57 protein-coding genes and 1 rRNA gene (1 of these 58 running past the window's edge) are annotated in these 57671 nt (G+C 40.6%); 23 read left to right on the plus strand and 35 right to left on the minus strand.

The window, feature by feature from the left end; all coding sequences use genetic code 11:
- A 16S ribosomal RNA gene (locus tag Q0688_RS24310) occupies positions 1 to 340 on the minus strand; the annotation flags it as partial.
- Positions 341 to 862: 522 nt separating this feature from the next.
- Here Q0688_RS24310 and Q0688_RS24315 point away from each other — a divergent pair.
- Entirely contained in the window at positions 863 to 1303 is a 441-nt protein-coding gene (locus Q0688_RS24315) for an RNA-binding protein (RefSeq protein ID WP_299083413.1), read from the plus strand.
- Between the two features lie 86 nt (positions 1304 to 1389).
- Here Q0688_RS24315 and Q0688_RS24320 read toward each other — a convergent pair whose 3' ends face one another.
- On the minus strand, positions 1390 to 2790 hold the full coding sequence (locus Q0688_RS24320; RefSeq protein WP_299083416.1) for a DUF5610 domain-containing protein: 1401 nt from the start codon (positions 2788 to 2790) through the stop codon (positions 1390 to 1392).
- A gap of 163 nt (positions 2791 to 2953) precedes the next feature.
- Between Q0688_RS24320 and trmA the strand changes: the two genes are divergently transcribed.
- Positions 2954 to 4054, plus strand: coding sequence for a tRNA (uridine(54)-C5)-methyltransferase TrmA (gene trmA / locus Q0688_RS24325; protein WP_299083419.1), 1101 nt, complete (start codon positions 2954 to 2956; stop codon positions 4052 to 4054).
- On the opposite strand, the gene fabR is transcribed toward trmA, so the two are convergent.
- On the minus strand, positions 4051 to 4662 hold the full coding sequence (gene fabR / locus Q0688_RS24330) for an HTH-type transcriptional repressor FabR (protein WP_299083422.1): 612 nt from the start codon (positions 4660 to 4662) through the stop codon (positions 4051 to 4053). The genes trmA and fabR overlap by 4 nt on opposite strands.
- 165 nt (positions 4663 to 4827) lie before the next feature.
- Here fabR and Q0688_RS24335 point away from each other — a divergent pair, with 165 nt between their 5' ends.
- Entirely contained in the window at positions 4828 to 5964 is a 1137-nt protein-coding gene (locus Q0688_RS24335; RefSeq protein ID WP_299083425.1) for a fatty acid desaturase, read from the plus strand.
- Positions 5965 to 6050: 86 nt separating this feature from the next.
- The gene (locus Q0688_RS24340; RefSeq protein WP_299083428.1) at positions 6051 to 6638 is read left to right on the plus strand and encodes a uracil-DNA glycosylase family protein; all 588 of its coding nucleotides are present in this window, start codon (positions 6051 to 6053) and stop codon (positions 6636 to 6638) included.
- Here the strand turns inward: Q0688_RS24340 and Q0688_RS24345 are convergent.
- Positions 6635 to 8866, minus strand: coding sequence for an EAL domain-containing protein (locus Q0688_RS24345; RefSeq protein ID WP_299083431.1), 2232 nt, complete (start codon positions 8864 to 8866; stop codon positions 6635 to 6637). The genes Q0688_RS24340 and Q0688_RS24345 overlap by 4 nt on opposite strands.
- A gap of 213 nt (positions 8867 to 9079) precedes the next feature.
- On the opposite strand from Q0688_RS24345, the gene Q0688_RS24350 reads away from it, so the two are divergent.
- Positions 9080 to 9979 carry a TIGR03899 family protein gene (locus Q0688_RS24350; RefSeq protein WP_299083434.1) on the plus strand — a complete coding sequence of 300 codons (900 nt, stop codon included), beginning with the start codon at positions 9080 to 9082 and terminating at the stop codon, positions 9977 to 9979.
- Between the two features lie 30 nt (positions 9980 to 10009).
- On the opposite strand, the gene Q0688_RS24355 is transcribed toward Q0688_RS24350, so the two are convergent.
- The 15 genes from Q0688_RS24355 to Q0688_RS24425 all read right to left on the minus strand — a co-directional run bounded on the left by Q0688_RS24355 (position 10010) and on the right by Q0688_RS24425 (position 27374).
- Positions 10010 to 10717 (minus strand): phosphoadenylyl-sulfate reductase, encoded by a 708-nt coding sequence (locus tag Q0688_RS24355; RefSeq protein WP_299083649.1) that lies wholly within the window; start codon positions 10715 to 10717, stop codon positions 10010 to 10012.
- 19 nt (positions 10718 to 10736) lie between these two features.
- Positions 10737 to 12467, minus strand: coding sequence for an assimilatory sulfite reductase (NADPH) hemoprotein subunit (gene cysI / locus Q0688_RS24360; protein WP_299083437.1), 1731 nt, complete (start codon positions 12465 to 12467; stop codon positions 10737 to 10739).
- Positions 12467 to 14275, minus strand: a complete 1809-nt coding sequence (locus tag Q0688_RS24365; protein ID WP_299083440.1) for an assimilatory sulfite reductase (NADPH) flavoprotein subunit — start codon at positions 14273 to 14275, stop codon at positions 12467 to 12469. Before Q0688_RS24365 ends, cysI begins: the two co-directional genes overlap by 1 nt.
- Before the next feature lie 98 nt (positions 14276 to 14373).
- Positions 14374 to 15150, minus strand: a complete 777-nt coding sequence (locus Q0688_RS24370) for a TIGR04219 family outer membrane beta-barrel protein (RefSeq protein ID WP_299083443.1) — start codon at positions 15148 to 15150, stop codon at positions 14374 to 14376.
- A 3-nt stretch (positions 15151 to 15153) separates the two neighbouring features.
- Positions 15154 to 16146 carry a DUF2333 family protein gene (locus tag Q0688_RS24375; RefSeq protein ID WP_299083446.1) on the minus strand — a complete coding sequence of 331 codons (993 nt, stop codon included), beginning with the start codon at positions 16144 to 16146 and terminating at the stop codon, positions 15154 to 15156.
- 8 nt (positions 16147 to 16154) lie between these two features.
- Positions 16155 to 16544, minus strand: a complete 390-nt coding sequence (locus Q0688_RS24380; protein ID WP_299083449.1) for a copper chaperone PCu(A)C — start codon at positions 16542 to 16544, stop codon at positions 16155 to 16157.
- A 203-nt stretch (positions 16545 to 16747) separates the two neighbouring features.
- Positions 16748 to 17092 (minus strand): hypothetical protein, encoded by a 345-nt coding sequence (locus tag Q0688_RS24385; RefSeq protein WP_299083452.1) that lies wholly within the window; start codon positions 17090 to 17092, stop codon positions 16748 to 16750.
- A gap of 26 nt (positions 17093 to 17118) precedes the next feature.
- Positions 17119 to 17319, minus strand: a complete 201-nt coding sequence (locus Q0688_RS24390; RefSeq protein ID WP_299083455.1) for a PspC domain-containing protein — start codon at positions 17317 to 17319, stop codon at positions 17119 to 17121.
- Between the two features lie 36 nt (positions 17320 to 17355).
- Positions 17356 to 18015, minus strand: a complete 660-nt coding sequence (gene pspA, locus Q0688_RS24395; RefSeq protein WP_299083458.1) for a phage shock protein PspA — start codon at positions 18013 to 18015, stop codon at positions 17356 to 17358.
- A 334-nt stretch (positions 18016 to 18349) separates the two neighbouring features.
- The gene (locus tag Q0688_RS24400; protein WP_299083461.1) at positions 18350 to 20257 is read right to left on the minus strand and encodes a S9 family peptidase; all 1908 of its coding nucleotides are present in this window, start codon (positions 20255 to 20257) and stop codon (positions 18350 to 18352) included.
- A gap of 177 nt (positions 20258 to 20434) precedes the next feature.
- Positions 20435 to 20587 (minus strand): hypothetical protein, encoded by a 153-nt coding sequence (locus tag Q0688_RS24405; RefSeq protein WP_299083464.1) that lies wholly within the window; start codon positions 20585 to 20587, stop codon positions 20435 to 20437.
- Between the two features lie 10 nt (positions 20588 to 20597).
- Positions 20598 to 20879: a hypothetical protein gene (locus Q0688_RS24410; RefSeq protein WP_299083467.1), complete on the minus strand. Its 282-nt coding sequence runs from the start codon at positions 20877 to 20879 to the stop codon at positions 20598 to 20600.
- Positions 20880 to 21096: 217 nt separating this feature from the next.
- Positions 21097 to 22110, minus strand: coding sequence for a tRNA dihydrouridine(20/20a) synthase DusA (dusA, locus tag Q0688_RS24415; RefSeq protein ID WP_299083470.1), 1014 nt, complete (start codon positions 22108 to 22110; stop codon positions 21097 to 21099).
- A gap of 69 nt (positions 22111 to 22179) precedes the next feature.
- Positions 22180 to 24366 carry a DNA helicase RecQ gene (gene recQ, locus Q0688_RS24420; RefSeq protein WP_299083473.1) on the minus strand — a complete coding sequence of 729 codons (2187 nt, stop codon included), beginning with the start codon at positions 24364 to 24366 and terminating at the stop codon, positions 22180 to 22182.
- A gap of 113 nt (positions 24367 to 24479) precedes the next feature.
- Positions 24480 to 27374 (minus strand): pitrilysin family protein, encoded by a 2895-nt coding sequence (locus Q0688_RS24425; RefSeq protein ID WP_299083478.1) that lies wholly within the window; start codon positions 27372 to 27374, stop codon positions 24480 to 24482.
- Positions 27375 to 27568: 194 nt separating this feature from the next.
- Here Q0688_RS24425 and Q0688_RS24430 point away from each other — a divergent pair, with 194 nt between their 5' ends.
- Both Q0688_RS24430 and Q0688_RS24435 read left to right on the plus strand, forming a co-directional pair.
- Entirely contained in the window at positions 27569 to 28486 is a 918-nt protein-coding gene (locus tag Q0688_RS24430) for an acyltransferase (RefSeq protein WP_299083481.1), read from the plus strand.
- Positions 28487 to 28566: 80 nt separating this feature from the next.
- Positions 28567 to 29808 carry a mechanosensitive ion channel family protein gene (locus Q0688_RS24435; RefSeq protein WP_299083484.1) on the plus strand — a complete coding sequence of 414 codons (1242 nt, stop codon included), beginning with the start codon at positions 28567 to 28569 and terminating at the stop codon, positions 29806 to 29808.
- A gap of 12 nt (positions 29809 to 29820) precedes the next feature.
- On the opposite strand, the gene Q0688_RS24440 is transcribed toward Q0688_RS24435, so the two are convergent.
- Positions 29821 to 30018 carry a hypothetical protein gene (locus tag Q0688_RS24440; protein ID WP_299083487.1) on the minus strand — a complete coding sequence of 66 codons (198 nt, stop codon included), beginning with the start codon at positions 30016 to 30018 and terminating at the stop codon, positions 29821 to 29823.
- A 290-nt stretch (positions 30019 to 30308) separates the two neighbouring features.
- Here Q0688_RS24440 and Q0688_RS24445 point away from each other — a divergent pair, with 290 nt between their 5' ends.
- Together Q0688_RS24445 and Q0688_RS24450 are read left to right on the plus strand one after the other, a co-directional pair.
- Positions 30309 to 31091 (plus strand): YggN family protein, encoded by a 783-nt coding sequence (locus tag Q0688_RS24445; RefSeq protein ID WP_299083490.1) that lies wholly within the window; start codon positions 30309 to 30311, stop codon positions 31089 to 31091.
- Between the two features lie 37 nt (positions 31092 to 31128).
- Positions 31129 to 31941, plus strand: coding sequence for an NAD-dependent epimerase/dehydratase family protein (locus Q0688_RS24450; RefSeq protein ID WP_299083493.1), 813 nt, complete (start codon positions 31129 to 31131; stop codon positions 31939 to 31941).
- Here the strand turns inward: Q0688_RS24450 and Q0688_RS24455 are convergent.
- The 5 genes from Q0688_RS24455 to Q0688_RS24475 form a co-directional block, all read right to left on the minus strand.
- On the minus strand, positions 31938 to 32411 hold the full coding sequence (locus Q0688_RS24455) for a hypothetical protein (protein WP_299083496.1): 474 nt from the start codon (positions 32409 to 32411) through the stop codon (positions 31938 to 31940). The two genes, Q0688_RS24450 and Q0688_RS24455, sit on opposite strands and share 4 nt — an antisense overlap.
- A 21-nt stretch (positions 32412 to 32432) precedes the next feature.
- Positions 32433 to 33854: a sodium-dependent transporter gene (locus Q0688_RS24460; protein WP_299083499.1), complete on the minus strand. Its 1422-nt coding sequence runs from the start codon at positions 33852 to 33854 to the stop codon at positions 32433 to 32435.
- Positions 33855 to 33965: 111 nt separating this feature from the next.
- On the minus strand, positions 33966 to 35204 hold the full coding sequence (locus Q0688_RS24465; RefSeq protein WP_299083502.1) for a sigma-70 family RNA polymerase sigma factor: 1239 nt from the start codon (positions 35202 to 35204) through the stop codon (positions 33966 to 33968).
- Entirely contained in the window at positions 35201 to 35542 is a 342-nt protein-coding gene (locus Q0688_RS24470) for a YciI family protein (RefSeq protein ID WP_299083505.1), read from the minus strand. The genes Q0688_RS24465 and Q0688_RS24470 overlap by 4 nt, the downstream gene beginning before the upstream one ends.
- A 133-nt stretch (positions 35543 to 35675) precedes the next feature.
- Complete coding sequence (locus Q0688_RS24475) at positions 35676 to 36797, minus strand: hypothetical protein (protein WP_299083508.1); 1122 nt, start codon at positions 36795 to 36797, stop codon at positions 35676 to 35678.
- Between the two features lie 290 nt (positions 36798 to 37087).
- On the opposite strand from Q0688_RS24475, the gene fldB reads away from it, so the two are divergent.
- The 3 genes from fldB (at position 37088) to Q0688_RS24490 (ending at position 38944) form a co-directional block, all read left to right on the plus strand.
- Positions 37088 to 37630 carry a flavodoxin FldB gene (fldB, locus tag Q0688_RS24480; protein WP_299083511.1) on the plus strand — a complete coding sequence of 181 codons (543 nt, stop codon included), beginning with the start codon at positions 37088 to 37090 and terminating at the stop codon, positions 37628 to 37630.
- A 7-nt stretch (positions 37631 to 37637) separates the two neighbouring features.
- The gene (locus tag Q0688_RS24485; RefSeq protein WP_299083513.1) at positions 37638 to 38423 is read left to right on the plus strand and encodes a CLCA_X family protein; all 786 of its coding nucleotides are present in this window, start codon (positions 37638 to 37640) and stop codon (positions 38421 to 38423) included.
- Positions 38424 to 38536: 113 nt separating this feature from the next.
- Positions 38537 to 38944, plus strand: a complete 408-nt coding sequence (locus Q0688_RS24490) for a biopolymer transporter ExbD (protein WP_299083516.1) — start codon at positions 38537 to 38539, stop codon at positions 38942 to 38944.
- A gap of 62 nt (positions 38945 to 39006) precedes the next feature.
- Here the strand turns inward: Q0688_RS24490 and Q0688_RS24495 are convergent, their stop codons facing one another.
- Positions 39007 to 39723, minus strand: coding sequence for a divalent cation transporter (locus Q0688_RS24495; RefSeq protein ID WP_299083519.1), 717 nt, complete (start codon positions 39721 to 39723; stop codon positions 39007 to 39009).
- 97 nt (positions 39724 to 39820) lie between these two features.
- On the opposite strand from Q0688_RS24495, the gene Q0688_RS24500 reads away from it, so the two are divergent.
- Positions 39821 to 40543, plus strand: a complete 723-nt coding sequence (locus Q0688_RS24500) for a transposase (RefSeq protein WP_299083522.1) — start codon at positions 39821 to 39823, stop codon at positions 40541 to 40543.
- Between the two features lie 13 nt (positions 40544 to 40556).
- Here Q0688_RS24500 and Q0688_RS24505 read toward each other — a convergent pair whose 3' ends face one another.
- The 4 genes from Q0688_RS24505 to Q0688_RS24520 form a co-directional block, all read right to left on the minus strand.
- On the minus strand, positions 40557 to 41318 hold the full coding sequence (locus Q0688_RS24505; RefSeq protein ID WP_299083525.1) for a hypothetical protein: 762 nt from the start codon (positions 41316 to 41318) through the stop codon (positions 40557 to 40559).
- Positions 41318 to 42085, minus strand: a complete 768-nt coding sequence (locus Q0688_RS24510) for a DUF6090 family protein (protein ID WP_299083527.1) — start codon at positions 42083 to 42085, stop codon at positions 41318 to 41320. The genes Q0688_RS24505 and Q0688_RS24510 overlap by 1 nt, the downstream gene beginning before the upstream one ends.
- Positions 42082 to 42879 carry a hypothetical protein gene (locus Q0688_RS24515; protein ID WP_299083529.1) on the minus strand — a complete coding sequence of 266 codons (798 nt, stop codon included), beginning with the start codon at positions 42877 to 42879 and terminating at the stop codon, positions 42082 to 42084. The genes Q0688_RS24510 and Q0688_RS24515 overlap by 4 nt, the downstream gene beginning before the upstream one ends.
- Positions 42880 to 42985: 106 nt before the next feature.
- On the minus strand, positions 42986 to 43732 hold the full coding sequence (locus Q0688_RS24520) for a hypothetical protein (RefSeq protein WP_299083532.1): 747 nt from the start codon (positions 43730 to 43732) through the stop codon (positions 42986 to 42988).
- Between the two features lie 324 nt (positions 43733 to 44056).
- Between Q0688_RS24520 and Q0688_RS24525 the strand changes: the two genes are divergently transcribed.
- Entirely contained in the window at positions 44057 to 44911 is an 855-nt protein-coding gene (locus Q0688_RS24525) for an alpha/beta hydrolase-fold protein (RefSeq protein ID WP_299083535.1), read from the plus strand.
- Positions 44912 to 44915: 4 nt separating this feature from the next.
- On the opposite strand, the gene Q0688_RS24530 is transcribed toward Q0688_RS24525, so the two are convergent.
- From Q0688_RS24530 to rraA, 4 genes are all read right to left on the minus strand, one after another.
- Positions 44916 to 45269 carry a hypothetical protein gene (locus Q0688_RS24530; RefSeq protein ID WP_299083538.1) on the minus strand — a complete coding sequence of 118 codons (354 nt, stop codon included), beginning with the start codon at positions 45267 to 45269 and terminating at the stop codon, positions 44916 to 44918.
- A gap of 45 nt (positions 45270 to 45314) precedes the next feature.
- A complete protein-coding gene (locus Q0688_RS24535) occupies positions 45315 to 45701 on the minus strand; it encodes an SRPBCC domain-containing protein (RefSeq protein ID WP_299083541.1) in 387 nt (128 codons plus the stop codon).
- Between the two features lie 216 nt (positions 45702 to 45917).
- Positions 45918 to 46655 carry a transporter substrate-binding domain-containing protein gene (locus Q0688_RS24540; protein WP_299083544.1) on the minus strand — a complete coding sequence of 246 codons (738 nt, stop codon included), beginning with the start codon at positions 46653 to 46655 and terminating at the stop codon, positions 45918 to 45920.
- 80 nt (positions 46656 to 46735) lie between these two features.
- Positions 46736 to 47221 (minus strand): ribonuclease E activity regulator RraA, encoded by a 486-nt coding sequence (gene rraA / locus Q0688_RS24545; RefSeq protein ID WP_299083547.1) that lies wholly within the window; start codon positions 47219 to 47221, stop codon positions 46736 to 46738.
- Between the two features lie 336 nt (positions 47222 to 47557).
- Here rraA and Q0688_RS27710 point away from each other — a divergent pair, with 336 nt between their 5' ends.
- From Q0688_RS27710 to Q0688_RS24580, 8 genes are all read left to right on the plus strand, one after another.
- Positions 47558 to 47704, plus strand: coding sequence for a lipoprotein (locus Q0688_RS27710; protein ID WP_367179835.1), 147 nt, complete (start codon positions 47558 to 47560; stop codon positions 47702 to 47704).
- A 1-nt stretch (position 47705) separates the two neighbouring features.
- A complete protein-coding gene (lysA, locus tag Q0688_RS24550; protein WP_299083550.1) occupies positions 47706 to 48956 on the plus strand; it encodes a diaminopimelate decarboxylase in 1251 nt (416 codons plus the stop codon).
- Positions 48957 to 49125: 169 nt separating this feature from the next.
- Positions 49126 to 49956, plus strand: a complete 831-nt coding sequence (gene dapF / locus Q0688_RS24555; protein ID WP_299083593.1) for a diaminopimelate epimerase — start codon at positions 49126 to 49128, stop codon at positions 49954 to 49956.
- A gap of 21 nt (positions 49957 to 49977) precedes the next feature.
- Positions 49978 to 50643: a DUF484 family protein gene (locus Q0688_RS24560; protein ID WP_299083596.1), complete on the plus strand. Its 666-nt coding sequence runs from the start codon at positions 49978 to 49980 to the stop codon at positions 50641 to 50643.
- Positions 50644 to 50651: 8 nt separating this feature from the next.
- Positions 50652 to 51545, plus strand: coding sequence for a tyrosine recombinase XerC (gene xerC / locus Q0688_RS24565; protein WP_299083599.1), 894 nt, complete (start codon positions 50652 to 50654; stop codon positions 51543 to 51545).
- Between the two features lie 32 nt (positions 51546 to 51577).
- The gene (locus Q0688_RS24570) at positions 51578 to 52294 is read left to right on the plus strand and encodes an HAD-IA family hydrolase (protein ID WP_299083602.1); all 717 of its coding nucleotides are present in this window, start codon (positions 51578 to 51580) and stop codon (positions 52292 to 52294) included.
- Between the two features lie 81 nt (positions 52295 to 52375).
- Positions 52376 to 54544 carry a DNA helicase II gene (gene uvrD, locus Q0688_RS24575; protein WP_299083604.1) on the plus strand — a complete coding sequence of 723 codons (2169 nt, stop codon included), beginning with the start codon at positions 52376 to 52378 and terminating at the stop codon, positions 54542 to 54544.
- Positions 54545 to 54611: 67 nt separating this feature from the next.
- Complete coding sequence (locus Q0688_RS24580; protein ID WP_299083607.1) at positions 54612 to 55850, plus strand: diguanylate cyclase; 1239 nt, start codon at positions 54612 to 54614, stop codon at positions 55848 to 55850.
- A gap of 17 nt (positions 55851 to 55867) precedes the next feature.
- Here Q0688_RS24580 and rarD read toward each other — a convergent pair whose 3' ends face one another.
- Positions 55868 to 56767 (minus strand): EamA family transporter RarD, encoded by a 900-nt coding sequence (rarD, locus tag Q0688_RS24585; protein WP_299083610.1) that lies wholly within the window; start codon positions 56765 to 56767, stop codon positions 55868 to 55870.
- Between the two features lie 63 nt (positions 56768 to 56830).
- Between rarD and chrA the strand changes: the two genes are divergently transcribed.
- Positions 56831 to 57671: the 5' portion of a chromate efflux transporter gene (chrA, locus tag Q0688_RS24590; protein ID WP_299083613.1), read on the plus strand. The gene runs 350 nt beyond the window's last position; the window shows 841 of its 1191 coding nt (coding positions 1-841); it begins with the start codon at positions 56831 to 56833; its stop codon lies off the right edge, out of view.

Here is a 57671-nt window from a genome sequence, read left to right on the forward strand (position 1 = left end):
CGTAGGAGTCTGGGCCGTGTCTCAGTCCCAGTGTGGCTGATCTTCCTCTCAGAACAGCTAGAGATCGTCGCCTTGGTGAGCCTTTACCTCACCAACAAGCTAATCTCGCTTAGGCCACTCTTTAGGCGAGAGCGCAAGCGCCCCCTTTGGTCCGTAGACATTATGCGGTATTAGCTATCGTTTCCAATAGTTATCCCCCACCAAAAGGCATGTTCCTAAGTATTACTCACCCGTCCGCCACTCGACATCATCTAGCAAGCTAGACATGTTTCCGTTCGACTTGCATGTGTTAGGCCTGCCGCCAGCGTTCAATCTGAGCCATGATCAAACTCTTCAATTAAATATTAATACATGAATTTTTTTGGTGAACACTCATAACGTGAGTATCCACACAGATTGTCTTGTTCTAATTGTTAAAGAGCATGCTAACTGCGTTAGCGGCTTAAGATGCTGTCCGTGGACCCTCTCAAGCGGGAGGCGTATATTACGTCATTCCCTTTTGATGTCAACAATTTATTTTAAAATAAATTCAAATTAAATCTTGCTGCATCCCGCACCAATCATAGCCTAAGCTAATTTACAAAAGGTTAACAATGTTAGCCATTTTGCGAGAGTCCTAAGTGGTCTCCCTTGAAGCGAGGGCGCATTATAGAGAGAACAGATTCCTATGCAAGCACTTATTTGAAATAAATGTTTAAGTGGTTATTAATCCACCAAAACCACCTAAAAGCTTCTATTTTTTGAGCATGTTTTATAAAACTATTACTGATACATACTCATACAGTTTGCGTAAACCATATAAATGGGTACCATAAGTGCGCTTTTATTCTTATAACCATAATAATTTTTTAGGTACCGCCACATGAATCCATCTTTTGTTTTGAATATTTTTACCACTGTTATTTTAGCTATTGTTCTTTATGTCATTATTCCCATAGTAGCTTCTGATATGCCCGCTCAATGGACAGCAGTAATAGGCGTATTAGTGGGAGGCCTAGTAGTCCCATCGATAGCTAAGTTTATTTCCTCATCCAAAGCGTCAAGCGAAGTATCCACACTTTATGTAGGCAACCTACCTTATCGCGCCAATGAAGAGGCTGTTCAAGAGCATTTTGAGCAGCAAGGAACCGTTATATCAGTCAGGCTTATGAAAGATCGCAGAACCGGGAAACGAAAAGGGTATGGATTTGTTGAAATGAGTACTAAGGGTGCGGATAAAGCCATAAAGAATTTGAACGATTCAACTTTTCAAGAACGAACATTGAAAGTAAGGCTTGCAAAAGACAAAGTTGAAGAAGCGTAAATTTAATTCTCAATCCAAAAAGGCCAGCAATATGCTGGCCTTTTTATTTGGTGAGATAAACCACCACTGATTCAAAGTTCGAGTTCTTAAGATTGCTGTTCTGGTTGATAACCAATAGGTAAGTTGTTTATTAACTTTTGGTTAAACTCGTTAAACCGATGAATAGCAGATATCAAATCTGGTGTAGCCACCTCATCACCTAGCTTATTAATCAATTCATTGATTACATTTTCATATGATTGGGTATCAGCGAGTCGACGCTTTGAACCTTCAAGAACATTTAGAAGTTTATCGAGATATTCAGCGACGGGTTTAACCGCCTTAGCAGGATCGTTGTCTACTCCATCTTCATCGAAATGAGAAACCGTTTCGTAGGCTTTAATCACTTCAGTATTTTCTGCTTTTGTTAGCTGCAATGCGAAACTAGATAATTCCTGCTCATCAAACCCTAACTCTAAAGCTTGGTTGAACGCTGTCTCAATATCCCCGTTAAAGAACTCTTCAGCCAAAGCATTAGAATCGGATACTAATTGACCAATCGCTTTAAGTTCATCGTCATCGAGTTCACCATTTACTGAAAATGATAATGAGCTCTCTTGGTAGAAAACCGCATTCCTCTGAACGGCTAAAGGTATCGGCTCTAAGGGTTCTTCAATCGAGTCAACCTCATCACCCGGTTCGAGTTCTGTTTCTATCTCAGAAAGCGGGGATTCAGACTCTGTGGTGGAAGCTATGGTTTGCTCAACTGGCTTTTTAGTTGCTACCTCTTTATCCTCTGGCTGTTGAACAGCTTCATATATCTGATGCTGATTCAGCTCAAATTCACGCAGGTCTTCAAATCTTATATTCACACTATCACCATCTCTAGTACGAATATTCAATTCACCAGTCTGTTGTTTTGCGTAAGACACACTAGTACTGTTAACCACGGAGGAAGCAGTATTTTCTATACCAACAGTTTCAGAATTTAAAATGTCGTGCTTCAGATTAGCAATACCTTCTTCAATCAGATGTTTACTTTTACTAATGCCTTCTGCGATTTCATCGTTTAAGAATCCACCCAAGTCCTTTTCAGCCAGTTTTATACCTTTAAGTACACCTGATGAAGCTTGCTCAAATAAGTCGTTCAACTCACCGACGTCAGCGCCGCGACTATGCGCATTCTTTATTGCACCACCAACAAAAGTGAGTACATTTTTCGCAATTTCTTCGAAATCAAATAAAGACGCTTCAGACTCATTAGACTCTGGAGCTGAAAAGTCAGGCCTTTTCCTGTCGACCTCTAAGGTGTTATTTAAAGCGTTCGAATATATATGCATACCCAAAGATGCGCTGGAACTGAATTGATCAACTCGCTGTAAAGCATGGCTATTCAAGCCAGTAATAGCCTGCTTTAAACCCGCGTCACGCAGTTGATTCTTAATACTATCATCCCCAATATGTTGGGGTTTATTACCTAAAAAAGCTTTTAATTGACTAATGTTCATGGCAGATACCTCACTATCCTCATCTTACTCTATCGACCGCCTCCCTATAATACTTTAGCGCGATTTGATTAAAATTTGTCCTATGTCTGAATATATAGATATTGCAGACTGCCTAAAAACACTTTAAGTTGCGCGCATTGAATACCAAAGATAGAGGAACAACATGCGGCCAACTGAGATCCAGGCAAGCAGCTATTCTGAACAACTGCAAAATAAAACAACGTTTATAAAAGACAATTTTGCCCAACATCCAATGCCTGAGTTGGAAATATTTGCATCAGAGCCGCTACATTATAGATTGCGCGCCGAATTTAGACTTTGGCATGATGGTGATGAACTGCATCACATAATGTTTGATCAAGCAACTAAACAAAAGTACCAAGTACACCACTTTCCACCAGCCTGCATACTTATTAATGAGGTTATGGTTGATTTAATTTTGTTGCTTAAAAATAATGAGCCAGCAAGACGAAAGTTATTTCAGGTTGACTACTTAGCCACAATTAGTGGAGAAATCATTGTGTCTTTGCTGTATCACAAAGCATTAGATGAGCAGTGGGTAGACGTCATGCAAGAAATCCGTTCTACACTAAGAAAAAAATACAAAATTGATATTATTGGCCGCGCTAAAAAACAAAAGATTGTACTGAATAAGGACTATGTTACCGAAGAGTTAACCATCAATCAGCGGAACTTCACCTTCAAACAAATCGAGAATAGTTTTACTCAGCCTAATGCTCATGTAAATACTAAAATGATTGAATGGGCATTGGATATTACTCAAAACACCAGTGGCGACTTACTTGAGCTATATTGTGGTGCAGGAAACTTCTCTATACCTCTCGCTCAAAATTTTGAAAAAGTACTAGCAACAGAAATATCTAAAACATCTGTAGCTGCTGCGCAAGACAACATCTTGCAAAATAATATCAAGAACCTAAAGATTGTGCGGATGTCGAGTGAAGAATTTGTTGAAGCACAACAAGGTGTACGAGAATTCCGTCGTTTAGCAGGTATTAACTTAACCGATTATCAGTGCAAAACCGTATTGGTTGATCCCCCTCGAGCGGGTTTAGATGACAGTACAGTGGATATGGTAAGCCAATATGAAAACATTGTTTATATTTCGTGTAACCCAGACACACTTAAACACAACCTCGACACACTTTTAAAAACTCATGTTGTGACTCGATTTGCCTTATTCGATCAATTTCCTTATACACACCATGCAGAATGTGGCGTCTACTTACAGAAGAAAAGCTAATCTGGGTTTGGTATAACATTAGCTTGCATGGCACCATTTACCACAAACCTCAATTGCTGTTTTACTCGCTGAGCAACATTAACTTGTTGCTCAGCAGTGGCATCAAGGGCCTCAGCTCCTGCACTAAAAACCAGTTTGACCATAGCTTCTGCTTGAAGGTTAGCGATATCGTAAGGCAATCCAGTTGTGGATATAGTGTAATCAGTCAACTCAACAGTAAAATGTTTTATTTCTCGCAATACTGCTGCTCTAAATGCCATTGATGTACCTGTATGCTCTCGCAATAACAGTCTGAAAACATTGTTGTTTGCGGTTATAAACTCCATAAATGTATTGACTGATGTATTGATCACTCCACCACCAGAAGCAATTCTAACCCTAGCTTGACGCATTAGTTGTCGCAATGCCAAACCAGCTTCATCCACTAAGGTTAAGCCTAATTCGTCAATATCTTTAAAGTGTCGATAAAAAGATGTAGGTGCAATACCTGCAGCCCTTGCCACTTCCCTAAGGCTGATGCTAGATAAACTACGTTGTTCATCTAACAGCGAAAATGCAGCCTCTATAATAGAGCGCCGAGTGCGCAACTTTTGTTGTTGTCGAGTCAATAGCAAGGCCTATCACGTATGGCTGTTCAATATGTTGTAAATTCTAACGTGAATAAGCTCAACATTTACAGAAGAAATATCCACAAAATACATATAGCGCTTGCGAAACCTGCAAGGCAACGTAAAATAGCGTACACATGTAAGCTGAAATTATAAATTAGAGAAATGAAAAAACCACGTTTGATACTTACCAATATTTTGGTTTTTGTAATTACCGGCCTTATAGCGGCGGTTTTAGTGCCATTTGAGGCATTTACTAATGGCTTTGACACCTTTGAAGTGGTGGCTTGTTTAGTTTTAATTTATTTTTCAGGGATGTCTATCACAGCCGGATACCACCGCTTGTGGTCACACAAAGCGTTTCAGGCCAACGTTTTTGTTAGGGTCGTTTTGGCAGTTGGTGGTGCCATGTCGTTACAAAATAGCATATTACATTGGTGTTCGGATCACCGTATTCACCACAAACATGTTGACGACAACGAGCAAGATCCATATTCAGCCAAAAAAGGCTTTTGGTATTCACATATAGGTTGGATGTTAAGAGAGTATCAAGTTCACCGTTATGCTGATTATAGTAACTGTCGTGATCTGCAAAAAGACTCAGTGGTCATGTGGCAACATAATAACTATTTAAAAATCATGCTTTGCGCCAACTTTGGCATACCATTATTACTAGGATGGATAAATGGCGATATCTGGGGAATGCTGCTGTTAGCTGGGGTGTTCCGTTTGGTTGTAGTGCATCATGTTACTTTTTTCATCAACTCCCTGGCTCATATTTGGGGCAAACAACCTTACACCGATAAAAATACTGCCCGGGATAACGATATTCTAGCCTTTTTTACTTTTGGTGAGGGCTATCATAATTTTCATCACATCTTCGAGTATGACTACAGAAATGGTGTCAAATGGTGGCAGTTTGATCCCACAAAATGGCTCATTAGAGGTTTATCTTTTATTGGTTTAACCAGCAATCTTAGACGTTGCTCAGAAGAAAGAATTGAAAAAGCAAAAGCTGCCATGCAACTAAAATTGGCTCAGGAAAAAATTGCAAAACTTGCCGATGCTGACGAAATTTTGGTCAAAGTACAACGGGAGTACGAACTCTTAGCTCAACGTATGACCGATTATTATGCCGCTAAGAAACAACTTATGACCATCAAGAAACAAAGCTTAAAACGCAGCTATGAAAACTTAGAAGTACACTACAAATATAAAGAATTAAAACAGAGCTTAGCGTTACAAAAGCAAAAATGGCTACAACTTAGTCAATTCGACTTTTTACCCGCAGTTGCTGAATAACCAGATAATACCAGTAAGGTCACACCTTGAGTAATGTTAGTCAGCATGACTAGCATTACTCAAGCAAGATAGATTTGGAGTTTGCAATGGCGGATAAAGTTGACATTATCTCCCAAGTCAAAAAATGCTCTGAATGTTACAAATCACTGCCTTTTCCACCTAAACCCATATTGCAATATTCAACGAATGCAAAGATCATTCTTATTGGTCAAGCACCGGGTATTAAAGCTCATCAAACAAATAAACCTTGGAATGATGCTTCTGGAGATAGGTTACGTTTGTGGTTAAACATGACAGAGCAAGCTTTTTATGACAGTAACATTTTGTCTATTGTACCTATGGGATTTTGTTATCCCGGGAAAGGACATTCTGGCGACTTACCTCCAAGACCAGAATGTGCACCTAAGTGGCAAAGGTTTTTGGTACCACAAAATACTTCAAAAGTGACTCTGCTAGTGGGCAAGTACGCCCAAGATTATTACTTAAAAGACCAAAAAACACTCACCGAACGGGTTAGAAACTGGCAAGAGTACCAACCTAAATTTTTGCCATTGCCACACCCGTCACCAAGAAATAATATTTGGCTCAAAAAGAATAACTGGTTTGAAACCCAGGTATTGCCACAGATGCAAAAAATACTGCAAACCAAAATCCCAAATAACACCAAGAATTAACTCTCTTGCGAGGCTAAAAATTCAAGCAACTGTTCAAATGGCATAGGTTTAGCAAATAAAAATCCTTGAGCTTCATCACAGCCTAATTTCAACATATAACTAGCTTGTTCTCGTTTTTCGACACCTTCTGCAATTGTAGATAACCCTAGTCGATTGCCTAAGGTCACTATAGTTTCAGCAATAAACGCAGCTTTACCAGGCGTAATTTCGTTAATGAAAGAACGATCGACTTTTAAACGATCGAGTGGCAACTTTTGTAAATAACTCATAGACGAGAAACCCGTACCAAAATCATCAACCGCCACTTTAACACCAAACTGCTTTAACTCGCTTAGGGCCTCAATTACGATTTGAGGTTCATCCATTACCACACTTTCAGTAATTTCTAATTCAATCCTATCGGGCGCTACAGCGTGTTCTGTTATGATATTTTTCACTGTATCAATAAAGTTTGGATCTCTAAACTGAGGCATGGAAATATTCACTGCCATACGCAAACTTGTATATCCGAGTTTACTGAGGGCACTTAACTGTCGGCATGACTCTTCAAGAACCCAGATACCGATATCAATAATTTGTCCAGAGTATTCGGCTAAAGGTACAAATACGGCAGGAGATACAAAACCACCATCAGATGTTGGCCATCTCAGTAATGCTTCCATTCCTACAATTTTTTCAGTCACCAAATCAACTTGAGGTTGATACCAAAGCTGTAACTTTTTAGCGTCAAAGTCTCTGGTCAACTGCCTGATCATATCCAAACGCCAAGTCGTTTCTTGCTCCATTTCTGGAGCGTAATACTCAAAATTTGCCTTCAGGTTTTTCTTAGCAATGTTTAGGGCAATATTAGTCTGTTTTAAAATATTAATGCCGGTTTGTGGTACTCCCTGCAACCGACAAAAACCAAAACAGGCCGACAGAGGCAAAGTGTGTTCCCCTGCTTTAAAGGGGGCAGCAAACATTTGATTTAATATTTGTGGATTAACATCAGCTTCTTCACCAATTAGACCAAACACGTCAGAGCCAATACGCCCTATTTCAACCTTGTCTGAAAACGTTTCTTCTAAACGTTTAGTGACAGCAAGCAAAGTATTATTACCCGCCTCTTGCCCTAACCCATCATTGATATCGGCAAAATGATTGATATCTATTAATGCCACTAGTGCTTTTTCACTGCTGCTTTTAGTGGCACCGCATTCGTCAAGGAGATTAATAAACTCACTACGATTAGGCAGCTTAGTTAACCAATCTTTAAAAGCCGCAGTACGAAGTTGATGGAACAGATTAACATTTTCATATCCTATAGAAATACTCGACAAAAATACTTCAAGTAGTTGTTGGTCAACAACACTTATCCCTCTACCTACCTGCAAAAATACCGCGGCCTCGTATCCTGAACTACTCAGGTAAAGAACTGAAAACTCGTTTTCAAATATGTGCTTTTTGAGCTGTAAACAACTAGTCACATATTTGACTATGCGTTCGTTATGTAAACTCTCTAGCTTTTTATTGATGTAAGGAGCAAATTCACCTGCCGCTCCAAGCACATACACACCATCATCATCTTTATCTAACACTGATCCCGCTTTTGCACACACCACACCACCGGTTTCTAAGCCTATTAGTGAGCTTATTTGCGTCACTACGCCTTCGCAAAAATTCCTAACCGAGTGTTCTTCCATTAAATTTGCAGCTGAAGTGATAATTTGTTGTAGGCCCTTGCGGCTTTGATTAATGGATAATATTTGTTGATAAGAGCGCAAGGAGGCGATAATGGTTGTTACCAACTTACTGCGAGTCAGCTCAGTTTTGGTTTTATAATCATTAATATCGTAGTCTTTAATCACTTGTTCTTCGGGAGCATAACCGGGCTGCCCTGTACGTAAAATGATGCGAGGCTCCAAAATTTTCATTTCTTCGCGCATTTTTTTTGCCACAGTTAACCCAGCGTCGTCGGCTTCCATAACGACGTCCAGCAATATAATAGCGATAGAAGAACCCATTTCAGCGATTATTTTTAACGCTTCATCGCCAGAATAGGCATGAATAAAATGTAAGACCTTATCGTTGACAACCAAATCCGATAGCGCTAATCGAGTAACGGCATGTATTTCTTCGTCATCGTCGACAACCAGTACGTTCCACCTTCCAGATACATTAGCGGTGCTCGAGTGAGTGTCTTCTGACAAAAATATTAGTTCGTCATTATCATATTTATTAGAGCTCATTTACATTCCATATAGGTCGAAATCCTACTGCCAGTATCAAGCGAGACTTACCTTTAAAGTCACATCCCCTCAATACAACACGAAGAAAATTTATGACAACACAAAATAATTTGCCAGTATTAATCAAATTTAACATTTTTATTTGCTCATGTAATAAGAATTAACGCAATATAGTTGGTAATACACTAAATTGGGAACACGGTTTAAAGCGTTATGAAAATTGAGTCTAACTCTCCATCTATTACAAATAATGTGACATCTACGCCACCCCAAAAAGACATGGCCGGTGTAAACACATCTAAAACCCAATCTAAAAATAAATTAAGCAGACATTCCACTCAAAAACGCATTACCTTTTGGTTCTCCCAAGCAGGAATACAACAAAGTAACCGCACCCAAGAAACCACCAGCTTAGATGACAAAGTTAGACGTAAGAAAGCGCTATTAGCCGAACGCAAAATAAGCAACCTTCAAAATATTCTTGGTAGGGCTTTAGATTTTTGCCTAGATGACGGCAATACAGAAGAATTAGATCCCGATTGGTTTTTTAGTTTTGTAAAAATGGCCGAGGAAATATATTCTCCCGCCATGCAAGAGCTTTGGGGCAAAATTTTTGCAGTTGAAACAGCGAGGCCTGGCAGCTTTTCCTTAAAGACTCTAGGTTTATTAAAACAACTAACCCAAAAGGATGCGCAAATTTTTCGTAATGCGGTTAATTTAACGAGCAGACGTAAGGGAGAGTCATCGCCTAAAATTTTACTAGGATATTATCAAAAAACCAGTATCTGGTCTTTTTTCAGCTCCCATAAAGAGCACAGACTTAACCTTGCAGAGTTTGGTTTAGGATACCCAGATATATTGTCGTTGATGGATTTAGGCTTAATTCACCAAAGCGAGATTGAGTCTGGCGAACTGCCTGTCAATATTTCCACTGAATGGCGCTGTGCAGGACAGTCACTAGGTTTATCAGCAAAACGTAATGGCACCACAATGGTTTATTATAAGTTCACCACTACAGGAGCTGAATTGTGTAAATTGGTGACACAAAAGCGACAAGACACTTATGTAAAGTCGCTTAGGGCCATATTAGACAATACTTTTGATATTCTCTAAATAGTCTTATAAACGCTGCTGCCAACGTCGCTAGATACCATCTCCAAATTCATGCAGACCACACTCTCTTTTCAACCCAAAGAACCGAGTATCTTGTTCATTCATGCCTTCTTCTAATGAACGAGTACTATGCCAGTCTCCAATTGAGACATAACCTTGCTCCCATAGCGGGTGATAAGGCAAATCATGTTGTTTCAAATACATATGTACGTCTTTGTTCGACCAATCAATAATGGGGTAAATTTTGTATTGATTCTGTAACTTCTGCACCACAGGCAAGCTTTCTCGCATATCCGACTGACTACGACGTAACCCTGCAAACCAGCTTTTTACTTGTAATTCCTGCAACGCTTGTTGCATCGGAGCAACTTTGTTAAGGGCGTTGTACTTTTCAATACCTTCAACACCCTGCTGCCACATTTTTCCCAATCGCGCTTCTTGCCAAGCAGCAGATAGTTCGGAGCGATACACTTTAAGGTTTAGGTTTAGGCGCTGCGTTAAGGAATCTACAAACTGATAGGTTTCAGGAAACAAGTAGCCAGTATCTGTCAAAACCACTGGGATATCAGGGTACTGCTGAGTCACCATATGCAACATCACAGCGGCTTGCGCACCAAAGCTCGATGACAGCATAAAATTTTGCGGCAAATGTTGTAACGCCCACTCAACACGTTGCATAGCCGACTGGTCCTCAAGCCACAGATTAGTTTGTTGTAATTCATCGCCAGAAATTTTCATATCAACAAAATCGACAACATTAGATTGAATAGCTTGGGTCATCGTAAAAATCCTTAGCTGAGTCAATAACGGGTTTAACTACTGCAACTCTGATAAGAAAGTCACCAAAAGCTTCTTCTGAATCACGCTCTTTAGACCAGCGGCCTATTAAGCCATCCAACTCCTTCATAATTTCTTTCTCATCGATATTTTCACGGTACATTCTAGGAATACGTGTACCCTGACGGTCGCCTCCTAAATGCAAATTATATTTGCCTGGGCCTTTACCAACTAAACCCACTTCCGCCAGCATAGAGCGGCCACACCCATTGGGGCAACCTGTCACCCGATAAATAATACTTTCATCTGGTATACCGTGTTTAGTCAGAATGGCTTCGATTTGTGACACCGCATCGGGTAAATAGCGCTCGGCTTCAGCCATAGCTAATGGACAAGTAGGCAAGGCCACACATGCCATAGAATCTTTACGTTGCAGGCTAACATCATCGGCCATTAAACCGTGCTGGCGTGCCAGCTGTTCAATTTGTGCTTTTTGTTCTTTAGGTACACCCGCAATTATCATATTTTGATTGGCGGTAAGGCGAAAATCACCAGTATGAATTTTGGCAATTTCAGCGCACCCGGTTTTAAGAGTTTTGCCTGGGTAATCTAAAATTCGGCCATTTTCGATAAATAGGGTTAAATGATGTTTACCATCCACACCTTCAACCCAACCGATACGATCCCCTCTTGAGGTAAATTCATAAGGACGACTTGTCTCAAAAGTAGCGCCTGAGCGTTTTTCTACTTCGGCTTTGAAATTTTCAACACCTACACGCTCTAACGTGTACTTAGTCTTAGCGTTTTTACGATTGACTCTATTTCCCCAATCTCTTTGGGTAGACACAACAGCTCCTGCCACAGCTAAGGTATGTTCAAGGGCAATAAAACCAAAGTCGTCCGCTTTACGAGGAAAAGTTGCGGTATCACCATGAGTCATGGCTAAACCACCGCCCACTAGCACGTTAAAACCAATTAACTTACCGTTTTCGGAAATTGCTACAAAGTTTAAATCGTTGGCATGTACATCTACATCGTTTTGCGGCGGAATAACCACAGTAGTTTTAAACTTACGAGGTAGGTAGGTGTTCCCTAAAATGGGTTCATGATCTGTGGTTTCGGTTTTTTCGCCATCAAGCCAAATTTCAGCGTAGGCACGGGTTTTTGGCAGCAAGTGCTCACTGATTTTTTTGGCCCATTGGTATGCTTCTTGATGCACCTCTGATTCAACTGGATTTGAGGTACAGAGTACATTACGGTTTACATCACCCGCAGTGGCAATAGAATCAATGCCCACTTGATTGAGCATTTGATGCATAGGCTTAACATTAGGTTTTAGCACCCCATGAAATTGAAAGGTTTGCCTAGTGGTTAAACGAATACTGCCATAAATACTTTTTTGCTGAGCAAACTTGTCGATGGCAAGCCATTGCTTTGGCGTGATAATACCTCCAGGTAAACGCGCTCTAAGCATCACGTTTTGTAGCGGTTCAAGCTTTTGCTTGGCACGTTCGGCGCGGATATCCCTGTCATCTTGCTGATACATGCCATGAAAACGGATTAGCTGGAAGTTGTCGCCAACAAATGCCCCGGTTAGATCATCCGTTAAGTTTTCGGCAATGCTGCCCCGTAAAAAATTGCTTTGCTCTTTTAAACGCTCGTTATCGGCTAACTTACCTGTAACTACGAATTTCTTGTTGTCTTCACTCATTAGTAAACGTCCTTTTGATAACGTTTTGCTCGGCGTAAATCAGAAATATACTGTTCTGCCTGCTCTGTGGTTTTAGCACCATGTTCAATCACAATTTGCACTAAAGCATCTTGCACATCTTTGGCCATGTGATTGGCGTCGCCACACACGTAAATGTGCGCGCCCTGCTCAAGCCATTGATATAATTCTTGGCCTTGTTCGAGCATACGATCTTGCACATAGATTTTTTGCTCTTGATCTCGTGAGAATGCCAAGCTAATTTTGTTAACGACTCCATCTTTAACAAAACGCTGCCACTCGGTTTGATACAAGAAGTCTTGAGTATAATTAGGATTGCCAAAAAATAGCCAATTCTCGCCACTAGCTTCTTCTGCTTCTCGTTGCTGCATAAACGCCCTAAAAGGCGCAATACCTGTGCCTGGGCCAATCATGATAACAGGTGCATTGTCATCATCGGGCAAACGGAAATTGTCGTTAGACTCCACAAATACATTGACTTCTCCTCCTTCCTCTAAACGAGAAGATAAGAAGCTTGATGCACCACCTTGGTGGCCATAACCATGCGCATTGTATTCAACTAAGGCCACGGTTAAATGCACTTCGTCTTCCACCTCTGCTTGACTAGAAGCTATTGAATATAGCCTCGGTGTCATACTTCTTAAGCTAGACACGAGTTGCTGAGCGGTGATTTTCGCAGGGAACTGGCGCACAATATCGATGATTTGACGCTGAGCCAAAAACTCCCGTAATACTGATTTATCATCCAGCAGTGCATTAAGTTCAACGCTATCGGCGCTCTGAGCGTACTGGCTCACAAAAGTAGGGTAACTTTGAGTGAGCTCCAATTTGTTCACTAAGATCTCACTTAACGCATAATCCTCGCCTAACCAGGTTACTATTGCATCACTGTCTAAACCAAGCTCGCTAATAAGCGCATCAACTAGTGCGACATCATTTTTAAACCAAACACCTAAAGCATCTCCGGGACGGTATTGAATACCGGAGTCTTCTAAGGATATTTCTATATGACGAATATCTTTTACCGAATCTCGACCAGTGATTTTTTGGCTTTCAAGTAAAGTGGCGCAGTAAGGAGATTTTTTAGTGTATTGACTGCCCGTTTCTGGTTCAGCACTGATACCTAAAGAAGGCGCCACTGATTGCGAACTTTTTGTCCCGAGCTCGTCTTTTACCTGATGAGTGACGGTTTCAAACCAAGTGGATACGTCGGCATCGTAATCTACATCACAATCAACACGATCAGTAATAGGTGTTGCCCCTAAATCTTGCAGGCGTTTGTCAAAGTCTTTTGCTGTTTGGCAAAAATATTCGTAACTTGAATCACCCAAACCCAATACCGAAAACTTCAGGTCGTTGAGTTTAGGTGCTTTTTTACTGACCAAAAAGCTATGTAAAGCCACCGCATCGTCTGGTGCTTCACCTTCACCATGAGTACTAACAATAACCACAATATGGCTTTCTGTTTTCAACTGCTTTTGTTTGTAGTCGGCCATACTGGCTATTTTAGCCGGCACATTGAGGGCATCTAACTTAGCTTTGTATTCTAGGGCAACAGATTTGGCGTTTCCGGTTTGCGAACCATACAAAATAGTCAATGACTTAGCAGCGTGATGGCTTAATTGTGGCGCTGCCGCAGGTTGCCCTGTTTGCGCTAATCCTGCTAAATAGCCACTTAGCCAAGTGAGTTGTTGTGGGTTAAGTGCGGCCGTGGCCTGATTAATTTGAGACCACTGGTTTTCATTTAAACCTGCGGCAAGCCCTGTGGCTTGATTTTTTACTGATGACATAGAATCGCTAACCGTTATTAATACAACTATAGGTTAGCGACATAACTTCATAACTGGAAAGAATAAAAACTAATTTTTTATAACTAAATTAGTTCACACTAAAAATGAACTTCTATTCCTGCGAAAGGCCCTTTAAATTCAAGATCAGAATAAATATTATTGAGTTCTTTTATATCACCAATATCTTCAAGTTCTACTGCCACAACGCGATAACCCACCTGAAACGTGACATCTAATGCCAAATTTTCCATCAGACTGTAAGTGATCACAGCCTGATAATCTGACACTGTATTGTCATCAATACTTAAATAACTGCCTTCTACATAAGCGCCAAACCCCGTAAAAGGCACACCTAACGCAACACGGGAATATAACATAGGCACTGCACCCGAAAATTCTTCTCGCCCTACTCTGCTGGGGTCGTCTTCACTTGTGACTAAAAACTCACCCTCAATGTATTTTGCATTAATACCAAAATCGAAGCTTACTAAATCATTGTCAAATAATTCGTAATACAAAATAATGTCGGTGGCAGTGAGTTGTACGTCAGTTGAAACAGTAGTGCTAAGAGAAAACAACTCATCCCCAAAAGTAAAATTAGTATCTAAGGTCACATCACCTAAGGTATCCATCTCTGTGCGTTGCAGTTTAATATTTGGAATAACAGGCACCGGATGCTCAAAAGCGATATAAATATTAGATTTAGCCTCATCTTCAAAGTTAAAGTTTCCATTATTACCATCTTCCGAAAATCCACCGCTAGTTTGCATATTCCAGCCTTGTGCGCCGGCGTATAAACCAAGCAAAGTATCAGCTTGGCTACTTACACTAGTAAGTAAGGCGAGCAAGCTAAAAGACAACACAGTTTTCTTCATAATTTATCCTTGATTTAGCAATTCACTCAGCTCAATGAGAGCTGCGTTTGCACGAGAAATATAGTTAGCCATGACCAATGAATGATTGGCTAAGGTGCCAAAACCGCTGCCATTTAAGATCATCGGACTCCAAAGTGACTCTTGGGTGGCTTCGAGTTCACGAATAATTTGTTGCAAACTGACTCGCGCATTTTTCTTTTCGAGTACATCGGCAAAATCCACTTCGACCGCTTTTAAGAAATGTAGTAAGGCCCAACTGGCGCCTCGAGCTTCATAAAAGTTGTCGTCTAACTGCCACCAGCTAGCTTTCTCAAGCAGGCGGCTTGCGGTTGGCGTTGATTGAATAGCTTGCGCGTCACCTGCCAAGCTGGTGTCGATACGCTCTTGGCCAACACTAGCACTGAGGCGTTGAGACAAACTGCCTAAACGTTTCTCTATTTGTTTCAGCCAATCCCGCAAATTATCTGCTCTTGCATAGAATTGCCCTTGTTGTTGGCTACTGTCAGACAAACTGCTTCTATAGGCATACAAATTATCTATACCTTCTTGATACTTGGACTCGGCAGAAGGCAGCAACCAGCTTAAACTATCGATGTTAAATTGCGGTTGAGCCTTAGTTAAAAAGGGGTTTTCTAATGATTGGCTTTGAGAGCGGCTAAAGTCTTGACGCATTGCCAACGCTAAATCCCGAGTCATTTCTAACGCACCAAACTCCCAACTAGGCATATTATCCATCATCACACTTGGAGGTAACACATCATTTGACAGATAACCGCCAGACTTATTTAGCAACGATTCAGCCACTGTTATCAAACTCGTGGTGATAGTGTAACCCGCTACAACAGTTTCGTTTCTGTGACTCGCTTGCTGCTGCGCCAGCAGTTCGGGTTCGAATAAATCGGGCTCACTACTCCAAAATATCGACAAAACCCATAACAAAAAAATAAGCAACGCAGTTGCACTTAGAAGCCATTTTGGAGCGAAATAACGTTTCATGTTGTTTCCTAATGATGTGAGTGGGCAGCTGGCCTAGCGACGTTAGCGATAACATCAATAACTTTACCTTCTTTAGTCTGGAGACTAATGGTTAGTGACTGCCCTGCTTGTAATGGATGGGTTAAGCCGAATAGCATAATGTGCAGACCGCCTGGTGCAAACTGTACCTTTTTACCCGATTCAATGACGACTTCGGACTGTTGTTGCATAGACATCATATTATTCACCATTACATGATTATGTATCTCTGCCTTAGTGGCAAAACCCGCCGTAGCACCAATCAAAGTCAGCTTTTTATCCGAACTGTTTTGCAATGAAAAATATGCCGCTGTATTTGGCACACCAGGTGGCAATAACCTAATTGTTGCGTCAGTAATCGCTACTTCAGCATTAAGCATAAAAGTAACCAAACTTGATAACAAAACAATCAATCGCAGCATAAATGACCTATCAAATAAAAAATATACTGGCGATTATTCAGCAATTCCAATTAACTTGCCAACCATAAAAGTTAAAAGTTTGTCCTAGATCTCTAATTTTACCATTAATTCAGCTATAGATAAGTTCGCTCATAAACATTTTTCAATATGCACCTGGTTGCTTATCTGGATACCCTATACCTAGGTGTTTGTTTATCTCGAACCAATAAAAAAATGACTAAGGTGAATAGGATCACTGGCCAAAATACACTTAGCCCAGCAACAAACAAACCAATGCCACCAGCAATAAGGGCAAATACTATGGCGGCAACTATGCTAAAGGCGATAACAAAACCCACCACAACCAATACTGCCACTATAACGGTTAGCGCAATGATTGAGGTTATGGGCTCGAAGTGATGGTCAGCAAAGTTTAACTGCAAATCCAACCACTGAGAAGATAGATGACCAAGGCTGTATGTCAAAACAATCGCGATGAGCACAGCCAAAATAATATTTTTTAACATAACCTATCCTTAATATCCCACTACTACTATCGGCTAGGTAGTAGTAGTGTGGCGGTAATATATGCAATCGCCGTAACCGTTGGCAGTGTAATCAAACACACCACAGCTGCTATGCGAACAGCCAGCCTAGGCACGCTCCAGTGCCTAGCTAGGCCAGCGCACACACCTGTTACTTTGCGATGAGCTGAGTCTTTATATAACCTGTTTACTTCGATATAACGTCTCATGTTTATCTCCTACAACTTGATGATTAAAACTAACAACTAAGCCACTTTTTTACGTAAAGCCGCTAACTCTTGTTCAATTTGGCTTTCCGCTTCTAGTGCATCAAATTGTGCGTTTAGTCCATGGGATTCTTCTACCAAGTCATAAGCATCAACTTGTGATTCTAGATCGTCGATGCGACGTTCATATTGCTCAAAACGAATGATCGCATCATCAATTTTGACTGAATGAACCTTATTTTTTGCGGTCATTCTTACCGCCACTGAACGCTCTCTAACCACTAAAGATTTTTGTTTGGCTCTTGCTTCAACAAGTTTGTCCTGCAATTTACCCATATCACTCTGAATCTTTGTGAGTGACTCATCAATAACACTTTGCTCTTCAACTAAGGCTGAGAGACTTTGCTGACTATGATGTTTTTCTACTAATGCCGCTCTAGCTAAGTCTTCACGATTCTTTTCAACTGCTAAGGTCGCTTTTGATTGCCATGCAGCGATTTGTTGTTGCAGTTTGCTTACTTGACGTTGCAGCTGCTTTTTTTCAGCAAGGTTAGTAGCAGCAACCGAGCGAAGCTCAACTAAGGTTTCTTCCATTTCCTGAATCAGTAACTTGATAACTTTCGCCGGGTCTTCAGCCTTATCTAAGATGGCGTTGATGTTGGCTTGTACTATGTCTGACATTCTTGAAAACATACCCATTTTGATTTCTCCAATAATTGTAATAAATGTTTCGCTGAACTATTCCAGCACTACTAGACTTATTACAAGTGTTATGCCAACTTAAACAAACACCTAACACATTGTTTTATATAGATATTATTTTATAGCCAAAGTTAACAGCTGCTGTGAACTTGGTTTAAACATAATAATTTAGTCAAATAGACTAAGTGATTAGTGAAAATCACAACCAACAAATTGGCGAAGTGATATTGATGAGAGATGAATAATAAGAACGGATAGGTAAAGTAAATAAAGGAGCAGTTGTTTTTAAATACTGCTCCTCCGTCACTTTGACTACTTGTGTGTTGTAAATTTATGGTTTTAGGTTAGCTTCTAAAAATAAGGTCATTTCACGATAAAGAGTCTGCTGACTTTCATTGTCATCAAAAAAATGCGTACCATTTTTTATTTCTACATACTTTACATCTATTTTGCGTTTCGCACTGTCATAGAAATCCTCAGACTGCTCGTCGTTCACTCGGGTGTCTTTAGTACCATGAATAAGCAGTATTGGCGCGGCTATTTTATCGATGTAATTAATGGCAGAAACCTGATCCAATTGTGCCACCGCTTTTTCATCGTCAATATCTACAATATGCCCAGTATAAAAGCCAAAAGTATCTTCATCCTGTACCATAGTTTTTATATCAGACAATCCAGCAATGCTAATAACGCAGTCAAACCTTTGGGGTTGCTGAAAGCTAGCGGTTAGCGCAACGTACCCACCATAACTGGCCCCGACTATACATGCTTTATCTGTTGATACTCGCTTAGTGTTAATCAGCCAGTCCATCGCATCATATACATCTTGTTGCATACGTTTGCCCCATTGAAAATATCCGGCAGATTCAAACGCTGAACCAAACCCTTCTGAGCCTCTAAAATTGACTTGTAATACCGCATACCCCAAAGAGACCAAATACTGAAGTTGTGGATTGAAATACTTGTAGTCACGACTATGGGGGCCACCATGAGGATACACAATCAAAGGTGGTTGTTTGACATTCTCTGGGAAGGTAACGTATCCAGACAAAACCTGTCCATCGGATGCGGTAAAGGTGTAATTTTCAATATGTGGAAACTTAGCCTTACTCAAATGAGGATACTCGGATACCCAAGCACCACCTTTTTTACTGGCCAAATCAAAATGCACAAAAAGCGCTGGCTGGTTATCGCTTTCTTTGACGGCCAAAATTTTCGTCTTATCAGCACTTTTACTAACAATAGTGACATGTTCAGACTTAAGCAATTTTGCAAAGCTTTGCTCTAATTTTGCATCTTCTGGATTAAAGTAGTGTTTTCTGGAGTAATCATCACTGTAATACACACCAATTAATTCACCTTCACTATTTCGTAAGCCTCCGGCAACATCATAGGTAGGATGACCAAATACCATTGATTCATACTCACCAGAGACAATATCGTAAAGCCAAACGGCCTCACGCTGTGTTTCTCTATCAGATAATATATAAGCCTTGGAGCCTCCCTTGGTCAGTCCAATTACGTTAAATGTCTCACCTTGTCCAATGATTTTAGTATGCAGCTTAACCAGCTCACTTTCGGCTTTGTTTCTGTACCATATAGTACGGGTAACCTGTCCGTCTTCTTTATCATAGGCGTCACCCAACCTGATAACACCATTAATATCGGCACTCCATCTACGAATATCGTGTTTGTTATTTTGTACCTTTTTATACTTTCCAGTGCTCAATTCCACTTTAAACACAGCATAACCTTCATCGTACTTATCGTAAGTTGACACTAGAATGTGTTCCTGGTCGTGCTTTAACAAAGACACTAATCTAACAGTTGCGTATTCGTACCAGCTCTCAGACGTAAAGCGACGTTCTGTCAACGCCGTACTTGTTTTGTTAACAACATCAAAGGCATAAAAACGACTGACTCGAAAATGCTCTCCGTTGTACCACTGAGGCGAGCTAGCTGAAACGATAATGTATTTATTACCAGACCAACTAATAGTATCTACCCTATCACGGCCGAGTTTTAATGAAGCGAGGATGTCAAAATCGACACTACCAAAAGTAGTGACACTTACGGTTGGGCCTTCTGGGGTGTTATAGATAAGCGCAATTTTACTGCCGTCAGGTGATACTCTGGGTTGCTCAACTATAGGCAACTGCGCAAATGAAGACCATTTATCAGCGGCGAATGCCTGATTCAACCCAATTAGCAATGTAACTACAACAAATGTTTTAAACATCAAATTTCCCTATATAAAAAAATTAACTAATTTAACAGCTCAATCATTGCAGCTGATATTTTGCAAATTGTACACGCAAATTATGTCACTAAAACAAATAACTTTAGAAAACGAAACTAGGAATAAGGTCAAACAAAGGTGGGGGAGATCAGGAAGAAAAAACGGTCAATACTACAATTAGTGACCGTTTCTATCTGTGACTATGCTTGGATACTTCACCCAGATCATATTTTTACGCAAACATTCAACAAAACTATAAAGTAATGCACCTGCCACATAAGCAATTACGGGCGTTAACAGCATGATAAATAAAGATACTTGATTAAACATCGGCAACTCCTTATTCAGCTTGCGTGTTAGTTGCCTCTTCACTGTCCATTTTAATATCGGTAATAGATACTTTAGCTGCGTAACTTTTTTCTTCATTGAAGCTAACGTTATTGGCAACTGTCAATACTGCTGAACGTAGGTTGTTGTTGATTTCTTGTTGGGCAACATCCATAGCTTGATTCACCATACCGGTTACGTAGGTTTCTAAAGATACTTCTTTAGCTTGTACACTTGATGCAAAAATGAAACTAGAAGCCAGAGCAATAACAGCGATTTTGGTATTAGATAACATGATATTTTCCTTTGGTTAATTTGGTTATAACTGTTTTCGATTTGGTTAACAGTTATTGTTTAAGTCGCAGTATCCATTGCGATAGTTGTGCCAATCATGAAATTATTTTTATCTTGCTGTTTTATAAGGTTTTTTATTTTTAATTGCAATGCTAATGAGACCCAAAAACATTATTCGACCTCATATTTTAGTAATTTATACTACTTTATTGGTCAATTTAACCAATCAATTCAGATTGAAATTGTTTAGCTTTAGACTGCGCATCTAATAATACCTCTAAAGCATCTGTGAACAGTTCAATACCCGTATTGGCTTTCGTGCCATTTTGACTTAGATACCTACGCCAGATACGCCCACCTGGTTGACCTTGAAACAAGCCCAGCATATGCCTAGCTATATGCCATGGTCTTGCACCTAATGCCATCTGTTGCTCCACATAAGGTAACATCGCCTGCACTACTTCAGGGCGAGTCTTACTAACCGAGTCACCTTGATAAAAACGTTGGTCGACTTCGGCTAAAATATAAGGATTACTATAGACTTCACGGCCAATCATCACGCCGTCTAAGTGATTAAGGTGTAATTGCACCTCATCTAAGGTTTTCACGCCACCATTTAAACTAATATGTAATTCGGGAAACTGTTGTTTTAATTGATAGACCCTGTCATACATCAAAGGCGGCACATCACGATTTTGTTTAGGGCTTAAGCCTTTTAACCACGCTTTACGGGCATGTACAGTAAAGGTATCGCAGCCAGATGCGGCCACTACTTCAATAAAACGCGTTAAATCTGCGTATTCATCCATATCATCAATGCCGATGCGAGATTTAACGGTAACCGGAATGTCCACCTCAGCCTGCATGCTTTTAATACAAGCTGCCACTGTTTCAGGTTCGGCCATTAAACACGCCCCAAACCTGCCATTTTGTACCCGATCAGACGGGCAACCCACATTGATATTCACCTCATCATAACCGTATTTTTGCGCTTCACTGGCACAACGGGCCATATCCGTAGGATCAGATCCACCCAACTGCAAAGCCACAGGATGCTCTTCATCGTTAAACGCTAAATAGTCGCCTTTGCCAAAAATAATCGCTCCGGTTGTTACCATCTCGGTATACAACAGCGCATGTTGTGAAATTTGCCTAAGGAAATATCGACAATGTTTGTCAGTCCAATCTAACATTGGCGCGACAGAAATCGTGCGGTTTATTGCTGTACTCATAGTTTGTTTTGCCAATGTGAAATTCGGGCGCGCATTCTAGCCGATTTCGCTACCTAGCACTAGTGGTGCTTATTTATGCAACTGACTAACAAAATAAATTCTCAATAGATGTAATTGATCGTATGTCACTTGTTCATTCAGGGTGTCAAAAACAGGTTTAAGGCGCTCGAAGGAGTGTTCTGCAAAGGCCGCTAGGGCTGAGTCAATTTGGGGTTGGTCCAGACCTGTTTGCTCTAATAACTGACTGGGTTGGGTAAACTTGTGGCCGTCTTGGGCGTAGCGGTATAAGTGATTGATGATAGTGCCGTCTTTCACCTTAAATTGTGTGGCTAAAGAGGCGATTGATTGTCCGGTTTCATAGGCACTGACAATTTCGGCGCTGCGGCTATTCGCACTGCTGCTACTGCTTTTATTTACCGTGGCTTTACTGGCCGTTTGAGTATTGTCGACTTCTTGAAGATTGTTTTGTTGGCAGTAGTCTTTGATAAGCCTAAGAAAATGCTCGCCATATTTGTCTAACTTGGCTTGGCCAATGCCGTGAATACGCAATAAGTTTTCTTCAGAATGGGGGAAATAATAGGCCATTTCGTTAAGGGTGCGATCCGAGAAAATAGCGTAAGGCGGCAGGTTGGCGGCATCGGCTAAACGCTTACGGTCGGCTTTTAATATCGCGACTAATTGCTGATCGCCAGGGTTAGCAAGGGTCTTGGATGTGTGGCTAGTAGTGGTAGCAGCTTGCTGTAGCAAGGCAAAAAATGGCACCTTTCCTTTTAGCACTTCGCCGGCTTGTTGTGTAAGTTTTAAGCCACCAAATTGCTCGTCTTGGTTGAGTAAGCCTTTTTGAATCAACTGCCGTGCGAGTGTCATCCACTGTTTTTTATTCAGCTCAAGACCAATATTGTAGGTTGAAAGCAAATTGTGCTGATTTTGCAGTACTTTTTCGGCGCTGGAGCCGCGCAACACATCGATAATATGGCTGGCGCCAAAGCGTTGTCCGGTGCGATGCACACAAGATAAAAATTTTTGCGCAGGTACGGTTAAATCCGATTTTTCTTGGCCTTCGGTGGTGCAGTTGTCGCAATTACCGCAGTTTTCTTTGGTGGATGCTTCACCGAAGTATTCTAGCAGTGGGGTGCGCCGGCAATCTTCGGCTTCAGCTAAGGCCAGCATCTGATTAAGGTGCATATTGGCTAGGCGTTTTTCTTGTTCGTTGCTCATTTGTTCGATAAAAAAACGAATTTTGCCGGTGTCGCCGTAACCAAATAGCAGTAAACAGTTGGCATCTAAACCGTCACGTCCGGCGCGGCCAATCTGTTGATAATAGCCTTCAATGTTTTTAGGCAAATCATAGTGCAATACGTAACGCACATCGGGTTTATTAATGCCCATACCAAAGGCGATAGTGGCCACAATGATGTGCACATCATCACGAATAAAACGCTCTTGGTATTCTCCGCGCTTCACACTACTTAGCCCAGCATGATAAGGCAGTACCGATAATCCATCCTGTTGCAACTTGGCGGTGAGCTCATCAACCCCTTTACGGGACTGACAATAAATGATGCCGGACTGTTCTGGGTGTTGCTGCACAAAGGTTTTACATTGTTGATAAGGGCTGTCTTTGGGCACAACGCTGATAAACAAATTAGGGCGGTCAAAACTAGAAATAAATTCACTGTTGTCAGCAATGTTGAGTTGCCGTTTTATGTCCTCGCGCACTCTTGGCGTGGCGGTAGCCGTTAAGGCGATACTTACCGCATTTGGGAAACATTCGATTAAACGATTTAGCTGGCGATACTCAGGGCGAAAATCATGGCCCCATTCAGAAATACAATGGGCTTCGTCAATGGCAATACAGGCCACATCACAATGACTGAGTAAGTCTAGGATATTGGTTTGTAAGGCGGTTTCTGGCGCCAAAAATAGCAGTTTAATTTGCTGCTGTTTGATGGCGTCTAAGTTGTTTTGATAGTCACTGTCTGACAATGAACTATTGAGAACACAAGCTGGAATAGCTAACTCATTGAGTTGCCTAACTTGGTCTTGCATCAAGGAAATAAGTGGAGAAATTACTACGGTCAGGCCGTCAAAAACGCTGGCTGGGATCTGGTAACACAAAGATTTTCCGCCACCCGTTGGCATAATCGCGAGGGTGTTATGCCTATGCAACACATTGCCGATGATCGCTTCTTGTGACTCACGAAACTGTTCAAACCCAAAGACATTTTTAAGGATCGTATTTGCTTGGTTAATCACCGCAAGCCTTCCTTGTTGATATGTATTTCTATATTTTAGCTACAAAACGCCTAAACCAAAAAGCCACCACAAATAAGCATATGGTGGCTTTTAAGCTATGGCATATAAAATTGTTAAAGGGGCTTACCTTCTGCATCCAATTCTACAATTTTGTCGAACAGAGGGGTAAGGCTTTCCAACACTTTGGCTTTATCTCCCACGACGACTGTTATCATTTCATTAAGATTCAGATGTTTAGCCGCCAAGCTATTTAGTTCGGCCTTACCAATATTCGCTAATATTTGGTTTTGCTCATCAACAAAATTTTTGTCTAAGCCATAAGTCATAATTTCTGATAGAAAATTAAGCTTTTGGCTGGGTGTTTCGTAAGCCCTTGCATCCCGCTGACCAATTGCACTTTTCATGAACTGTACCTCAACATCTGTAAGGCCGTCTTTTTGAAAAGCGCTTATTTCATTTCTAAATTGCACAATAGAGTCGGCAGTCGTATCGGCGCGAACCCCCGCTTGTGCTCGATATTGGCCTTTAAAGTCATTACCGTTAAAAAACGAGCGAGCGCCATAGGTGTAACCTTTATCTTCACGCAGGTTTAGATTGATTCGGCTGTTAAACGCTCCGCCTAAATTATAGTTCATCAGGTCGGCACGATAATATTCACCGGTAGCATCATAATGCATGGCGCGTTTACCAATACGTATTTCAGACTGTGCCGCGTTAGGCTTGTCAATAAAATACAAGGTACCACCCACTAATTCAGGGAATGGTTTTATTACTGGCATCTTGCTTGACTTGCCTTGCCACGTATTAAGCGCACCTAAGTGTTTTACCATGCCTTGGTTGTCTATATCACTCACCACAATAATTTCGGCATTTGCTGGACCAAAATGTGCTTTGTAAAACGCTTTCACATCTGCAAGTGTCAGTTTGGCAACGGATTCCACTGTGCCATTGTTTGAATACGCAAAACTATTATTGCTACCAAAAATTAATTTACTGAAGGCCTCTGTTGCCACTGGACCTGCATTTTTCTTGGCATTCTTTAACCCTTCAATCTGCTGCTTTTGCAACCGCTTAAAATCACCTTCATCAAACTTAGGTAAGGTTAAACGCTCCACGGCAATGGCGAGAGTTTCATTTAGGTTTTTAGACAAGGTCCTAATGCTAAGCGTGGTAAATTTATCACCTGCACCAAAACTTACAGCAGAGCCAAGTTTTTGCAATTTATTCGATATATCTTCAGCACTGGATTTTAAGGTGTTTTCCTCTAGCATAGCGGCCGTTAACGCAGCTAATCCAAGCTTATCTACCGCTTCTCGTGTTTGCCCTGCTTGAATACGTAGTTGAATAGTAGTAGTAGGCACTTCTGCATTGACAGCACCTAGTACTTTCACACCATTTTTTAATGTGTTGCGGTATATATCTGGCACTTTAATACTTGGATTTTTGCCCGGAGACGGGATCACAGAACGGTCAAAATCAGATTGACCTACACGCAACACTAAATCTTGGTTGTCGTCATTTTCCGGTATATTTCGCTCATACCTTTGCCACGTATCTTCATGAGCAATCGCTTTTGGTTGGCCCTTTGGCACTATACTCATCACGACAGCATGCTTATTTTTGATATAAGTTTTAAAAACTCGCATCACGTCTGCTTTGGTCACATTCTCATAGCGCGTAATATCATCGTTTATTCCATCTGGATTTGAACGATAGGTTTGATAAGCGGCGAGTTGTGCCACTTTTCCAGATACACTCTCTAATCCATAGACCATACCTGATACTATTGACGCTTTCACACGCTCAATATCGTCCTTGGTTGCCCCTCCTCGCATCTCGAATTCCTCAAGAGATGCCCGTAAAATAGCTTCTAATTCAGTCAAACTATTTCCGGGTGCTGGCAGTGCTAGCAAGGTAAATTGACAACTTAACTCAGCGCAACCATGACCTGCGCTAGCTTGCACAGCTTTGCCATTTTTGACCATATTCTTATAAAGTAATGACGTTTTACCACTACCCAGAATAGACATCAGTACATCAAGTGGTGCTTCATCTGGGTGGTTGAGGTGAACAGTAGGAAACGACATATAAATTAATGGCAAAGACACATTGTCTTCCATTGAAATATATCGGTCTTCATCAAGTGTCACTTTAGTGTATTCAGGTGGCAAAACTTCAGGGCCGCGTGGGATCCCGCCAAAATATTTTTTCACCCAAGCCAAAGTTTGCGCTTCGTCCATGTCACCGCCAATAGTCAAGGTAGCATTATTAGGACCATACCAGCGTAAGAAGAATTTTTTTAAGTCGCTCAAATTGGCGCGATTAAGATCTTCTATATAACCAATAGTCAACCAAGAATAAGGGTGACCTTCAGGAAACAACGCTTCATTTACTCTTTCTCTAAGCAGGCCATAAGGGCGGTTATCATAATTTTGGCCCCGTTCATTTTTAACGGTTTCTCGCTGATTTTCGAATTTTTCTTTGGTAACGGCATCCAGAAAAAAGCCCATTCGATCGGCTTCTAGCCACAACATACGTTCTAGCTGATTAGAGGGAACAGTTTCATAATAGTTGGTACGGTCGGTGTTGGTTGAGCCGTTTAGTGTTCCACCAGACTCGGTAATCAAGCCGAAATGCTGTTCGTCAGCTACATTTTCAGAGCCTTGAAACATCATGTGCTCAAAAAAGTGCGCAAAGCCTGACTTACCCGCCTCTTCACGGCCCGAACCTACATGGTAGGTGATATCCACATGTACTAAAGGATCAGAGTTATCAGGATGCAACACAACAGTGAGTCCATTATCTAGCTGATACTTAGTAAAAGGAATAACCAGTTCATTGCCTTTTCGCTCCACAACTGCAATTTTTTTGATGCCATCTGGCACAACACTCAACTCGGACTTGTTATTGTCAGTTTGGCTAATAGGTGTATTCGGGTCGTTAACATTGCACCCTGCAAGGCTTAATACAGCTGCAATACTTGCAACTTTTACGAGGTATTTTTTCATAGTATCAATAACCATTAAAAAGAGATAAATAAGAATATGGAAGGCTAGCGATAATACACATTTCCCTTTCAAAAAGCTTGCTCCATTAGGAAATTTACGAGGTCGAAATTGTCACAATTAATTACTACTACATCTCACACACACTTTTAGTTTAAACTTGCGCTTATCTTGCAACAGTAGTGATTTTGTAGACAATGTTTTCGATGATTTTTTCTCCGGTTTTTGGTGTTATATCCGTGTTAGGTTACCTTGTAAACACCTTATTCTGGCTAGCTCCCATCTTAGTTTTTTCGTTTTTGAAACTACTCCCCATCAAAATATGGCAAACCTTTATGTCATATCTACTAGATGGCTGTGCCACCATGTGGATATCGGTTAATAACGTGAATCAGAATTTTTTCAGCCGCACCAAATTTGAAGTGTCTGGATTGGAAGGACTGAGTAAAAAAGACTGGTACATGGTGATATCAAACCATCAATCATGGGTGGATATTTTAGTGTTACAAAGAGTATTTAATCGCAAAATTCCATTTCTAAAGTTTTTTCTTAAAAAGGAATTGATATGGGTACCCTTTCTTGGCATAGCATGGTGGGCCTTAGACTTTCCTTTTATGCACAGGTACAGCAAAGCCTTGTTGGCTAAAAAACCACACCTTAAAGGCAAGGATTTAGAAAACACCCGTAAGGCTTGCAAGAAATTTGTGTTCAAACCCGTCAGTATCATGAACTTTGTGGAAGGCACGCGACTAACCGAACAGAAAAAGTCAGTTCAGGGTGCAAAATTTCAGTACTTACTAAAGCCCAAAGCAGGCGGCATGGCATTTGTATTAGGGGCCATGGGTGAACAACTACACAAGTTAGTTAATGTTACTATTCATTATCCTGACGGCACACCTAGTTACTGGGACTTCGTTTGTGGTAGGGTCTCGAAAGTACAGGTACAGGTTAAGGTTTTACCTATTCAAGAGTTACGAGAGCAGGATGTATTTGGCACTGATTATTTTGAAGATCACACGCAACGCGTTAAATTCCAACGTTGGCTAACAGCACTTTGGGAGCAAAAAGACCGAGATTTACACGCCTTGTCGTCAGAAAAAACTCAAAATACCTAAGGGTATCTTGTGCATACTCGTTATTCCATTAGCGGTAACAACCAAGAAAAGCGCATCATTTAGTCAAAAGGGCAATCTATATGCAAGAAAGTCACAACCTTACAGATTTGTTGTTATCACTATTGCAACAGATGGGTATTCAGGCCACGCCTAATAGCTGGGTTTTTCAAGGAATTGCATTAAGCGGCATAGTATTGGTTGCATTGATATGCAATTGGGTGACCAAAAGCATTCTCCATAGCCGACTACGAAAATTAGTTCTTAGAAGCAAAAACCAATTCGACGACGAGTTACATCAACACGGGTTCTTTGAACGCATCGGGCATATTGTGCCTGCTGTTGTCATCTACTTACTTAGTCAACTCTTGATTGAAAACCCTGCTTTATTAGGGTTCTTACAAAAGACCGCAATCATATATGTACTACTTGCGACTGTAACGGCACTCAGTGCCTTACTAAATACAATTGAGGATACATATAACGCCTCAAACCTAGCCAAAAAAGCGCCCATTACAGGCTTTATTCAAGTGGCCAAATTATTTGTGGTGATCATTGCTGGTTTATTGATTATTTCACTATTAATCGATAAGTCGCCACTGTTGCTACTCTCTGGGTTAGGCGCTGTAACTGCCATTGTATTGTTATTATTTCGCGACACCATATTAGGCTTTGTTGCTGGGATTCAAATAGCCGCCAATCGTATGGTCAATACGGGCGACTGGATTGAAATGCCAAAATATGGCGCGAATGGAGACGTGTTGCAGGTAGGTTTAACCACAGTTAAGGTACAAAATTTTGACAAAACCATTTCCACCATACCCACTTACGCGCTAATTTCTGAGCCGGTAAAAAATTGGCGTGGAATGAGTGAAAGCAATGGGCGACGCATTAAACGCTCGCTTTTTATCGACATTCAAAGTATTCGGTTTTGCGATCAAGATATGCTGAATGATTTTTCTAAAATTCGCTATATAAAGCGATATATCCAAACCAAACTCGAACAATTACAGGCTTTTCATAACGAACAGCACATAGATGCCACTGATTTAATTAACAGTCGCAGACTCACCAATATAGGAACAATGCGTGCCTACATGCAGGCCTATTTAGAAAATCATCCAGACATCAATCAGAATATGACGCTAATGGTACGTCAAAATCCACCTAGCGAGTTAGGAGTTGCATTAGAAGTGTACTGTTTTAGTCAAGATAAAAACTGGGTCAACTATGAAGGAATACAAAGCGATATTTTTGACCACTTTTTAGCTATATTGCCGGCCTTTAAACTAAGAGCCTATCAACGTATAAGCGATAAGCCCTAGAGTACTTTTTAACTAGGCTGTTGCGAGTGCGTACACAAAGACTGCAAATAACGCTAAGGCAGAAGCACCAAAAAAGCCGTATTCAACCTTAGACTGCATGACGTTAACGCCTTCTGGTGCGGGCAAAAAGCTCATTATGACGCTGGTTATACCCAACACAAAAGTGATTAATGTAAAGCCAAATAAAATGGGTTCGTACCAGTTACTCATCAGTTAATTCCTACAAATTTAAAATTGTGTGCATTATAGTGCCAAAAGACCTAAACATTATACCAACCCATATCAATAACAGGTCACTTTTTTATGATGAATTCCATAAGCACGACTTAGCTAAAACCATTAACTTTTAGCGAAAATCACTAAATACATTATAAAAATCTAAACGCTCAACTGACAAAAAACCATACCCCTTTGATTTTTAACGAATTTTATTTGTGGCCTAAGCCTTGCGTTTATTTAGGAAAGATAAGCAACCACATAAAATCATTTCGGAGAATTATATGCGTACATTAATCTTTGCAAGCACGCTAGCTTGCTGCTCACTACCCGTTTTAGCCAATCAATGTAATGTTGAATTTAATGGCAACATGCAATTAGAAAACAAAGTATTGGCAGTTAAGCTAGACAATAATACCAAAGTTACCATAGACCAAAATAAGATTTTATATGTAGATGGCACCCCTTTGTCATTGAACTCAAAACAACAGGGCTGGGTAAACAGCTATTATGATGGTATCAACCAAGCTGCGCCTCAAGCTGCTGCAATAGCCACCGATGCAGTGGCATTGGCTAGTACTGCGCTAAATGAAGTGTTTGTGGAGCTTTTAGGCGCTGATAGTTCAGCTTTAAGCGATATATCTGAAAAATTGAGTAACCTCGACCAGCAAATTCAATACAACTTTTACGCTGACAACGGCGAAATTCGATTACATTCTGACGCTTTCGAAAATGGCGAGTTTTTTGGTGAACAATGGGAAGCACAATTTGAAGACGCCATGGAAGAACTTGTCACAGATTCAATTGGGCACATATTGGTAGCAGTTGGCACCCAGCTTATTCTTAGTGGCGGTGACACCGACGCATTCGAACAAAAAATGGAAAGGTTTGGCGAGCAAATGGAGCAAAAGGTCGAGTATCAGGCCGAAGCATTAGAAGAAAAAGCCGATGAATTATGTGCTACTTTAGCCAGTGTCGACAGGGCGGAAGGTTATTTACAAAGAAACATTAAACAACTCGCCAGCCTAGACGTTATTCAAGTTGAAAATCACTATAGCGCGATGTGATAATTCCCATACCGCCTAATTAAAATTAAGCATATTAATGCAGATAGCAGTAGTTGGATGTGGCTGGTTAGGATTACCCCTAGCATTAAGTTTACAAAAAGGTGGTCACAAAATTGTGGCCACGAGTCGTTCTGCAGCAGGCTGTTTACGCCTAGATTCCCATGGATTTTCAACCGTACAGTTCGAGTTAGGCGCAGCACTTTCCCTTCAAAAATTTGCACCCATTTTCAACTGCAAGCTGCTGATTTTAAATATTCCGTTTTCCAAAAAAAACTCTTCCTATTCAGAATTTTTCAGCGGTATTCAAGAGTTTTTGCAACAGGCAAAACGTCTTCATATCAAGCAGGTGATATTTATTAGCACCACCTCTGTCTATGGTGAGCAGCAAGGCATTGTCACAGAGAATAGCCCCGTCCAGCCAAATACTCTGTCAGGAAAGGTTAATTTAGCAGTAGAAAAATGGCTACAACAAAACTTTGGCTCCCAATCCAGCATTATCAGACTAGCGGGACTCATTGGTGGAAAAAGACATCCCATCAATTTTTTGGCGGGAAAAACCGAACTAGCTGCCCCAAATAAAGCAGTAAACTTAATTCATCAAGTCGATGTAATCCAAAGTATAGAGTCGATTATTCACAAAGATCTATGGGGCCACAGACTTGTTTTATGCGCCAAGGAACACCCATCGAGGCAAGACTACTATACTTGGGCAGCCAAACGCTTGGGATTAACGGCTCCCGAATTTATACAAGAGCAAGTTAAATCAACGAGTAAGCTAATCGATGCCAGCGCAAGTATCAAAAAACTGGGTATACAGCTAAAATACCCTAGCCCTTACGATATGCTTTAACTCGCCGAAACTTGCTCTAATGCTTTACGGACTTGTTGCTGTTCTTTAGTGACGCATCTAGGGTCGGCTTTTTGTACGGCTTTTATCGTATGTTGACTGAGAACCATGCCATTTGGCAGCGTAATAGGATCGCAGCCATGCTCTTGTTCACAAATCAGATCCCATTGTGGTTTCGCCTTAATATGGCACCCAAAACAGTTACCACCAAATTTATTGACCACTTCAAAGGCGCCGCGCACTTTTATTTCTGAGCCTTTAGCAGATACATCTAGCTCAAAGAACTCCCAATCCTTAGTGACAGCATTGTAGCCTTTTTCACGTTTTATCATCACCTCGGTTGGAACCAATTGCACCACTGAGCCCACCGGATACACCGCGCCATTTGGCGTTTTAGCGGCATCTATCGTTGCCTGTAAATCACCTAGTAAGTTATCCACAAAAAAGCCAAACACAAGGTTTGGCTTTATCATTATTACTTGTTGTAGCTAATATTAACCAATAAAGGCCGTTCCAAAGTATTTCAAGGCAACGGTATTGATAAACACCAACAGCAAAATTACCGGAATAAAGGTCCCTACGGAAAAATCAACATAGCGTTCAAACCAGCTGTTTTTATAACTCGCCGCTCCTTCGTCTAGCTCTTTATTAAAGTTTGCCTTTTTCCAGCGATAAATAACAAACACACAAATAAGCAAGCCATTAAGGGGTAAAATAGTGTCGTAAAACACATCAATTATCACATCAAAAAATGATTTAGTTTGCCCCGCATAACTAACGAAATTCTTAAAAAATTCGATCATTCCGAAGGATGTGGTCGCCAGAACCGCCATGATGATCAATAAGCACCCCATCCAACTTAATGCTTTACGACGACTGAAGTTTTTCTCATCCATCAGGGCCGCAACCGGTACTTCAAAAATAGATACGATTGAAGTAATCGCAGCAAAAAATACTAACAAAAAGAAGAAGCTGGCTACAACACTAGCGCCGGTATAACCAATAGTGGTTTGTAACGCCAAGAAAATTTTCGGCAAAAAGGTAAATATCATGCCTACAGATGAATCACTTAAATCATTGGTATTAATATCAGGATTAAAGGAGAACACCGCAGGTAAGATTAATAAACCGGCGATAAAAGCTACAGCCGTGTCTAATAAAGCCACCAATTTGGCCGAGCCAGGCACATCGGTGTGTTTATCCAAGTAAGAGCCGTAAGTGATCATGATCCCCATACCTAATGACAGAGAAAAGAATGCCTGCGACAAAGCGCCATTAACCACTGAAGCATTAATTTTACTGAAATCGGGGATCACATAATATTTCACCCCTTCAAAGGCGTTATCGAGTGTCAGTACAAAAATCACCAAAGCCACCAGCATAATAAACAAGGTAGGCATCATAAATTTGGCGGCTTTTTCAATGCCTTGTTTAACCCCACCTTGGAGGATCAAATAGATTATTGCCAATACTGCTACCATGTAATAAAACAAGTCATAGCCAGTTACAAAAGTACCGAAAGTACTTGGGTCGGCCAGCATTTCTAAGTCACCGGTTACTGAATGAAACAAGTAACCAAATATCCACACTGTGATAACCAAGTAAAAAACTGCAATCATAAAAGGGGTAATAATCGACAGCCAACCCGCTATTTTCCAGCCTTTGTGGCCATTTGTCATAGACGAATAAGCGCCAAGGGGATCTTTACGACTATGCCTACCTACCGACATTTCGGCTAACATTACAGGTAAGCAAATAAAAGCAACAAAAAGCGCGTAAATCAATAAGAAAGCGCCACCACCATTTTTTGTGGCCGCAACGGGGAACCCCACCATATTACCAATACCTACAGCAGAGCCTGCCGCGGCAAGAATAAAACCTAAACGAGAACCAAATTGTTCGCGAGGTGCACTCATAAACTATCCTTCTTTATTTTTATAATTTTGGGAGATATTACCAGCACAGTTGCCTAAAGTCTTTTATGTTCGAAACACAACAGCAACAAAAAACCGTACAAATGTTTACAACTAGCTAGACACTGCATTCAATAATTGGTGGCGCTTTTTAATTAAGTAGTCTCGTTCAATGCCATTTTTACTTAAACTGATGGCCTGACTTATAGAAACAACGGCTTTTTCTGGAAAGTTTAAACGACTCTCTAATTCACTTAGCGCGGCAAAATAAGGTTGATATTGACTCAGTGCATTATGCAAAGCGACTAGCTCGGTATAAGCCTGTTGAAGTTGACCCGCATTTGCTTTAGCTAAAGCAAGGTTTAGCCTAACAACAGCAGAAGGATGCAATTGCAGCAAGCGACTATATAACAATTGGATTTGTGACCAATCAGTGGCGTGCCAATTTTTAGCCTGTGAATGTAGCGCGCTGATAGCTGCCTGTATTTGATAAGGCCCAGGTGCTTTATATTGTAAGGCTTTATAAATAAATACTTCGGCTTGCTGTATTTTTGTTTGATCCCATAAATTTCTGTCTTGATGTTCCAAGGGAATAAACGGCTCACTATTTGAGCTTCGAGATAGTCTGCGCGCATCATGAAACAATATTAGCGCGGCTAAGCCAAACACTTCTGCATTGGGATTTAGCTTTGTCATCAGCAAACTCAACCTGATGGATTCATCTGCCAAGTCTTGTCGGGTTAAAGTTTGACCTTCAAATGCAGAGTATGATTCATTGTAAATAAAATAAATCACTTTTAGTACCGAAGGTAATCTACTGCTTAATTGCTTTACATTTGGCGTTTCGTATCTAATCCCTGCGTCTCTTATCTTCTTTTTGGCCCGCGTGATGCGTTGCCCAACGGCAGCTTCTGAGGTCATGTAGGCACGGGCAATTTCTCGAATAGTGAGGCCACATAAAGATCGTAAAGTCAGGGCTACTTTAGCTTCTTCATTCAACGCAGGATGGCAGCAAGTAAAGATAAGCCTTAAACGTTCATCTGGCACTTCGTAATCAGTTTCTGGTTTTAACGTACTTTGAGAATATAAAGATTGTTCGATTAATTGTAATTTGTGCTGGCTTTGCTGGGAATGTTGTTGCCGTAATTTATCAATCAACTTGCGCTTAGCAACTAGGTGTAACCAAGCACCGGTATTTTTTGGGAATCCTTGAACAGGCCATTTTATACTGGCCTGCTCGCAGGCATCTTGCAATGCATCTTCGGCCAACTGAAAGTCTTTTGAATAACACACCAAAGACGCTAACACTTGGCCAGATTCAGCGCGAAAAATACGCGCTAGTTTATCTTTCAATCTTCAAATACCATAACCGGACGTACTTCTATGGTGCCATAGCGTGCGCTAGGAATTTTAGCGGCCCAGTGTAAGGCTTCGTCGAGATCCTTACATTCCAGCATATAGTAGCCGCCTAATTGCTCTTTGGTTTCTGCGAACGGCCCATCGGTTAACTCAGACTGGCCTTGCCTTAGCCGCACTGAAGTAGCAGTACTTACTGGTTCTAAGGCATTGCCTCCAACTAACACCCCCGCTGCGCCAGCCTCTTCACCAAACGCGTCATATTGCTCAAGCAAGGTTGGCATATCAACGTCATCTTGATCTTCGGTACTATAGATTAGAGCTAAAAATTGCATGATATTTTTCCTTTTAATGAATTATTTATAAAAGCAAATATTGGCTTTCAATAGACTGACGAATAAACCCTAGCTATTCAGACAACCACATTAAAAAATTTTAGAATGTTCCAATCAGTGTTTATGGCTGGATTCAGTCGAACCAGCTGGGCTCAATAGGCAAGCTATACAATAATGGCGCAAACATTTGATAGTGTTTGCGATTTTGCTCACATTGCACATTGTTTAAGTACACCGCTTTCCATGGGTCGTTAATTAGCCACAAGGTTTGATTCACCACAGCAACCCCTTCAATTGAGGCATTGTCCATGGCTTCATAATTTTCACACCCTTCACTGTTGGTTTGAATTTCGGCGAAAAAATCGATGGGCAATATACGGGTTTCTTTTTTTCCTAATAAATCCACCACCCATAATGTTTCATCGTTTCTGGCAGCCACCAGCAAATACTCTCGTCCATCTGGCGTTTGATAATAGTCCATACCATTGATGGGATGATTGCCACTTTTAAATTCTGGCAGTTTCACATTAAATTTTGACAAAGGAGCAAATTCATCTGACTGCCAAAAATCATTAGTCATCTGCAGTGAAAAAATCCTCGCCTGTTTATGAGTGTCTTTTTCAATACCTAGATACAAAATACGATTTTGGCCAAAAGCCAAGGCTTCTACACCATCATTAGGAAAGTTGCCAATTTGCATCTCAGCGGAGAATTGTAGGGGACGAATGTGTGTTATCAGCGCACTATTGTTGTTTTGTAACTCAAGTCGAACAAGCAAAGTAGGGTGAGTGGTAGAGCCAGTATCTCGATATTTTTCTTGGCAACCGTCAGACATAGGTTCGGCATAAGTTGCATCTTCAGTAACGATATAAAACACTTGGTCGTTATCAGGATCAACGGTAAGTGCTTCTAAGTCTGGATTATCACTAATATAAGAAGCAAAACAGCTAGTTTGCAGTCTATCTGATAAAACCATTGGAAAATCGTGGCCGGTTAATTGCGCATTCTCTTTGGCGATGCTTCTAAGCCGCATACGCTGTGAAGGGGCGGCACTGCGGTCGCTTAAGGTCAACAACCCATCACGCCATTTTACTAATCCAGAGCTTTGCGGATTAAGCATCACTTGACCATTTTGCTCCAATATCCAATGGCCATTGACTTGTAAGTTTGACTCTATTGGCAAAGTCCCAGAGTCCCCTTTACAACCCATTAAGAAGCTGCAAATCCCTATAATAGACACCAAGTATGTTTTCATTAACCGTCCAATTTTCTGTCAATATACTGTGAATAAGCAAAATAGTTTACCTTACACAAAATCCCGAAGAAATATAAACTTATCCTCATGAATAGTAATTAGTGGCAACTTCAGCCTTTTTTGAAATGGTGAGTGACTAGTGGTTAAGAGCCATTAATGCTATTTGTATAATAGTATGCTGAAATTTACGCATCCTTGCTTATAATCACCACAATAGTAAAAATGCTGGCATAGATTTAAATAGAGATAAAACAGCCACTCTACCCACCAATATTTTAAATTAGGAATACATGACCAATCACAATTTGAAAATCGGCCTATTTTACGGTTCAACTACTTGTTATACAGAAATGGCAGCTGAAAAAATTCAAGATAAGATTAATCAATTAGCTGGATATACTTGCGTACAAATATTTAATATTAAAGATGTTGCACTGACGCAAACCCAAGCCTTTGACACCTTAATATTTGGGATTTCTACTTGGGATTTTGGCGAACTGCAAGAAGATTGGGAGTCCTCTTGGCAAGATATCGCGGCGCTAGACTTAACCAATAAAACGGTGGCCATTTTTGGTTTAGGGGATCAACTTGGCTATGCCGAATGGTTTCAAGATGCCGTGGGTATGCTACATGATGAGTTATTAGTTTTAGGTTGTGATTTTGTGGGTTACTGGCCTAACCAAGGCTATGATTTTATTGCCTCAAAAGCGCTGATCGAAGATAAAAGTTATTTTGTAGGCTTGAGCCTTGATGATGAAAATCAGTATGATCTCACCGACAGCCGTATCGATTCTTGGTGTCACCAATTGCTAGATGAAATAAATTCCAAATAGACCTAAGTTGCCCTTACCTACTTCTCGCCTTCATAAACCTTACTACCGTAACGGTCAATCCCACCGTGATGGTGCCGATGTAAGCTTTAGAGATATTGTAAAATTTTTTGGCTTTCGAGCCGTTACAATTGGTAAATGGGTCACACCGACAGAACAACAAATTGCGGCCAATTTATTTTTTGACGCCCTTTGCGATTTAATGGACATTCTACAAATACCCGAAACTGTAATTTCCTTAAACGGTAGTTTGTCATTGGCCTTTGGCAGTGGTGGTAAAAAACATAGTAACGCTCACTATGATGCCCAAACCAAAAGGCTTGCATTGGCCAAAAATGCTGGCGGCGGCGCATTGGCCCACGAATGGTTTCATGGATTCGACCATTATATTTGCCACAAATTATTTGTTCATGTTTCAGCAGGGCAGTTTGCTTCCGAATGCTGGCTGCAAGACCACGGACAAAGACCCCATAGATTAAATGAAAAGCTAAGTCAGTGTTTTGAAACCATCTTTTTAGGAATGGATAAAAGCCAGCCTAATGAATACGTTAAGCGCAGTGCCCAGGCCGACAAAATACTAAAAACATTTTACTACGCACAGCCTCAAGAGCTGGCCGCCAGAGCGTTTGAAGCATGCATTCAAGATAACCCAATAAAAAATGCTTTCTTGGTTCAAGGCACAAAACAAAGCCCAGAAGCTAAGATGGGGATTTACCCAACTGAAGAACTAAGAGCAATAATTTCTAAAAATATACTGGATTACTTTTTTCATTTGGGGCAGGCTATAGACTCGTAAAAAACCTTAAATGAGAGTTTTTTGTTAATATTACGATAATTAATAGATGCTCTTAGGCGCAACTGTCTTTATACTAGGCAATCTTGTTTTAACCCAATTGGCGATTTATACCGATGAAAAGAAAAAAGCACGGCAGTTCTGACGAAGATGCTGCAATTGATATGACTCCCATGTTGGACATAGTGTTCATCATGCTTATCTTCTTTATTGTGACCACCTCTTTTGTAAAAGAGAAAGGCTTAGAAGTTAATCGTCCTAAAGATTCAAAAACGCCACCACCCCCGACTAATGTTAAGTCGCTATCTATTCGCGTAAATGAAGACGGTACTATTGTGGTTAATGGCCGTCAGGTAGATATTCGCCGCGTAGAAGCCAACATTCAGAGCTTCTTGGCTGAAAATAATCAAGACTCAGCCGCTGTTCAGGCCCATCCAAAAGCCAAACACGGTGATGTCACTGAAGTAATCAACGAAGTGAAAAGAGCCGGTATTGTAAACGTCTCTGTCTTGGTTGGTAAATAAACCAAATACTTTGTTTCAAAAAAATTAAAAACGCCGCTATTCATTGAATAGCGGCGTTTTTTTTATGTTGAAGTTAACATCAAACCCAGCATACCTAAAACAAAACCAAACACCGCCCCCATCGGTGGCGCCCAATGTTTATCTAACCTCACTTGAGGTGCCAAATCTTGAAAAATCGCATATAAGATACCGCCAGAAGCAAACAGCATAACAGCAGCGATAATTTGCGGGGATTCAGATAACCATAAATAACCAGATACAGCTGCAAGTGGGCCAAGAGCTGCCATTAAAATAAAGACTAGAATAATTTTTGAAGCTCGATAAACAGATGAAGCATTTAACTCACGATATGCATTAAATCCCTCGGGTAAATTTTGCAGCGCAATTAACCCCGCAAGCAAATATGCATGGCTATTACCTGTAGCAAATGCCGCACCTAAGGCAATCGACTCTGGAATGAAATCAGACAACATAGCCGCCAGTTGACTAGCAGGAGTATTGCTTTTAGTTAAGTAAATATCCAAAGCCATAAAACTAAACCCACCAACAATCACCCAAATACAAGCAATCATAGGTTGCAGATGATTAATACCTTCAGGCACTAAAACCAAAGCAACGGCCGACAACAACGCCCCTCCGCCAAAAGCTATTACTGCATGCCTAAATTCTTGCTCGAGCCAATCACTCTGCACTTTTTCGAAACAAGCAATCACGGCACCAAGGGGCATAGCCAAGCCCGCCAAAAAGGTGGTGATCACGACAATAAAAAGCAGCGACATTATTATTCCTTAACTCAATTATCAATGGGGTCAGAGCATTTGATTTGTTACAAATCACAGCCTACATTATATATGTTACTTCTCTGAGGGCTATCTTATGGCTCGCCTCCCAAGACTAAATCTAGCCAACATCCCACAGCACATCATTTTGCGTGGTAATAATCGACAGATATGCTTTTTTGACGAACAAGATTACAAAGTTTATCTTGCTAAGCTAAAAGAGTTTAGCGAAAAACTATTAGTTGCCATTCACGCTTATGTTTTGATGACCAATCACGTGCATTTATTGGCCACCCCAAGCGATAAAACAGGAGTAAGTCGCTTGATACAAAGATTAGGCGCTTACTATGTTAGGTATATTAATAAAAAGTACGACCGTTGCGGCACATTATGGCAAGGCCGTTATAAATCGACTTTAGTGGATAACGAAGGCTACTTTTTAACCGTTAGTCGATATATTGAAATGAATCCAGTGCGCGCCAATATGGTTGAACACCCTGCTGCATACTCATGGTCAAGCTTTCATCGAAATGCGCTAGGCATACCCATTGAATTGATAACACCCTACGAAATATACCAATCATTAGGAAATACCGACCAAGCAAGACAAAAAAGTTACCTAGCATTATTCGAACAGCAAATTTCCGAAAGCACCTTAAAAGAAATAAGAGAGTCCATTAACCATGGCTGGGTCTTAGGAAATGATCGCTTTAAAGCACAAATAGAAATAACAACAGGAAGGCAAACTACATCTAAGTTGCGAGGTGGAGACCGAAAATCACGCCAGTATTTGCATAAGCAAAAAAATCAAATGCTCTGACCCCATTGATTTTTTATTTTTTTCCTAACTCGGCATTAATTTTATCAATCGCTTGCAGAGCTGCTTCATGTTGAATGTCTAACTCTCCGGCAGTTGGTGTGATTTCGCTCAGCCAAAATGTGAGTGTGGTGCGAATATCTGGATGTTGCCGAATGGACTCCACAACTTGGGCAGCTATATCGTTCGAAACCGCTGCTGGGCAGTCATCGTAGCGAATAGTTTCAACACTAGCTTCTAAGCGCCAGCAGTTTGACCAATAGGCTTCGTGAACAGCTACAGGTAAAATGCTCCGAACAACCTCACGATATCTTGGTAGCTCATCTAGAACCAAGGCATTATAATTTTGAGAATGATATTTCTCAACTGCTGTCACTATGTCTCGAGAGCGGGGGAGTCCTTGTCGTCTCATTTCAGCGAAAACTGAGCGTTTAATCACTACGGGAAACCAGTGAGATGCGTGAAAAAAATCGGCTAAAACAGACCAGCACTGGTCATTGCAACTAACACCTTTATCCATAAACAAAAGTGAACGCTTTGCCGCAGCGTGAACATTTTCAAAATGGTTTCGTAAAATATTAGCGTTTGTGGCGTCACTTTCGATTTCACGTTTAAGCTCAATCAGCAATTCACGCTCCTGAGAATCTAAAGTACGCGCGTCATTCCAATTCGCCACTTGAATACCAATAAACACACCCACCACTACAATAAAAAAATCAATAAATACCGCAAACCAGTTTTGGTCAGTGACGTGTTTGGTTATTCTTCGTAAAAGCATCAATGGTTCTCCGATACACTTGAGATTTGCGCACCAACCAACGCTTCGGCTAGTTGATCGAGTTTTGCTAAATGGCTGTTTAAGAAATTCACATACCACTGGTTTTTTTGCAGACCTACAACAACATCACTTAAGAACTCTTGCTCGGGTGCCGCTTCGAGGAAGTGACAGTCTGCAGCCATTTGGTATCCCTCTGTCTCAAAAACCTTATCTAAACTATTGCGTAAGTCTGTTGCACGCTTCCAGCTAATCGCATTTGGATATTTCTGGCTTAGCATTGGAAAATTCATACGCATGCTTTCAATCACAGTCCGCAAACGATCCTCGCTTTGCTCCACGACAATAAGTGCCTGGATAAGCGCCGTTTCTGAAAGTAAATCAATTCTACCGCCCGCAAAGGCTTCTGTAATGCTTGGTACTGCGATTGGCGGGAGGGTAATCAGATGCATACTGGCAAATTGTCTGCATTGCCACTCACTTAACGGCTCAATTTCACCGTCACCGAAATACATATTTTCTACACGCGCAATGGTGCGAAGGCGATTTTCTCGCTCCGCAACAAATGCCGTCAATTGCTCTCGAGCACCATTAACATCAACTGCCAAACGCGCCAGAAACGCGGTTTCCTTGACGCGATCTGCCCGTGTTTCGTTCCAGTTATTGATCTGTAAACCGATTAAAAGACCTATCACCACAATGGCAATTTCAATCAATACAGTAAACCAATCTTGGCGACGTATGGCTTTTGAAATGCTACGCAAAATCATGGTTGAGCATCCTGCTGGCTAGGTTCAGTCACTGCATTCAAATTAAAAGGCACATAGCAATCCCCATAGACAGTTTGAGCAAACTTATTATGTGCTGCTACGATTTCATTGCCTTGCATTATCAGTTCAGGAGATAAATCAATTCCTATATTTTCTATACTGGTGGCTATTTGACCTGCTATCAGCTCCATTAAACCGCTTTTGAGATCCATCTCTCCAAGTGAATCAAGGTAACGCAATCGATCTCTTTTACCAATTCGCGTTGAAAAAGCCAAAGTCTTGATGCGGCCTTGTAATGTGTATATTTCTCTTTGTAACTTTTCTGCATGTTCAGTTTGTTTGAATAAGCTATCAATGCGATTTCGTCGATCAATATCCATTGAGCTAAAGGTGCCTCGTCCCAATTCAGCATGCCAGTTATTTGATCCCCATCCACGACTGGGTGATCTTAATAAATTAGGCAGCGCAGTTATGATGCCAACTACGTCTACCTCTTCTCTGGGCATACCAATCCATTCTTCTTCGGGCTCTAATAATTTTTGTGCAATAGATTGATAGGCTTCAATTCTACATTTTGAAACAGCCACTCTTTCTTTGGCATTAAAATAATTTCTGTGTAAATCATCTTGTAACACTTTCTCGGCTTGTTCGGTGTTGGTTCTTTGGTCTCTTTCACTGAGCCACTGTTGTCCCATCATCGCCACCGCAACGCCAATTACAACAATGATAAAATCGAGCGTGACAGCAAACCAGTTTTGGTCTTTTAGGTGTTTTGTAATTCTTCTTAGAAGCATTATTCAGATTCCTCAAAAATCAATGGGGTCAGAGCATTTGAAAATGAAAAATCAAATGCTCTGACCCCATTGATTTCTTTTGTTTAAAGGAAATAAATAGGCCATGTTAATAATCATTTTGAGATTCGATTTGCGCTTGTATTGCTTTGGCTAATTTTAACTGCCTTCGGGCAAAGGTAAGTTGGTTTTCTTGCGCTGCCATAGCAGTGCTTAGCGCACCTGACAGGTTGGGCTGGGTGAGTAAACGCGTTAAATCAAATGTGTCGGGTTCAACATATCTTGCTTGTGAATAAGATGCAGCGGTGGTTTTGGCTTTGTAAATCAAGATGCCTGTTGTGGGCTGCATGGCATTGAGCAACTGATCTCTGAGCGTTTTCCAACCGTAAATAGAGACTTTAGAAAATTCGTCAAATTCATATAAAGCTTGGCGCAGTTTTGAGTTTCTGATTAACACCAATTCACCATTGGCAACCATTTCCTCAAACACAGCTGGGGAACTGGCGGGAACCCTGCCTCTTGTTATGTCGACAAATGCAATGATTAAATCATCTTCATCGGCTTGATAGGTGTCTGGGTTTAGCTGATAGGCATTGCGCGCATCTAACAACAATTGAATGGCGTTTATACTCTTTAAGTATAATTGGGACGCACCTTCCAATCGCTCAATGGTTACCGTTAATTCTTCTTTTAACCGTTCGATATAAAACTGTTCTTTGTCTAAATTTTGTCTCGCTTCATTCCAGTTCGCTACTTGTAAACCAATAAATACCCCAACGACCACAATGAAAAAGTCTAGGAATACCGCAAACCAGTTTTGGTCTTTTACGTGTTTGGTCACACTGCGTAGGATCATTAAGATGCTCTTTTTTGATTATAAAAATTCCGTTTTACCAATTTACAACGCAATGCAAACCATATAAACGGAGCTTTTGTAAGGTAACACAAGAAGATCTTTGCTTGGTTAAAAACCATACATTAAACAGTGAGAGGAGTAAAACAAGTCCCAAAATCAATGGGGTCAGAGCATTTGATATTTTCAATTTTTCAAATGCTCTGACCCCATTGATTTACTCTAATTGCGACTAGGCGGTTTTTTAGTGGTATTCAGCTGATTAGTTATGAGCAACTCGTCTGAGTGTAGTAAAACTATGTATATGCAGTGATTTAGGAAAACATTATGCGTTTATTCACATTTGCTATTAGTTTTAGTTTGATGGTTGTTATTCAGGCTCAAGCATTCGCCAAAAATGACTCCATACTGGGTATGCAGTCTATTATTGACACTCAGTATCTCAAGCTTGAATCCAAAGTACTAAAGCGTGATTTTCACTTATTGGTTAAGTTACCTGCTAGTTATCAAGACTGTACTAATTGCCAATATCCAGTGGTGTACCTATTAGATGGTGGTGCGGTATATCCGATGTTGGCGGGTTATTATAATTACTTACGCCATGAAGACGTGGTGCCTGAGGTGATTCTGGTGGGGATTTCTTATGGTAGCAATGATTTTGAAACAGGTAATTTTCGCAGTACTGACTACACTGCGCCAAGCAGTGAACGCAGTTACTGGGGTGGTGCGAGTCAATTCCAACAGGCCTTAATCAAGGATATCTTACCCACCATCGAAGAAAAATACCCTGTTGATCCTCAAAAACGAATTATTTTTGGGCAGTCGCTAGCCGGACAATTTGTGTTATATAACGCGTTAACTCAGCCAGAGTTATTTTATGGGCATATTTCTAGCAATCCTGCTCTGCATCGAAATTTAGAGTTTTTTCTTAAACCTAACAATAGCATTCACAAGACTAAATTGTTTGTTGCTAAAGGCAGCTTAGATGACGCGAGATTTAGACTCCCGTCTGATAAATGGGTGAAACATTGGTCCAATGCAAACACCGCCCCTTTCACACTTGAAACAAAAATGCTCGATGGCTATGGGCATTTTTCGGTGATTACCGAATCTTTTAGACATGGATTAGATTGGTTGTTAGTTAAAAATGCCAAGGACCTTAAAGATAGCGATTCACCTTAAAACTTTATTTGTTTTTATTGCCATTTTTTGTCAACGAACATAGTGGCAATAAAAAAGCCAACAAGCCTGGGATCAACACAGTTGCCAACATCCCATATAAATCTAAATCGTTCATATGTGATGCTTCGTCAAAGATTAACAATACCCCAAACAAGGTCAGCATAATTACAACGACTAAAAGCCCACGCTTCTTATCTCGATTCTTAGCAGAATAGGCAACTAAACCAATGATAATCAGTAATACAGCAATAATTAAACTACCAAGCCCTACCCATAAAATAACAAAATCAGAAGCAACGGCTTGCATAGGCACTAGAGATAATAAAATAATGGTTATTACGTAGTTTAATCTAGGCAAATTATTTCCTCCTTCAATTAAGTGCTATTGATAAATCAACAAACGCTAAGATTCCAAGTATTTTTTCATTGGTTGCCAATATCTATCGTGCCAACCTTGAGTCAAGTGCTCCTCATGTTCTGGCGGAAAACCGCTGTGGTCAAAACAGATTTTTGTTTCGTCTTGACTAATTTCTATAACCTCGAATTTTACAATTGAATAAATACCTTCATCCCAATTAGCCACTCGCCAAGCTTGCACTAATCGTAAATTTAATACCGCTTCAATTGTTATTCCTGAAATCATCCCACCGAAAATTGAAAACTTGTCGCCAGACTGTGGTTTTATCTCAGCTGGCATTCCCGATAATTCAGAAAATTTTGAGGCGTTAGTAAGGCTTTCGTAAACACTTTCAATACTACTTTTAATGGTTATATCTTGATGAATTGACATGGTGAAATCCGTTATTGTTGGTTTAGCACATCAATGGGGTCAGAGCATTTGAAAAGTTAAATATCAAATGCTCTGACCCCATTGATATTACATAAATAAAATATTCGAGTATTTCATCAAACAAATGGGAAATTTGAAAACAACTTGGTACCAACGGCGCCTATTGCTATGCGAAATTGAGTTGCTGGTTTAACAAAGGAGTGAAACTTATGCCTATTATTGAGGAGTAAAAAAACCGTTTTTAATGGTTAATCTTAATTTTTCTAATATTGCAGGCTCAATATTTTTATTGGCGGCAAGATAGCCTGAGAGTTCTAATTCGGGGATGGCTAGGGTATAATTTGCTGATGTTATTGGCAGGTCATATTGCATTAGCATACTTTCGATAAGCTCTGGCGATTCAACAATAAAATCAACTTTTTTATTCAGTAACAGTCGCCAAGAACAACCTATGTCTGAGCAGACAATCAGCTGATTTCCTTCTTCTAAACCGTAATTTAGTGCCCATTTATGAGCTATATCGTTGCGTTGCACTGCTAGAACAAAATTTGAAACTTGTTTGAGCTGAGTGATCTTCATTGCAGTTTGGTTGGTGTTTAATGCAACCAAGCCAAATTTATACTCCACTACTGGTAATAACCAGTGAAACAATTCATCACGTTCTGCAGTGTTAGCAATAGAATATATTAAGGTATTTGGTTCAGTTATGGCTTTGTGATAAGCCCTCGCCCAAGGGTACAAATTGAACGAAGCTGACACTTTAGAAGCTGATAAAATACTTTTTACCACAGTGGTCGCAGAGCCAGACACTTCATTGTTTATTAATGTTTGGTAGGGAGGTGACAATTCAGTCACAACTTGTAGTTGCGGGCTATCTGCAAAACATTTTATGGAAAGTACCGACACCAATAACAAACAATTACGAATAAAACCCGCTCCTAAAAAATTTTGCATTGTTGAAATAAATTCGAAAGATATTTTGTTCAATCATAATCAAAAACGAAAGACTCGACAATTAATTTCGGGGTAAAAACTTACTCTAAATCTAATGGCTCTGGTGATAAAATAACACCTGTAGTATCGGCATATAAATGGTCTTCAGGTAAAAATGTTACGCCACCAAAATTAACCGCTACATCTATTTCACCTGTTTCTTGATCATCGGCACTCACAGGAATTGAAGCAATAGCATGAATACCAATATTGATGTCTTCTAAATCATCGACTTCACGCACGCTGCCATAACATACAATGCCTTCCCAGCCGTTATCAAAAGCTAACTGCGCGGCACTAGCATCAATTAATGCTCTGCGCATTGAACCGCCTCCATCAATTAACAATATTTTACCTACGCCAGGTTGATCTAATGCTTTTAACACCAGTCCTTTGTCTTCGAAACACTTAACAGTAGTAATCTCTCCACCGTAGGAAGTGCGGCCTCCAAAACTTACAAACATGGGTTCAACCACGTCAACACTGTCGGCAAAAACATCACAAAGAGTAGAAGTATTGTAATCCATGTTTGTTCCAAAATTAGGCTAGACAACATGAGTATACTGCTAGTAGTGAGCAAATCCAGCCTTAAACAAATTTTGCCCTATAGTCTTATACCAATCCATCCTAACAATTGATCACTCAGCGAGATTCAATAGCCTCCCCTCAATCCAAACTCACCTTGCAGGTACAAGGTTCGATTCGCCACCAAACCTATTTATGTGGTTTGGTATTTTTGGTTATTTCATATTGCTTAAAATAAGCCATTCAGTGCTGAGCACTTCTTTGTTTTTGTCTTTGGGAATGAGTATGATTACCGACTAAAAATTATCGAGGTTAATGTGATGGTGAACAACGCAAAAATGAGAGTACTTGGTTTGTCTTTATTAGTTGTTTTCATGTTGACAGCTTGTGGTCAAAAACGCGCTTTATATTTGCCCGAAAAGCCTACCACTAACACCACAGTCTCAAAACCCACTACTGAATCTGTTACTCAAGGTAAAAATTAATATGGACTACTTCGCTTACAAAAACCAACAATTATTTGCTGAAAACGTAGCCCTTGAAACCGTAGCCCATACTTACGGCACACCCTGTTACGTCTATTCCAAAGCCACCATTGAGCGGCATTGGCATGCGTTTGATACAGCTGTGGGTAACCAGCCTCATTTAATTTGTTATGCCGTAAAAGCCAATTCAAATTTGGCCGTTTTAAATGTCATGGCTAAACTAGGTTCGGGATTTGACATTGTATCAGGTGGAGAACTTAGCCGAGTTCTCAAAGCAGGTGGCGATCCTCGTAAAGTTGTATTTTCAGGCGTTGGTAAAACTCACGAAGAAATTGCATTTGCCTTACAACAAGACATTAAGTGTTTTAATGTCGAATCACGTAGTGAATTAGCGCGGATAAACCAAGTCGCCGAACAACTTGGTAAAAAAGCACCTATATCTATTCGAGTGAACCCAGATGTAGATGCTAAGACCCATCCTTACATTTCCACTGGCCTTAAAGACAACAAATTTGGAGTAGAGCGCCAACAGGCGGTCGAAATATACACTTACGCCCAAAGCTTACCCTTTTTAAATGTAATTGGCATTGATTGCCATATTGGCTCTCAACTGACTGATTTAGCGCCTTTTATTGATGCCTTAGACATTTTGTTAGCCTTAATAGATGAATTAGCTGAACAACAAATCTTCATTCAACACCTTGATGTTGGAGGTGGGTTAGGTGTGACCTACGACAACGAAAAAGCACCGCTTCCGTCTGAATATGCACAAGCCATAGCCGAACGTTTAAAAGGGAGGGAAGAGTTATTAGTTATCTTTGAACCCGGTCGCGCCATTATGGCCAATGCTGGAGTTTTAGTGACTAAAGTTGAGCTTATCAAACAAGGTGCTGAGAAAAATTTTGCCATAGTTGATGCCGCCATGAATGATTTATTGCGCCCCGCTCTTTATTCTGCTTGGCAAAATATTATCCCTGTAGACGCTGAACTCGAAAGACCAAAAGCCATCTATGATGTTGTTGGGCCTATTTGCGAAACCGGTGATTTTATTGGTAAAGAACGTGAATTGCGTATTGCACCCAACGATTATCTGGCCGTGCGCAGTGCGGGAGCTTACGGCTTTGTTATGGCGTCAAACTATAATAGTCGCTGCAGAGCTGCTGAAGTACTAATTGACGGAGATAAAATGCATCTGGTCAGAGAGCGCGAGAAAATAGAGCAACTATTTGAAAGTGAGCACATACCAACATAATTAATTCTTAATGCTTTTAGGCATTTATTACGACATTATTACGATTATTTGGCCTGTATCTGTTTAAAGACATAGTCAGTCTTTCGCTGAAATGATATAACTATTTTTATAATATCAATTACGCATTTTAAAACCTGCGTGTTGACAAAATTTTAGCTAAGTAGTCGCAATGCAAATTCAGTTTTCAAAGATGCATGGTCTGGGAAATGATTTTGTTGTTATAGATAACGTAACGCAAAATGTGTTTTTTTCTAAAGAGAAAATTCAACAACTCTCAGACAGAAATTTTGGTATAGGTTTCGATCAACTATTAATGGTTGAGCCGCCTTATGATCCTGACCAAGATTTTCATTACAGAATATTTAACGCAGATGGTTCTGAGGTTTCGCAGTGTGGTAATGGAGCACGCTGCTTTGCTCGCTTTGTTAAGATGAAAGGCCTAACCAATCGAAACAAAATTGTGGTGAGTACAAAGTCGGGGCGCATGGCACTTTATCTTGAAAAAGATGGCCAAGTGACTGTTAATATGGGTGTCCCCGAGTTCGAACCCAATTTAGTGCCAATCAAAGCGAACAAGCGCGAAAAGATTTACATATTAAGAGCAGAAGAACAAACCTTTTTCTGTGGTGCCGTGTCTATGGGCAATCCACATTGTGTATTGTTGGTCGATGATGTGCAAAACGCAGATGTGGCCACTATGGGCCCTTTACTTGAAAAACACGAACGTTTTAGTGAAGGCGCAAACGTAGGCTTTATGCAAATTATTAATCATAGCCATATTAAGCTACGGGTTTTTGAACGAGGCGCAGGTGAAACACTAGCCTGTGGCAGTGGCGCCTGCGCCGCGGTGGCAGTAGGTCAATTACAAAATAGATTGAGTAAAGAAGTAAGAGTAGATTTGCCTGGTGGCAGCTTAAAAATACGTTGGCAAGGTCAGGATAGTGCATTACGAATGACAGGTGCTGCAGAACATATTTTTGATGGATACATAAACCTATGAGTAAAGAGTCGCAAGGATAAAATGGATACAACGACTGCATATAAAGCTGATAATCTATTAGACGCCGAACAGGTAGCCACTTATCTACTTGAAAACCCTGATTTTTTTACTCAGTACCCCAATGTAATTGACAAAATCAGTATACCTCATTCCCATAAAGGCAGTGTCTCTTTGGTTGAGCTACAAAGTGAGCAATTACGTAAAAAGGTAAGAAGCCTTAACCATAAACTTAATCAACTTATTTCAATCGCCAAACAAAACGAAGCTATCTATCGCGTTTATGCGGATTTAAATTTACGGATACTTAAGGCTTCTAATCTTGATGAACTCACCTTTATTTTAGAAGAAGTCATCCAAGAAAATCTACAATTAGCGTCTGTCACCTTAAAGCCTTTTAAAGGCGCACATGCTCTACCCGAAATCCAACGGCGGCTTTTTGTCGAAAAACGCTTTAAAACTCATAAATTTTTCTTTGGACGCTTAAGCGATCATGAACGCAAACTGTTATTTGCAGACGAGGAAGCCAACTCTGTAGCACTATTGCTTATTGGGGATATGGGTGAGCTTGGTATGTTAGCCATAGGCAGTAAAGATCCTGGACATTTTAACCCTGAGATGGATACTTTGCTGATCACTCAGTTACAACAGTTTTTAGGTATATTGCTACCTAAAATGCTGACTTATTAGCCAGTAAAGTGTTAAAACCAAGCTTATATACTTGGTTAGAAAAATACCTTGATTACTTGAGGTATGAAAAAAACCTAGCTAATACTTCAATCGAAAATTATCAGCGCCAGTTGATGGCTGCCTTTGAGAAACTAGAAATTGATAATTGGAGTAATCTCAGTCCTTCAAAAGTGCGTGATATTCTCAACCAGGCACGAAAAAGCAATCTTAGCCCACGTTCAATAGCATTACGTTTATCTTCAATTCGCGGATTTTGTGTCTTCTTAGTTCAACAAGGGCAACTTACTCAAAATCCAGCGGCAGCCATACAAGGACCTAAACAAGCCAAAACTCTTCCAAAACAATTAAATGTCGACGAAATGCAACAATTACTCGACATCAAAGAAGATGAACTACTCGCGATACGCGACAAAGCTATGATGGAACTAATGTATGCTTGTGGGCTACGATTATCAGAATTAGCAAATCTTAATATCAAAAGCCTTCAAGCAGACGGGCAACTAAGAGTCTTGGGTAAAGGCAACAAAGAGCGGTTATTGCCCATTGGTAAAATGGCCAGTGAAGCCCTTAGAGCTTGGCTTAAAATAAGGCCAGAACTGGCAAGTAAAGACGAGCCAGCACTATTTGTTAGTATGCGCAAAAGTAGAATCGGAACCCGGCAAATAGCTAAGCGTATGAAATCATGGGCCACCCGCCAAAGTCTGGAGCAATCTGTTAATCCTCACAAACTTCGACACAGTTTCGCTACGCATATTCTAGAATCAAGTTCAGATCTCAGGGGGGTTCAAGAGCTACTTGGACACGCGAATTTATCGACAACACAAATATATACTCATTTGAATTTTCAACATTTAGCCCAAGTATATGATTCAGCACACCCTAGAGCTAAAAAACAAAAGTAACTATTTGCAATAAAAAGAATATATAGTCCTATATGATTTATTTTAAAAAACTCAATAAAATTCAAGCTATTAGCTTCGATTTAGATGACACCCTATATGAAAACACCAGCGTGATCATTAAGGCAGAACGCTCTTTAACTGAATTAATGCACCACCAATACCCAGCTACCAAACGGCTAGACAAAAATTTTTGGCGCAAGCAACAAAAAGTCATAATTTTGGAAAATCCATTGCTAAAAAATGACATGGGCGAGTTACGTAGACGATCACTTGAATCAGGCTTTATACAACTAGGATTGTCGGGTACCGAGCTACATGCTGCAACTACACAGTGTTTCGAGCATTTTTATTTTCAGAGAAGTAACTTCAAACTAAACAGAAACATATATTCTTTACTAAAAGCTCTCTCGACTAAGCTACCACTTGTGGCGATTACCAATGGCAATGTTGACCTAAAGCAAATTGGATTACAGTCCTATTTTAGTGCTAGTTTTAAATCGAGTGTGAGGATGCCCATGAAACCTCACAAAGCCATGTTTGATGCAGCCCAAGCCTATCTCGATATGCCCCATAAAAATATCTTACACGTTGGAGATAATCTACCAAAAGATATTTTAGGTGCCCTTAAAGCCGGCTTTCAAACGGCTTGGTACGCTGAAGATAGAGCCATGAATATACGCCATGAAACCGCCCAAGTATTACCTCATGTCCAACTAAGTAACTTATCTCAGTTGTTAGAGATCATTTAAAATATCACTTAGATCAGTGTATTTAAATACAGTGTTACTGATATACTGGCGCTCTATTTTTCTTATGTATTTTTTTGTGTAATGGACGTATCTCGACTTCTCGATCAGTTAAACGACAATCAACGTGACGCAGTGGCAGCGCCTGCATCTGACATGCTTATTTTGGCCGGTGCTGGCAGTGGTAAAACCCGAGTATTGGTGCATCGCATTGCATGGTTAATGGAAGTAGAGGGTATCGCCCCTTACGGCATTTTGGCGGTGACTTTTACCAATAAAGCCGCCAAAGAAATGCGAGGTCGCATTGAACAATTACAGGGCAGCGCCCTGAACAATATGTGGATTGGTACTTTTCATGGTATCGCCCATCGTTTGCTGCGTACTCACCATGCTGAGGTGAACCTCCCAGAAAATTTCACTATTTTAGACTCGGATGATCAGTACCGATTAATTAGACGGGTACTAAAAAGCCTTAATCTTGACGAAAAACACTGGGCGCCAAAGCATGTACAGTGGTACATCAATGGCAACAAAGACGAGGGATTACGTCCACAACACATCGAAACTTACGGCGATGCAACCCAACAAAAAATGCGTGAAATTTACCAAACCTACCAACAAACTTGTGATCGGGCAGGTTTAGTCGATTTTGCCGAATTATTGCTCAGAGCCCATGAGCTTTGGTTAAACAACCCAAGCGTGCTACAGCACTACCAAAAACGTTTTCGAGCAATACTGGTAGACGAATTTCAAGACACCAATAACATTCAATATGCATGGTTACGGCTACTTGCTGCTCCTAGCAACAACATGATTATTGTGGGCGACGATGATCAATCTATTTACGGTTGGCGTGGTGCCAACGTCGAAAATATTCAACATTTCTTGCGAGATTTTAAAGGCGCAAAAACCATCCGCTTAGAGCAAAACTACCGTTCTACAGGCAATATATTAAAAGCGGCAAATGCCGTAATCGATAATAACCAAGGACGTCTAGGTAAAGAGTTATGGACCGAAGGTAGCCCCGGCGAACTTATTTCTTTGTATGCAGGCTTTAATGACTTAGATGAAGCCCGTTTTAATATTTCACAAATAAAGCAATGGCGAGATAACGGCAACGCCTTATCTGACTGCGCAATTTTATATCGCAATAATGCCCAATCACGGGTGCTTGAAGAAGCATTACTGCAAGAGTCCATTGCCTATCGAATCTATGGTGGTTTACGATTCTTCGAGCGCCAGGAAATTCGTGATGCTTTAGGTTACTTGCGTCTGATAAATCAAACCATTGATGACGCGGCATTCGAGCGTATCGTCAACACTCCCACCCGTGGACTAGGGGATAAAACCTTAGGGCAAATTCGCGACCTTGCTCGAGATGCAGAGTTGTCGATGTGGGATGCTAGTATGCGCATATTGGCAGAAAATCGTTTAACAGGCCGCGCCTCTAATGCACTTACCGCCTTTACTAAACTTATCTCTCAACTTACCCAAGACATAACAGAGCTGCCATTAGATCAACAAGCCGATCACGTGATTAAACACTCCGGACTTTTTGCCATGTATAAGGCAGAGAAGGGCGAAAAGGCTCAGGCAAGAATTGAAAACTTAGAAGAACTAGTCACCGCTTGTAAACAATTTGTGGTGCCTGAAGAAGCAGATAATATGACGCCTATGTCGGCGTTTTTAGCTCACGCATCTCTAGAAGCTGGCGATAACCAAGCTGATAGCCATCAAGATGCAGTACAAATGATGACTATCCACACCGCGAAAGGCTTAGAGTTTCCTTTGGTATTTTTAACTGGCGTAGAAGAAGGCATGTTCCCAAGTCAGATGAGTAACGAAGAGCCGGGTAAAATCGAAGAAGAGCGGCGCCTTTGTTATGTTGGCATGACCCGAGCCATGGAAAAGTTGTATATCACTTACGCCGAGAATAGAAGGGTTTACGGTCAAGAGAAATATCACACCCCCTCAAGGTTTATAAAGGAAATTCCAACTGAATGTATCGAAGAAGTACGATTACGCACCACAATATCTCGCCCTGTTCAAAATCGTTTTACCCCAGTTACAGGACACACCGCGTTTGAGTCAACCGGTTTTCAACTTGGTGAACGCGTATCTCACCCTAAGTTTGCAGAAGGCACAGTATTAAACTATGAAGGTAGCGGTGAACATGCCAGAGTCCAAATTAACTTCGATGAATTTGGCAGTAAATGGTTGGTTTTATCTTTTGCAAAATTATCAAAAATCTAATTTCCCAGAGCTAGATAAAATTTTGTGTGATAGATTAAATTTTTACCTCTAGAACTTATACCTATCCATGCAACGCAAAGTGCTAATAATTGACTACGATAAGAGCAGTATGGATCTGATGCGCCGTCTTATTACTAAGGCCAAGTTACGTCCAATTTGTACCACAAGCTTAGTAGAAGCCAAGCATGTTTTTTCAAGCTCAGCACCAGAAGAGTATCTCTGTGCTGTAGTAGATTTTGACTTACCCGATGCGAAAAACGGTGAAGCCATCGACTTTGCCATAGCCTCTTTTTTACCCACTATTGTGGTCACCGCCAAGGATGACGAATCAACCAGAACTACTATTCTTGAAAAAAGGGTAGTGGACTATATCCCCAAAGAGAATACTCAGGTTTATGACTATCTCACCCGTCTATTACATAGATTAGGTAAAAATAAAAAAATTGGTGTGTTGGTGGTAGATAACGTCAGAGTTAGCAGGCAAACCATGACCGCGCTGCTCAGACGTCAAAACTTTATCACCTTTGAAGCCATGGACACTAAGCAAAGTATTGATATCTTACGTAGTCATTCAAATATAAGATTGGTCATAGTGGATGAAAATATATCTGGTATCACGGGTATTCAACTGGTTTCTGAACTGCGTAAAACCTATGGAAAAGAAGATCTAGCAATCATTGGTATACCATCAAACGCTACTAGCGGTTTGTCAGCACGATTTATTAAAAGTGGGGCTAACGACTATTTACATCGCCCCTACTGCCACGAAGAGTTTTTCTGCCGTATTATGCAGAATGTCGAACGCTTAGAAAATATTGAAACCATAAGGCGCGTCGCCAATTCAGATTATTTAACGGGTCTACCAAATAGGCGGCATTTTTTCACCTGTGTCACTGCGGTTCAAAAAGTCACACCTAAATCACAGAGTTTAGCGATCATTGATATCGACCATTTCAAGAATATTAACGATACCTATGGTCATGATTGTGGTGATTACACTTTAAAAGAGCTGGCAAAATTGGTTGCAGAGTTTTTTGAAGATCACATAGCTGCACGTTTTGGTGGTGAAGAATTTTGTGTGTACTTTTCAAATATGGTCGCGGCAGAAGTCATGCACATCATGGAAGACTTTCGCCAAGCAATTGGCAATAAGGTCCTGACCTTTGAAAAACAAAGTATCTCGTGCACTGTTAGCATAGGGCTTACCCACAAAAGTAAGGGCGGCATTAACGCTATGATTCGTCTGGCAGACGAACATTTGTATAGCGCCAAAAATTCAGGTAGAAATCAAGTGGTTACAGATTAGTCCTACAGTAAAAACACTTATTCTTGAATAATTGACTTAGACTTTCTATACACTCTAACCGAATCATACACATAAATAAGTAGCCCACACCACACACACGCAAATGTAACTACTCGCATTATATCTAGCGGCTCTTCGTAATGCAGTACCGCCAATAGAAACATCAGGCTCGGCCCAATATATTGGAAAAAACCTAAGGTAGTAAAACGAATACGCCTAGCTGCAGCCGTAAAGCATAATAGAGGAGCGGTAGTCACTACACCTGCCAGAAATAAGGTGATATTTAGTTCGATTCCATTTACCAACATATTACCGCTAGATGTATCCATTACCCACCAATACAACAGTGCAAAAGGCAACATAATACAACTTTCAATTAATAATCCTGGCATAGACTCGACTGTTACTTTTTTACGCAATAAACCATATACGCTGAAGGTTACGGCTAAAACTAAAGCAACCCATGGTATTTGAGCATAAGAAAAAATCAGTAACGACACGCCGACTAACGCCACAAAAACAGCGAGTAACTGCAGCCTTGATAGGCGTTCTTGTAAAAACAACCGCGCTAACAATACGTTAAACAGAGGATTGATAAAATATCCCAAACTAGCATCGAGCAACTTATTGTTATTCACTGCCCAGATAAATACCAGCCAGTTTACTGCCAGCAACAAGCCGCTTACAGCTAGGGTCTTAAGTACTTTTGGATCGCCGATTGCAGTACGCACTTGGCTAAATTTTTTACGGGCAAGCAGCAATATACACAACACCAAGACTGACCACACAATGCGGTGCATCACAATTTCCAAGGCAGGTACTTGAGTCAATAACTTAAAATAAGTGGGGGCAATACCCCACATTGTATAAGCAGCTACGGCAAAAATAACCCCAGCTTTTACAGATTTATCGCTCAATTAGTTGACCTAGTTTAACTTGCATTTAATATTGCGCAGGAGTGTGGGGTAAGTTGAATAAAAATGCAAAAATATCTTAGAACTGTCCATTTTTTGAAGCAATGTTGGGAAGTGTTTTGGCGATTCTTAATTTTAGGTTGCATTAGTTTTGGTGGCCCGGGTGCCCACATTGGTTATTTCCAGCATACCTTTGTAGAAAAGCTCGCTTGGTTATCCTCCGATACTTACGCCAAAATTATTTCAATCAGTCAAATATTGCCAGGGCCTGGTTCCAGCCAAATGGGATTCGCAATAGGCTTGCATAAGGCAGGCTTAGCCGGAGGAATAGCGGCTTTTATTGGTTTTACTTTACCTTCATTTATCTTGATGTACTGGCTTGCCGTATCGTTAGATTTAGACAGGCCTGATAAGTGGCTATTATCACTCACCTATAGCTTAAAACTACTTGCCGTGGTTGTGGTGCTAGACGCCGCAATCAACATGTTTAGTAGTTTTTGCAAAACTCGTTTGACAGTTTTAATCATGCTACTAAGCGTGATGTTACTTGTATTGCACCCCTCGTTTATAACCCAAGCCTTAGTGTTATTTATAGCGATGCTAATTGGCATGGTCAGCAGTAGCAAAAGGCACAAGGATCAGGTCGCTCTAACTCGGGCATTTAAAAACCTAAATTGGCCACCTTTAGTGCTTTTCATCGGGGTGTTTATTGTCAGTATAGGATTAAGTCAACAGGACTCTTTGGCTGGTTTATTTGCTATTTTCTATAAAAACGGCAGTTTGGTATTTGGTGGTGGTCATGTAGTGTTGCCACTGTTGCAAACAAGCATCGCCGAATATCTTACACAGCAGCAGTTTCTATTTGGCTATGCGGCGGCTCAAGGCGTGCCGGGGCCCATGTTTACTA

The sequence above is a fragment of the uncultured Paraglaciecola sp. genome, assembly GCF_937123705.1.
In the GTDB taxonomy this organism is placed as follows: Bacteria; Pseudomonadota; Gammaproteobacteria; order Enterobacterales; family Alteromonadaceae; genus Paraglaciecola.

Excerpts from the sequence above, each read along its gene's own strand:
- lysA (WP_299083550.1), top strand. The coding sequence starts at position 47,706 with ATGGACTACTTCGCTTACAAAAACCAACAATTATTTGCTGAAAACGTA.
- Q0688_RS24560 (WP_299083596.1), top strand. The coding sequence starts at position 49,978 with ATGGATACAACGACTGCATATAAAGCTGATAATCTATTAGACGCCGAA.
- Q0688_RS24470 (WP_299083505.1), bottom strand. The coding sequence starts at position 35,542 with ATGCAATTTTTAGCTCTAATCTATAGTACCGAAGATCAAGATGACGTT.
- Q0688_RS24390 (WP_299083455.1), bottom strand. The coding sequence starts at position 17,319 with ATGAGACGTTATATCGAAGTAAACAGGTTATATAAAGACTCAGCTCAT.
- Q0688_RS24400 (WP_299083461.1), bottom strand. The coding sequence starts at position 20,257 with ATGTTTAAAACATTTGTTGTAGTTACATTGCTAATTGGGTTGAATCAG.
- rraA (WP_299083547.1), bottom strand. The coding sequence starts at position 47,221 with ATGGATTACAATACTTCTACTCTTTGTGATGTTTTTGCCGACAGTGTT.
- dusA (WP_299083470.1), bottom strand. The coding sequence starts at position 22,110 with ATGAGTACAGCAATAAACCGCACGATTTCTGTCGCGCCAATGTTAGAT.
- Q0688_RS24385 (WP_299083452.1), bottom strand. The coding sequence starts at position 17,092 with ATGTTAAAAAATATTATTTTGGCTGTGCTCATCGCGATTGTTTTGACA.
- Q0688_RS24435 (WP_299083484.1), top strand. The coding sequence starts at position 28,567 with ATGCAAGAAAGTCACAACCTTACAGATTTGTTGTTATCACTATTGCAA.
- uvrD (WP_299083604.1), top strand. The coding sequence starts at position 52,376 with ATGGACGTATCTCGACTTCTCGATCAGTTAAACGACAATCAACGTGAC.
- Q0688_RS24570 (WP_299083602.1), top strand. The coding sequence starts at position 51,578 with ATGATTTATTTTAAAAAACTCAATAAAATTCAAGCTATTAGCTTCGAT.
- Q0688_RS24505 (WP_299083525.1), bottom strand. The coding sequence starts at position 41,318 with ATGCTTTTACGAAGAATAACCAAACACGTCACTGACCAAAACTGGTTT.
- Q0688_RS24580 (WP_299083607.1), top strand. The coding sequence starts at position 54,612 with ATGCAACGCAAAGTGCTAATAATTGACTACGATAAGAGCAGTATGGAT.
- Q0688_RS24425 (WP_299083478.1), bottom strand. The coding sequence starts at position 27,374 with ATGAAAAAATACCTCGTAAAAGTTGCAAGTATTGCAGCTGTATTAAGC.
- Q0688_RS24345 (WP_299083431.1), bottom strand. The coding sequence starts at position 8,866 with ATGAGCTCTAATAAATATGATAATGACGAACTAATATTTTTGTCAGAA.
- Q0688_RS24350 (WP_299083434.1), top strand. The coding sequence starts at position 9,080 with ATGAAAATTGAGTCTAACTCTCCATCTATTACAAATAATGTGACATCT.
- Q0688_RS24380 (WP_299083449.1), bottom strand. The coding sequence starts at position 16,544 with ATGCTTAATGCTGAAGTAGCGATTACTGACGCAACAATTAGGTTATTG.
- Q0688_RS24375 (WP_299083446.1), bottom strand. The coding sequence starts at position 16,146 with ATGAAACGTTATTTCGCTCCAAAATGGCTTCTAAGTGCAACTGCGTTG.
- Q0688_RS27710 (WP_367179835.1), top strand. The coding sequence starts at position 47,558 with ATGAGAGTACTTGGTTTGTCTTTATTAGTTGTTTTCATGTTGACAGCT.
- Q0688_RS24455 (WP_299083496.1), bottom strand. The coding sequence starts at position 32,411 with ATGATAAAGCCAAACCTTGTGTTTGGCTTTTTTGTGGATAACTTACTA.
- Q0688_RS24520 (WP_299083532.1), bottom strand. The coding sequence starts at position 43,732 with ATGATCCTACGCAGTGTGACCAAACACGTAAAAGACCAAAACTGGTTT.
- Q0688_RS24320 (WP_299083416.1), bottom strand. The coding sequence starts at position 2,790 with ATGAACATTAGTCAATTAAAAGCTTTTTTAGGTAATAAACCCCAACAT.
- Q0688_RS24460 (WP_299083499.1), bottom strand. The coding sequence starts at position 33,854 with ATGAGTGCACCTCGCGAACAATTTGGTTCTCGTTTAGGTTTTATTCTT.
- Q0688_RS24370 (WP_299083443.1), bottom strand. The coding sequence starts at position 15,150 with ATGAAGAAAACTGTGTTGTCTTTTAGCTTGCTCGCCTTACTTACTAGT.
- Q0688_RS24430 (WP_299083481.1), top strand. The coding sequence starts at position 27,569 with ATGTTTTCGATGATTTTTTCTCCGGTTTTTGGTGTTATATCCGTGTTA.
- Q0688_RS24410 (WP_299083467.1), bottom strand. The coding sequence starts at position 20,879 with ATGTTATCTAATACCAAAATCGCTGTTATTGCTCTGGCTTCTAGTTTC.
- Q0688_RS24445 (WP_299083490.1), top strand. The coding sequence starts at position 30,309 with ATGCGTACATTAATCTTTGCAAGCACGCTAGCTTGCTGCTCACTACCC.
- Q0688_RS24335 (WP_299083425.1), top strand. The coding sequence starts at position 4,828 with ATGAAAAAACCACGTTTGATACTTACCAATATTTTGGTTTTTGTAATT.
- Q0688_RS24315 (WP_299083413.1), top strand. The coding sequence starts at position 863 with ATGAATCCATCTTTTGTTTTGAATATTTTTACCACTGTTATTTTAGCT.
- fldB (WP_299083511.1), top strand. The coding sequence starts at position 37,088 with ATGACCAATCACAATTTGAAAATCGGCCTATTTTACGGTTCAACTACT.
- Q0688_RS24495 (WP_299083519.1), bottom strand. The coding sequence starts at position 39,723 with ATGTCGCTGCTTTTTATTGTCGTGATCACCACCTTTTTGGCGGGCTTG.
- cysI (WP_299083437.1), bottom strand. The coding sequence starts at position 12,467 with ATGAGTGAAGACAACAAGAAATTCGTAGTTACAGGTAAGTTAGCCGAT.
- Q0688_RS24405 (WP_299083464.1), bottom strand. The coding sequence starts at position 20,587 with ATGTTTAATCAAGTATCTTTATTTATCATGCTGTTAACGCCCGTAATT.
- Q0688_RS24450 (WP_299083493.1), top strand. The coding sequence starts at position 31,129 with ATGCAGATAGCAGTAGTTGGATGTGGCTGGTTAGGATTACCCCTAGCA.
- Q0688_RS24340 (WP_299083428.1), top strand. The coding sequence starts at position 6,051 with ATGGCGGATAAAGTTGACATTATCTCCCAAGTCAAAAAATGCTCTGAA.
- Q0688_RS24365 (WP_299083440.1), bottom strand. The coding sequence starts at position 14,275 with ATGTCATCAGTAAAAAATCAAGCCACAGGGCTTGCCGCAGGTTTAAAT.
- Q0688_RS24535 (WP_299083541.1), bottom strand. The coding sequence starts at position 45,701 with ATGTCAATTCATCAAGATATAACCATTAAAAGTAGTATTGAAAGTGTT.
- Q0688_RS24515 (WP_299083529.1), bottom strand. The coding sequence starts at position 42,879 with ATGCTTCTAAGAAGAATTACAAAACACCTAAAAGACCAAAACTGGTTT.
- trmA (WP_299083419.1), top strand. The coding sequence starts at position 2,954 with ATGCGGCCAACTGAGATCCAGGCAAGCAGCTATTCTGAACAACTGCAA.
- Q0688_RS24510 (WP_299083527.1), bottom strand. The coding sequence starts at position 42,085 with ATGATTTTGCGTAGCATTTCAAAAGCCATACGTCGCCAAGATTGGTTT.
- Q0688_RS24490 (WP_299083516.1), top strand. The coding sequence starts at position 38,537 with ATGAAAAGAAAAAAGCACGGCAGTTCTGACGAAGATGCTGCAATTGAT.
- Q0688_RS24440 (WP_299083487.1), bottom strand. The coding sequence starts at position 30,018 with ATGAGTAACTGGTACGAACCCATTTTATTTGGCTTTACATTAATCACT.
- dapF (WP_299083593.1), top strand. The coding sequence starts at position 49,126 with ATGCAAATTCAGTTTTCAAAGATGCATGGTCTGGGAAATGATTTTGTT.
- Q0688_RS24500 (WP_299083522.1), top strand. The coding sequence starts at position 39,821 with ATGGCTCGCCTCCCAAGACTAAATCTAGCCAACATCCCACAGCACATC.
- Q0688_RS24540 (WP_299083544.1), bottom strand. The coding sequence starts at position 46,655 with ATGCAAAATTTTTTAGGAGCGGGTTTTATTCGTAATTGTTTGTTATTG.
- Q0688_RS24525 (WP_299083535.1), top strand. The coding sequence starts at position 44,057 with ATGCGTTTATTCACATTTGCTATTAGTTTTAGTTTGATGGTTGTTATT.
- Q0688_RS24355 (WP_299083649.1), bottom strand. The coding sequence starts at position 10,717 with ATGAAAATTTCTGGCGATGAATTACAACAAACTAATCTGTGGCTTGAG.
- pspA (WP_299083458.1), bottom strand. The coding sequence starts at position 18,015 with ATGGGTATGTTTTCAAGAATGTCAGACATAGTACAAGCCAACATCAAC.
- Q0688_RS24475 (WP_299083508.1), bottom strand. The coding sequence starts at position 36,797 with ATGAAAACATACTTGGTGTCTATTATAGGGATTTGCAGCTTCTTAATG.